64 protein-coding genes (1 of these 64 cut by a window edge) are annotated in these 55996 nt (G+C 42.4%); 37 read left to right on the top strand and 27 right to left on the bottom strand.

All coding sequences use genetic code 11. The features are described 5' to 3' along the window. On the top strand, positions 1-19 hold the 3' portion of the coding sequence (locus CQ839_RS02775) for a hypothetical protein (protein ID WP_103666761.1). Its footprint begins 857 nt before the window's first position; the window shows 19 of its 876 coding nt (coding positions 858-876); the start codon falls outside the window, past its left edge; its stop codon occupies positions 17-19. A gap of 190 nt (positions 20-209) precedes the next feature. Here the strand turns inward: CQ839_RS02775 and CQ839_RS02770 are convergent, their stop codons facing one another. Beyond that, positions 210-812, bottom strand: coding sequence for a hypothetical protein (locus CQ839_RS02770; protein WP_146048682.1), 603 nt, complete (start codon positions 810-812; stop codon positions 210-212). A 356-nt stretch (positions 813-1168) separates the two neighbouring features. Here CQ839_RS02770 and CQ839_RS02765 point away from each other — a divergent pair, with 356 nt between their 5' ends. From CQ839_RS02765 to CQ839_RS02750, 4 genes are all read left to right on the top strand, one after another. After that, positions 1169-1564, top strand: a complete 396-nt coding sequence (locus tag CQ839_RS02765; RefSeq protein ID WP_103666759.1) for a helix-turn-helix transcriptional regulator — start codon at positions 1169-1171, stop codon at positions 1562-1564. A 34-nt stretch (positions 1565-1598) separates the two neighbouring features. Next, positions 1599-2162, top strand: a complete 564-nt coding sequence (locus CQ839_RS02760) for an NUDIX domain-containing protein (protein WP_258040606.1) — start codon at positions 1599-1601, stop codon at positions 2160-2162. Positions 2163-2519: 357 nt separating this feature from the next. Continuing rightward, on the top strand, positions 2520-3614 hold the full coding sequence (locus CQ839_RS02755; RefSeq protein ID WP_103666758.1) for a nitronate monooxygenase family protein: 1095 nt from the start codon (positions 2520-2522) through the stop codon (positions 3612-3614). A gap of 40 nt (positions 3615-3654) precedes the next feature. Next, positions 3655-4167: an isoprenylcysteine carboxylmethyltransferase family protein gene (locus CQ839_RS02750; protein WP_103666757.1), complete on the top strand. Its 513-nt coding sequence runs from the start codon at positions 3655-3657 to the stop codon at positions 4165-4167. Positions 4168-4371: 204 nt separating this feature from the next. Here the strand turns inward: CQ839_RS02750 and CQ839_RS24980 are convergent, their stop codons facing one another. Further along, positions 4372-4521: a hypothetical protein gene (locus tag CQ839_RS24980; RefSeq protein WP_181016069.1), complete on the bottom strand. Its 150-nt coding sequence runs from the start codon at positions 4519-4521 to the stop codon at positions 4372-4374. A gap of 121 nt (positions 4522-4642) precedes the next feature. Between CQ839_RS24980 and CQ839_RS02745 the strand changes: the two genes are divergently transcribed. Further along, positions 4643-5041, top strand: coding sequence for a DUF4253 domain-containing protein (locus CQ839_RS02745; RefSeq protein ID WP_103666756.1), 399 nt, complete (start codon positions 4643-4645; stop codon positions 5039-5041). Positions 5042-5116: 75 nt separating this feature from the next. After that, a complete protein-coding gene (locus CQ839_RS02740; RefSeq protein WP_103666755.1) occupies positions 5117-5815 on the top strand; it encodes a 2,3-bisphosphoglycerate-dependent phosphoglycerate mutase in 699 nt (232 codons plus the stop codon). A 109-nt stretch (positions 5816-5924) separates the two neighbouring features. On the opposite strand, the gene CQ839_RS02735 is transcribed toward CQ839_RS02740, so the two are convergent. From CQ839_RS02735 to CQ839_RS02725, 3 genes are read right to left on the bottom strand one after another with little or no spacing between them, the layout of a single operon-like run. After that, positions 5925-6425 carry a rhodanese-like domain-containing protein gene (locus CQ839_RS02735; RefSeq protein ID WP_103666754.1) on the bottom strand — a complete coding sequence of 167 codons (501 nt, stop codon included), beginning with the start codon at positions 6423-6425 and terminating at the stop codon, positions 5925-5927. Positions 6426-6466: 41 nt separating this feature from the next. Continuing rightward, positions 6467-7360: an alpha/beta fold hydrolase gene (locus tag CQ839_RS02730; protein WP_103666753.1), complete on the bottom strand. Its 894-nt coding sequence runs from the start codon at positions 7358-7360 to the stop codon at positions 6467-6469. Between the two features lie 43 nt (positions 7361-7403). Then, positions 7404-7889, bottom strand: a complete 486-nt coding sequence (locus CQ839_RS02725) for a DUF4079 domain-containing protein (RefSeq protein WP_103666752.1) — start codon at positions 7887-7889, stop codon at positions 7404-7406. 454 nt (positions 7890-8343) lie between these two features. Here CQ839_RS02725 and petC point away from each other — a divergent pair, with 454 nt between their 5' ends. The 13 genes from petC (at position 8344) to CQ839_RS02660 (ending at position 21295) form a co-directional block, all read left to right on the top strand. Then, positions 8344-8880, top strand: coding sequence for a cytochrome b6-f complex iron-sulfur subunit (gene petC / locus CQ839_RS02720; RefSeq protein WP_103666751.1), 537 nt, complete (start codon positions 8344-8346; stop codon positions 8878-8880). 105 nt (positions 8881-8985) lie between these two features. Then, on the top strand, positions 8986-10059 hold the full coding sequence (locus tag CQ839_RS02715) for a Photosystem Q(B) protein 1 (protein ID WP_103666750.1): 1074 nt from the start codon (positions 8986-8988) through the stop codon (positions 10057-10059). A 246-nt stretch (positions 10060-10305) separates the two neighbouring features. Then, positions 10306-10713 carry a NifB/NifX family molybdenum-iron cluster-binding protein gene (locus tag CQ839_RS02710; RefSeq protein ID WP_103666749.1) on the top strand — a complete coding sequence of 136 codons (408 nt, stop codon included), beginning with the start codon at positions 10306-10308 and terminating at the stop codon, positions 10711-10713. 219 nt (positions 10714-10932) lie between these two features. Continuing rightward, positions 10933-11139 (top strand): DUF2892 domain-containing protein, encoded by a 207-nt coding sequence (locus CQ839_RS02705; protein ID WP_181016068.1) that lies wholly within the window; start codon positions 10933-10935, stop codon positions 11137-11139. A 90-nt stretch (positions 11140-11229) separates the two neighbouring features. Then, positions 11230-12555, top strand: a complete 1326-nt coding sequence (locus CQ839_RS02700) for an NAD(P)/FAD-dependent oxidoreductase (RefSeq protein WP_103666747.1) — start codon at positions 11230-11232, stop codon at positions 12553-12555. 43 nt (positions 12556-12598) lie between these two features. After that, positions 12599-12895 carry a helix-turn-helix transcriptional regulator gene (locus CQ839_RS02695; RefSeq protein WP_103666962.1) on the top strand — a complete coding sequence of 99 codons (297 nt, stop codon included), beginning with the start codon at positions 12599-12601 and terminating at the stop codon, positions 12893-12895. A 69-nt stretch (positions 12896-12964) separates the two neighbouring features. Then, entirely contained in the window at positions 12965-13492 is a 528-nt protein-coding gene (locus tag CQ839_RS02690) for a DUF3122 domain-containing protein (protein ID WP_103666746.1), read from the top strand. Positions 13493-13679: 187 nt separating this feature from the next. Next, positions 13680-14075, top strand: coding sequence for an SCP-2 sterol transfer family protein (locus tag CQ839_RS02685; RefSeq protein ID WP_103666961.1), 396 nt, complete (start codon positions 13680-13682; stop codon positions 14073-14075). Positions 14076-14113: 38 nt separating this feature from the next. Beyond that, positions 14114-14467, top strand: coding sequence for a rhodanese-like domain-containing protein (locus tag CQ839_RS02680; RefSeq protein WP_103666745.1), 354 nt, complete (start codon positions 14114-14116; stop codon positions 14465-14467). Positions 14468-14583: 116 nt separating this feature from the next. Then, the gene (locus CQ839_RS02675; protein ID WP_103666744.1) at positions 14584-15918 is read left to right on the top strand and encodes an efflux RND transporter periplasmic adaptor subunit; all 1335 of its coding nucleotides are present in this window, start codon (positions 14584-14586) and stop codon (positions 15916-15918) included. Positions 15919-15930: 12 nt separating this feature from the next. After that, entirely contained in the window at positions 15931-19308 is a 3378-nt protein-coding gene (locus CQ839_RS02670) for an efflux RND transporter permease subunit (protein ID WP_103666743.1), read from the top strand. Positions 19309-19395: 87 nt separating this feature from the next. Then, the gene (locus CQ839_RS02665; RefSeq protein WP_103666742.1) at positions 19396-20073 is read left to right on the top strand and encodes a DsbA family protein; all 678 of its coding nucleotides are present in this window, start codon (positions 19396-19398) and stop codon (positions 20071-20073) included. Between the two features lie 409 nt (positions 20074-20482). After that, the gene (locus CQ839_RS02660) at positions 20483-21295 is read left to right on the top strand and encodes a MerR family transcriptional regulator (protein WP_103666741.1); all 813 of its coding nucleotides are present in this window, start codon (positions 20483-20485) and stop codon (positions 21293-21295) included. Between the two features lie 59 nt (positions 21296-21354). On the opposite strand, the gene bchI is transcribed toward CQ839_RS02660, so the two are convergent. From bchI to CQ839_RS02640, 4 genes are all read right to left on the bottom strand, one after another. Further along, positions 21355-22428 carry a magnesium chelatase ATPase subunit I gene (gene bchI, locus CQ839_RS02655; RefSeq protein WP_258040605.1) on the bottom strand — a complete coding sequence of 358 codons (1074 nt, stop codon included), beginning with the start codon at positions 22426-22428 and terminating at the stop codon, positions 21355-21357. A gap of 181 nt (positions 22429-22609) precedes the next feature. Next, entirely contained in the window at positions 22610-23629 is a 1020-nt protein-coding gene (locus CQ839_RS02650) for a glycosyltransferase family 2 protein (protein WP_103666740.1), read from the bottom strand. 142 nt (positions 23630-23771) lie between these two features. After that, positions 23772-24716, bottom strand: a complete 945-nt coding sequence (locus CQ839_RS02645; protein WP_103666739.1) for a glycosyltransferase family A protein — start codon at positions 24714-24716, stop codon at positions 23772-23774. 150 nt (positions 24717-24866) lie between these two features. After that, a complete protein-coding gene (locus CQ839_RS02640; RefSeq protein ID WP_103666738.1) occupies positions 24867-26828 on the bottom strand; it encodes a cation transporting ATPase C-terminal domain-containing protein in 1962 nt (653 codons plus the stop codon). Positions 26829-26869: 41 nt separating this feature from the next. Between CQ839_RS02640 and CQ839_RS24975 the strand changes: the two genes are divergently transcribed. Together CQ839_RS24975 and CQ839_RS02635 are read left to right on the top strand one after the other, a co-directional pair. Next, complete coding sequence (locus tag CQ839_RS24975) at positions 26870-27046, top strand: hypothetical protein (protein WP_181016067.1); 177 nt, start codon at positions 26870-26872, stop codon at positions 27044-27046. A 46-nt stretch (positions 27047-27092) separates the two neighbouring features. Beyond that, positions 27093-27683 carry a Uma2 family endonuclease gene (locus tag CQ839_RS02635; RefSeq protein ID WP_103666737.1) on the top strand — a complete coding sequence of 197 codons (591 nt, stop codon included), beginning with the start codon at positions 27093-27095 and terminating at the stop codon, positions 27681-27683. 69 nt (positions 27684-27752) lie between these two features. On the opposite strand, the gene CQ839_RS02630 is transcribed toward CQ839_RS02635, so the two are convergent. Together CQ839_RS02630 and CQ839_RS02625 are read right to left on the bottom strand one after the other, a co-directional pair. Further along, on the bottom strand, positions 27753-28877 hold the full coding sequence (locus CQ839_RS02630) for a DegT/DnrJ/EryC1/StrS aminotransferase family protein (RefSeq protein WP_103666736.1): 1125 nt from the start codon (positions 28875-28877) through the stop codon (positions 27753-27755). 241 nt (positions 28878-29118) lie between these two features. Continuing rightward, positions 29119-29544 carry a phosphomannose isomerase type II C-terminal cupin domain gene (locus tag CQ839_RS02625; protein WP_103666735.1) on the bottom strand — a complete coding sequence of 142 codons (426 nt, stop codon included), beginning with the start codon at positions 29542-29544 and terminating at the stop codon, positions 29119-29121. 208 nt (positions 29545-29752) lie between these two features. Between CQ839_RS02625 and CQ839_RS02620 the strand changes: the two genes are divergently transcribed. From CQ839_RS02620 to CQ839_RS02610, 3 genes are all read left to right on the top strand, one after another. Further along, positions 29753-30316, top strand: coding sequence for a peroxiredoxin (locus tag CQ839_RS02620; protein WP_103666734.1), 564 nt, complete (start codon positions 29753-29755; stop codon positions 30314-30316). 590 nt (positions 30317-30906) lie between these two features. Further along, positions 30907-31530, top strand: coding sequence for a response regulator (locus CQ839_RS02615; protein WP_103666733.1), 624 nt, complete (start codon positions 30907-30909; stop codon positions 31528-31530). 112 nt (positions 31531-31642) lie between these two features. Continuing rightward, the gene (locus tag CQ839_RS02610) at positions 31643-32554 is read left to right on the top strand and encodes an alpha/beta fold hydrolase (protein ID WP_103666959.1); all 912 of its coding nucleotides are present in this window, start codon (positions 31643-31645) and stop codon (positions 32552-32554) included. 8 nt (positions 32555-32562) lie between these two features. Here CQ839_RS02610 and CQ839_RS02605 read toward each other — a convergent pair whose 3' ends face one another. Further along, on the bottom strand, positions 32563-33390 hold the full coding sequence (locus tag CQ839_RS02605) for a SirB1 family protein (RefSeq protein WP_258040604.1): 828 nt from the start codon (positions 33388-33390) through the stop codon (positions 32563-32565). An 83-nt stretch (positions 33391-33473) separates the two neighbouring features. After that, a complete protein-coding gene (locus CQ839_RS24970) occupies positions 33474-34316 on the bottom strand; it encodes a helix-turn-helix domain-containing protein (protein ID WP_181016066.1) in 843 nt (280 codons plus the stop codon). A gap of 134 nt (positions 34317-34450) precedes the next feature. Here CQ839_RS24970 and pseB point away from each other — a divergent pair, with 134 nt between their 5' ends. Continuing rightward, complete coding sequence (gene pseB / locus CQ839_RS02595) at positions 34451-35461, top strand: UDP-N-acetylglucosamine 4,6-dehydratase (inverting) (protein ID WP_103666732.1); 1011 nt, start codon at positions 34451-34453, stop codon at positions 35459-35461. After that, on the top strand, positions 35458-36624 hold the full coding sequence (gene pseC / locus CQ839_RS02590; protein WP_103666731.1) for a UDP-4-amino-4,6-dideoxy-N-acetyl-beta-L-altrosamine transaminase: 1167 nt from the start codon (positions 35458-35460) through the stop codon (positions 36622-36624). Before pseB ends, pseC begins: the two co-directional genes overlap by 4 nt. A gap of 348 nt (positions 36625-36972) precedes the next feature. On the opposite strand, the gene CQ839_RS02585 is transcribed toward pseC, so the two are convergent. From CQ839_RS02585 to CQ839_RS02555, 7 genes are all read right to left on the bottom strand, one after another. Next, positions 36973-37482, bottom strand: a complete 510-nt coding sequence (locus CQ839_RS02585; RefSeq protein WP_103666957.1) for a DUF1993 family protein — start codon at positions 37480-37482, stop codon at positions 36973-36975. 103 nt (positions 37483-37585) lie between these two features. Then, positions 37586-38137 (bottom strand): DUF3038 domain-containing protein, encoded by a 552-nt coding sequence (locus CQ839_RS02580; protein ID WP_103666730.1) that lies wholly within the window; start codon positions 38135-38137, stop codon positions 37586-37588. Further along, positions 38134-39783 carry an AAA family ATPase gene (locus tag CQ839_RS02575; protein WP_103666729.1) on the bottom strand — a complete coding sequence of 550 codons (1650 nt, stop codon included), beginning with the start codon at positions 39781-39783 and terminating at the stop codon, positions 38134-38136. The genes CQ839_RS02580 and CQ839_RS02575 overlap by 4 nt, the downstream gene beginning before the upstream one ends. A gap of 67 nt (positions 39784-39850) precedes the next feature. Beyond that, positions 39851-40597: a hypothetical protein gene (locus tag CQ839_RS02570; protein WP_103666728.1), complete on the bottom strand. Its 747-nt coding sequence runs from the start codon at positions 40595-40597 to the stop codon at positions 39851-39853. A gap of 151 nt (positions 40598-40748) precedes the next feature. After that, positions 40749-42404, bottom strand: a complete 1656-nt coding sequence (locus CQ839_RS25875; protein WP_308455507.1) for an HD domain-containing phosphohydrolase — start codon at positions 42402-42404, stop codon at positions 40749-40751. Positions 42405-42472: 68 nt separating this feature from the next. Next, positions 42473-43303 (bottom strand): hypothetical protein, encoded by an 831-nt coding sequence (locus CQ839_RS02560; RefSeq protein ID WP_103666726.1) that lies wholly within the window; start codon positions 43301-43303, stop codon positions 42473-42475. Positions 43304-43333: 30 nt separating this feature from the next. Then, positions 43334-43939, bottom strand: coding sequence for a hypothetical protein (locus CQ839_RS02555; RefSeq protein WP_103666725.1), 606 nt, complete (start codon positions 43937-43939; stop codon positions 43334-43336). Positions 43940-44109: 170 nt separating this feature from the next. Here CQ839_RS02555 and ubiE point away from each other — a divergent pair, with 170 nt between their 5' ends. Then, positions 44110-44820, top strand: a complete 711-nt coding sequence (gene ubiE, locus CQ839_RS02550; RefSeq protein WP_103666724.1) for a bifunctional demethylmenaquinone methyltransferase/2-methoxy-6-polyprenyl-1,4-benzoquinol methylase UbiE — start codon at positions 44110-44112, stop codon at positions 44818-44820. Positions 44821-44961: 141 nt separating this feature from the next. After that, the gene (locus tag CQ839_RS24965) at positions 44962-45135 is read left to right on the top strand and encodes a hypothetical protein (protein ID WP_181016065.1); all 174 of its coding nucleotides are present in this window, start codon (positions 44962-44964) and stop codon (positions 45133-45135) included. A 202-nt stretch (positions 45136-45337) separates the two neighbouring features. Here the strand turns inward: CQ839_RS24965 and nadA are convergent, their stop codons facing one another. Next, positions 45338-46318, bottom strand: a complete 981-nt coding sequence (gene nadA, locus CQ839_RS02545) for a quinolinate synthase NadA (RefSeq protein WP_103666723.1) — start codon at positions 46316-46318, stop codon at positions 45338-45340. 336 nt (positions 46319-46654) lie between these two features. Between nadA and CQ839_RS02540 the strand changes: the two genes are divergently transcribed. Beyond that, the gene (locus tag CQ839_RS02540) at positions 46655-47554 is read left to right on the top strand and encodes a M48 family metallopeptidase (RefSeq protein WP_103666722.1); all 900 of its coding nucleotides are present in this window, start codon (positions 46655-46657) and stop codon (positions 47552-47554) included. A gap of 50 nt (positions 47555-47604) precedes the next feature. Further along, complete coding sequence (locus tag CQ839_RS24960; protein ID WP_181016064.1) at positions 47605-47769, top strand: hypothetical protein; 165 nt, start codon at positions 47605-47607, stop codon at positions 47767-47769. A gap of 31 nt (positions 47770-47800) precedes the next feature. Here the strand turns inward: CQ839_RS24960 and CQ839_RS02535 are convergent, their stop codons facing one another. After that, positions 47801-48013: a hypothetical protein gene (locus CQ839_RS02535; protein ID WP_103666721.1), complete on the bottom strand. Its 213-nt coding sequence runs from the start codon at positions 48011-48013 to the stop codon at positions 47801-47803. Between the two features lie 18 nt (positions 48014-48031). Between CQ839_RS02535 and CQ839_RS02530 the strand changes: the two genes are divergently transcribed. Beyond that, a complete protein-coding gene (locus CQ839_RS02530) occupies positions 48032-48244 on the top strand; it encodes a hypothetical protein (RefSeq protein WP_103666720.1) in 213 nt (70 codons plus the stop codon). A 74-nt stretch (positions 48245-48318) separates the two neighbouring features. On the opposite strand, the gene CQ839_RS02525 is transcribed toward CQ839_RS02530, so the two are convergent. Continuing rightward, positions 48319-49263, bottom strand: coding sequence for a HEPN domain-containing protein (locus tag CQ839_RS02525; protein ID WP_103666719.1), 945 nt, complete (start codon positions 49261-49263; stop codon positions 48319-48321). Positions 49264-49309: 46 nt separating this feature from the next. Further along, complete coding sequence (locus CQ839_RS02520) at positions 49310-49552, bottom strand: hypothetical protein (protein ID WP_094528314.1); 243 nt, start codon at positions 49550-49552, stop codon at positions 49310-49312. A gap of 213 nt (positions 49553-49765) precedes the next feature. On the opposite strand from CQ839_RS02520, the gene CQ839_RS02515 reads away from it, so the two are divergent. Continuing rightward, positions 49766-50185 carry an element excision factor XisH family protein gene (locus CQ839_RS02515; RefSeq protein WP_103666718.1) on the top strand — a complete coding sequence of 140 codons (420 nt, stop codon included), beginning with the start codon at positions 49766-49768 and terminating at the stop codon, positions 50183-50185. Beyond that, positions 50170-50508, top strand: coding sequence for a XisI protein (locus CQ839_RS02510; protein WP_103666717.1), 339 nt, complete (start codon positions 50170-50172; stop codon positions 50506-50508). The genes CQ839_RS02515 and CQ839_RS02510 overlap by 16 nt, the downstream gene beginning before the upstream one ends. 94 nt (positions 50509-50602) lie before the next feature. Here the strand turns inward: CQ839_RS02510 and CQ839_RS02505 are convergent, their stop codons facing one another. The 3 genes from CQ839_RS02505 to CQ839_RS02495 form a co-directional block, all read right to left on the bottom strand. Continuing rightward, positions 50603-50944 carry a DUF5615 family PIN-like protein gene (locus CQ839_RS02505; protein WP_103666716.1) on the bottom strand — a complete coding sequence of 114 codons (342 nt, stop codon included), beginning with the start codon at positions 50942-50944 and terminating at the stop codon, positions 50603-50605. 3 nt (positions 50945-50947) lie between these two features. Then, on the bottom strand, positions 50948-51274 hold the full coding sequence (locus tag CQ839_RS02500; RefSeq protein ID WP_103666715.1) for a DUF433 domain-containing protein: 327 nt from the start codon (positions 51272-51274) through the stop codon (positions 50948-50950). A gap of 62 nt (positions 51275-51336) precedes the next feature. Then, the gene (locus CQ839_RS02495) at positions 51337-51678 is read right to left on the bottom strand and encodes a XisI protein (protein WP_103666714.1); all 342 of its coding nucleotides are present in this window, start codon (positions 51676-51678) and stop codon (positions 51337-51339) included. Between the two features lie 260 nt (positions 51679-51938). Here CQ839_RS02495 and CQ839_RS02490 point away from each other — a divergent pair, with 260 nt between their 5' ends. From CQ839_RS02490 to CQ839_RS02480, 3 genes are all read left to right on the top strand, one after another. Next, positions 51939-52268, top strand: a complete 330-nt coding sequence (locus CQ839_RS02490) for a DUF433 domain-containing protein (RefSeq protein ID WP_103666713.1) — start codon at positions 51939-51941, stop codon at positions 52266-52268. A gap of 322 nt (positions 52269-52590) precedes the next feature. Next, positions 52591-55212 (top strand): ATP-dependent chaperone ClpB, encoded by a 2622-nt coding sequence (gene clpB / locus CQ839_RS02485; protein ID WP_103666712.1) that lies wholly within the window; start codon positions 52591-52593, stop codon positions 55210-55212. A gap of 75 nt (positions 55213-55287) precedes the next feature. After that, complete coding sequence (locus tag CQ839_RS02480; protein WP_103666711.1) at positions 55288-55881, top strand: Uma2 family endonuclease; 594 nt, start codon at positions 55288-55290, stop codon at positions 55879-55881. Positions 55882-55996: the final 115 nt, after the last annotated feature.

Genomic DNA, 55996 nt, shown 5'->3' with positions numbered 1-55996 from the left:
CAGCGATCAAACTCTCTAATAAAAAAGCACCCTTTGGGTGCTTTTTTATTACCAATCGCTAAACTTGCATTGCTATAGTTGCAGTCACTTGTCTTAGGACAAATCAAAACCCAAGAATTGATTGGCGGTGCGAAGCACCGCCAATCAATTCTTGGGTTTTGATTTGTCCTAGTACGCTTGGCAACAGCTATATATTTGCGATTGGTTGGCTAATTCCCAAAACGAGAAGGTGGTGGCGCGACTTTAAAGATAGTTTTCCACGCTTCCACCGTACTTGCTCCGATGGGAAAGTCCGTAGTCTGATCGTCGCTCCAAACAGCCCTAATAGTCGTATTACCTGCGGGTAAACTTGCTAAAGCAGCAGATAGCTCAGCGTCAACCTCTCCACCAGTATAGGTATAAATCTTGCCTTGAGCGCTAAATAATAGGGATTTTGGCGATCGTGATCGCGATCTTTTTTCATAAATAGGTTCGGGATTTCTATAGCGTTCATCAATATAGCGATCATGTCGCCAGACGCGACGGCTTTTCCAAGAATGGCGATAACCGACCACATCTGACCAATATTCAGTATATGTTGCTTTAATTCCTTGCCTTGACCAACTGGAAACAAAGGCAAAATCATCAGTGAAGTGCTTATCGTAAACTAGTTTACCGTCGAAAGGATTTTCAACAACACTTGACCAAGACACATCAGCATCTTGGCTAACTGATGCAGGTGTTACAGCAAACGCGCTAGGGGTTAATGCCAATAGCAAACCAATGCTCATTCCCCAAGCACTAATTCTCCAGTCTAAGTATTTGTGGCGCATGGTAGTACATCACATAAGTGGATAAAGAGGACAAAAACAGAATATGAATTTTTATACCTGTCCCATATTCTTCTAAAAAATCTGTACCGCTTGCGCAGCAGACAGTGCAGATTCTAGCTCTGTTTATTTATGTTTAGGTACTTAATTTAGGTACTTAATTTAGGTACTTATCTTATATAGATGTTCTTGATAAACCCTTTGTTCCTCTAATCGATCTAACACTTTTGCTAACCTTAAAAGTCTTACCTTGTAGGCTTTTTACAAACCTAATTTTTCGTCCTAGCCATATCACTATATGGCAATATGCTGTATCTTAGAGTATACAATTAAGAATTACTTTCTTTCACTATTTTAATATGACCTTAAATTCTGCTGCCCTGACTCAAGTTGCCGATTACTTTAAAGTATTGTCTGAACTCAGCCGATTGCAAGTGTTGTGTTCCCTAAAGTCTGGCTCGAAGAATGTCACAGAAATCATGGAAGAAACGGGGTTGGGTCAAGCAAATGTTTCTAAACATCTGAAAATATTAGCACAGGCAGGGATTGTTTCAAGAACTCCTCAAGGGGTGAGTGTCTATTATGCGATCGTGGAATCGTTCATTTTTGATTTATGTGAATTGGTAGGCGATCGCCTTTCTATTCGATTGGAAGAACAGTCGCAACAACTCAAGCAACTGGAAGGATTGCGGCGATCTGAACCTATCAAGTCTAGTCAAAAGAACGCTAAAGTCAAAGCCAAAAGTTACGCTTGAAGACTTTAGCATGGGCAAACCATTGGAGTGAGTCATGGATAAAATGCAGCTTGATGACGCTCAACAAATTTGGCAAGTTCAAGATTGCTTCCTAAAAATGCATTCGCGTTGGGTAACCTTAATTGGCGAACATCTGCAAGATGATCGCGGCGAAATTTTGGAGTATTGGCGGATTGAGAAAGCAGATTCGGTGATAGTTTTGCCAATTCAAAGCGATCGCATCTTGCTGCCTAAGCCAAGTTATCGTGTTGGTATTGGACAGGTAACTTTAGACTTCGCTGGCGGGCGAGTAACAGCAGGAGAGAGTCCTCAACTTGCCGCGATCGCTACATTAAAGCGTGAGTTAGGGATAGAAGTATCTGCGATCGCGCAATTAATTCCTTTAAACATTGAAGGTTGGGCTGTAAATAGTTCTTTCTCCAATCAAAAACTTTATGGATTTGTTGCTCATATAGAACCCAAGGTAAAACTAAGCCCTGAATTAGTTACAGCTACTTATCCTACAACTTCAGATGGAGTTCAGAACTTACTTAAGGAGATTACTTGTCTACAATGCCGTGCTGTCTTGCTGGAGTGGGTATTACTAAATCAATATTGATGTTGAGTGGATTAATGGGCGGGAAGTTCGCAACATTATGAGATCTCCAGCAATCAATAGTTAATCCTTAAAACTCTAATCTTTGATTAGAGTTAGGACTTACGCAAATCAACCAAGAACTAAAGTTCTTGGCTCAAAGCTCAAGTCAGTCAAAACTGACTAAAGAAAGCCTCAAACCAACCTGTTTCAACAGTTTTAAGCTTTTAGCCCGCAATTTATTGCAGGGCAGATGTGTAAGTCCTAAGAGTTTTAAAAATCGGTTTCATAATGAGAACTGCTGGTATTTAATCGCTTTACAACTATATAGTTATTATTTAGGGTATACTAGACATACTAAACCCTAGTCTGTTTCTGAAGATGCTAACATTACCCCCTCTGCAAATTGGTCATCATCTTGCCCGATATCCCATCATCCAAGGAGGTATGGGTATTCGTATCTCTGGAGCACATTTGGCGGCGGCTGTTGCTAATGCGGGCGGTATTGGTGTGATATCGGCTGTCGCTTTAGGATTGAACTCACCTTACTTTGATATTGCCCAGACTAATGTTGGTAAGCGAAGAGAACGTTTTTTTGAGGCAAATCGACTGGCGCTAATTGATGAAATCAAAGAAGCCCGTAAACTAAGCCCTAATGGTATTCTGGGTGTCAATGTCATGGTTGCTGCTCAAGATTATGAAACGCTAGTTCGCACATCAGTCGAACAAGGCATAAATCTAATTATTTCTGGTGCAGGATTACCAATGCAATTGCCAGAATTTACTGCCGATTATCCAGAAGTAGCCCTAGTGCCGATTGTATCCAGCACTCGTGCAGCTAGAATTATGTGCCGTAAGTGGGAACGCAATTATGGACGAGTACCCGATGCTTTTATCGTGGAAAATCCTAATTCCGCAGGTGGACATTTGGGCGCTAAATTAGAGGAGTTAGGCGATCGCGCTTTGGATGCAGAGCAGGTAATTCCAGAACTAGTGACATATCTACAACAGGAACTTGGTCGATCAATTCCTGTGATTGCCGCAGGTGGGGTATGGGATCGGGGCGATATCGATCGCATGTTGGCGTTAGGTGCTAATGGCGTGCAGATTGGGACGCGCTTTATTACTACCGATGAATGTGATGCTGATATTCGGTATAAGGAATTTCATCTTCACGCTCAACCTGAAGATGTGGTAATTATCTCTAGCCCTGTAGGAATGCCAGGACGCGCATTAAGAAATACTTTTGTCGAAAAGGCGATGGCAGGTTCTCCTGATTTGAACAAACAATGTTTGGCGAGTTGTTTACATAACTGTAAATGCCGCGATGAACAGAAATATTACTGCATTATTCAGGTGTTAGACAAAGCGGCGCGAGGTGATATTGATAATGGGCTTATTTTTTCAGGTAGTAACGCTGGGCGGGCTGAACGGATTATCCCCGTTGCGGAACTGATGGCAGAGTTAGTTGCTTAGAATGCTTACAATATAATTACACAGAAAATCATAGGAAGTTATGAACCAATTTAAAGAATGGGGATTTTCAGATCAATGGTGGCGTGGTGAAAAGGGCGAGTATTGGGTAATCGTGCAAATAATTCTCTCCGTTGGGTTTGTGCTTTTGCCCACCTATCCAATGAGCATTTTAGATAATTTACCGCCAATATGGAAATATTCGGGTTGGGGATTGACAGGGATTTTCGGGCTAATTGCTGTCTTGTTATTGCTTTCAGGAAGTCTCGAATTAGGAAGTAACCTTACTCCTTTACCTCATCCCAAACATGATGGAGAACTGATAACTAGTGGCGTTTATGGAATGGTCAGACATCCCATTTATAGTGGGGTGATTTTCTTGGCGATCGCCTATAGCTTTTGGCTGTTGAGTTTCGTTCATGCGATCGGCGCAATAATTCTACTACTATTTTTTGACATCAAAGCTAGAAAAGAAGAATCATGGCTGAGTAGTAAATTCTCTGATTATGATCAATATCGATCGCAAGTTAAAAAATTAATTCCTTGGATTTATTAAGGTCTAGAAATTAACTGATGTGACAATGAGTAATTAATGGTGCGCGGCTCCGCCGCGCACCACTAATTATTCACTTTATAACGCTTATTCTTCTGTGGGCAAGGAGTAGGCATAATTAAAAAATACAGCTTTTGGGTCTTTATATTTAATTGAGCCTAGCTACTTACCAACTTTTAACTGTTAGCGTGTGGGACTCTTGCTGCTTTAGTGCCAATCTTCCCGAATTTGAGATTCTACATCTTTCGTTAACCCACGAGATTGGTCTTGGACTTGACTGCTTTGAGTATTGGGTTGGTAGTTAGGATTCTCAATACTATTATTGATTGCTTCTAAAGTTTTAGCTTTAAATTGCATGGCTTTGCCATCAGAACTTTCATTGCTGTATAACGAAAAATATCTTGGCTATCGTACCTGTTAAAAATCGTTATATGATTCCTAAATCCGTCACATTTCATGTTTGAATCGGCAGAAAATTATGGACAAGTATCAAAAGCTTCTAGAAAAGGGAACGAATGGCTGTAACTATGATCTTGATACTGCGGATATTATCCAAAAGCTTCAAGTTTGGGATGCCAAATATGGTATAGAACTGACTGAGGTAGAGTCCGATCAATTAATAGTGACCTTTAGCAATTTGCCTGACGATCTAACCGAGCTTGCCCTAGAGATTTACGAATTTTGTCCTGATACAATTGATCAAGGGTTTGGCTGTACCGATGACATGATCAATATGCTCCAAGAATCTCAGCAAGAGATTCCAGCAGAATTACAGGAAATGATTGAAGGAATTAATTTTGACGATGAAAACTTTGGCTTAGAAATTTTGAAGCGATCGCTTATCTCGACCAAAGAATTATTTTTATGGTGGGATTAAATTACAGGTTACGTAAGTTTCGCTTCGAGCTTCCATTCAGGCTGATTAGCAACTAATTTTAAAAAGAGAATAATCATGGCTCAACTCATATTGATTCGTCACGGACAAAGCCTTTGGAATGCTCTCAATAAATTTACAGGATGGGTCGATGTTCCTCTCAACGAACGTGGTCGTGCAGAAGCAACGATCGCATCTTGTCGGCTCAGCGATTATCGAGTAAATGTTTGTTTCACCAGTAGATTAATTCGGGCGATCGAAACAGCAATGATCTGTTTGACGGAACGTGATGATATTTGTGGTGGCAAAATCCCGATTATTAAGCATGAAAAATCTGACCAAGTTTGGCATGGATGGAATAGCTATGATGGCAACCCAGAGGAAGAACTCCCTATTTTTACGAATGAAGCTCTCAATGAGCGATTTTATGGCGATTTGCAGGGCTTAAACAAAGCGGATACTGCTGAGAAGTATGGCAGCGAACAGGTTTATGCGTGGCGGCGATCTTACAATATCCGACCACCAGGGGGAGAAAGTTTAGAAGATACCCAAAAGCGGGTAAATGCTTATTTCAAGAGCCGTATTCTGCCACATCTTCTACAAGGCGATAATGTCCTGATTACTGCTCACGGGAACTCTCTGCGATCGATCATCATGATGCTCGATCGCCTCAATCCATCGCAAGTGACAGAGTTAGAGCTAGCAACAGGCATACCGATCGCCTATGAACTTGATATCGATGGAGCGGTAATCAGCAAAAAGATATTGAACGACTAGCGATCGTCGGTTTCGCGCCTAGATAATATCCAGCATGGTGAATGGGATGGAGATAAACTTTCTCATAATACGCCACAAATTAAGCCTGTAGAACATTACAGACGAATATCTAACTTTTAGCGATCGCTTCACCAGCCTTTTCCCAACCAACTAAGCTTGGCGGAAAGCCTTTTGCATTGTCATAATTCAGCAGATGCAAGGTCATTACGCCCATCGCAGATCGATAGCCAGTGGAACAGTATAAAATTACAGGGCGATCGCTAGGAATTTTGTTTAAATTGCGCGATATCGTCCGCAGTGGAATATTGATAGCGCTGGGGATATGCCTCGATTGATATTCCGATGGCTCGCGCACATCGACTAATAGGGCTTGATGGTCAGCCATGAGACTTTTTAATTCTTCGATATTTGCGATCGTGTAGTATCCCGATGGAATTGCCATGAGATATTTATCCAAAGCCATTTCCAGTCGAGGATATCCTTGAATACCTGACAGCATATTAGGTTTATCTATTGGTGCTGATGCGATCGCAGGACTCCATGCGATCGCAAACAAACTGATCCCAACTACTAGAAAGAGATTGAGAACGAACTGATATGATTTTTGCATGGTCTACTCCTAAATCTCTTTATAAAAATCTACTTAAAAATCTACTCAAGCAATGGCAAAATCTGGCGAATTAGTCCGATCGTGACCGCAGGTTGTTCTAGTTGGGGTGTAAATCCGACATCATCCAGATAGTAAAAGCGACGAATGGCTTGAGGATTCATCGCAGCGAGCTGACGACCGACATTAGGGTTTGTGAACTCAGAACCCTTGCCCCAAATCATGGCGGTTGGAACCGTCAATTTTGTGATGTATGAAGATAAATCAAAGCATAAATCACCCCGAACGAAGGAGAGGGCTGCATACTCCGCATTGTCACGTTGAGCTGATTGCAGATACGCCTCGACAATTTCAGGGTAAACTCGCGCTGCATTAGCAAACTGGCGTTGCTCCAAAAAGCTGCGAATGCCAAAGCTGTTTGCCACGCCCGTACCGTAAAGCAGTTGATTGAGAAGTGGGATATTAGCAACCTGAGCAAACTGGGCGAAACCGCTACGGCGATAGTCTTTGCCAAACTCACCTAAACCAGAAGCTGTCGTGACAATCAATGACTTGAATAACTCTGGGCGTTCGATCGCTGCCCGAATCGTAAACGCTGCTGTCAATGACGAGGCAATTACCGTTGTAGGAACGGAACAGGTCTGCTCCATGAATTCTATAATAATTCCGATGTAATCTTCGGCTTGGTAGCTGCGAGGGGGATGCTCTGATCGCCCCCAACCAATCAAATCAGGAGCCAAGACTTGATAATCTGCGGCAAAAGCTGGATATACTTTTGACCATTCGTAGGCGGAGGAACCACCGCCAAAGCCGTGCAGGAAGACTAATGCTGCTGTTGGAGTATGTTCATTCCATGGTTCTCCTTGAGCCGTGTAATAGACCATCCTGCCGAGTTTGGTCACGATCCAACGTTCGCCAAAACCACGAGGTATAAACATCAGTTTCTCATTTATATTGTTTTAAAATTGTTTTGGATATAAATTACCCAGCAGCAGGTGCATTCATCGAAGCCAAAATCTTCTGGACGATTTGCACACCTGTTAAAGCTTGCCAACCAAACAGTCCCATCACGACCATATTGATCGCCACATGAACTTTGCGAACCCAGTTATGTTTTTGCATAAATGGAACTAGTGCTGCCGAAATTGCGATCGCACCCACCATTCCTAAACCAGCAAACAAATGGGCGTTAATGAAAATCTTGCCACTACTTATATATGTCGCCACAATTCCACCGATCGCTCCCAATACCATTATGGCTAGAACGATAGAACCAATTTGGTGATGACGAATCGCGAATTTACCTTTGATCATTTCTTTCTTAATATCACCTTCTGCTAGTCTGGTGCGACGAACTTGCACACCCAGATACATCGCATAGATAGTAATACCCAGCAATACCCACATCATAATTGGATGAAAAAAACTGAGATAGGGTTTGAGAGCCGATAAAGTTTCTGAATTCATAACGATTATCTCTAGCGCGATCGCATATAAAGTGGTTGAATATCTTTTCTACTTCCCATCCATTAAATAAAGCTAGAAAATCGGTAAAACTCTATACCTAAGTCTAACCTATGGAAAAGTAATAGGAACAAAAATCAGCATGACATTCTGACGTATAACATCCCGTATAAATTATATGAGTTGTCCTAAAACCATATAGTTCTTTACGATGAAGCTACTAACTACTCATGACTTGTGAAAAAGCTAAAATCTATATCTAGTATAAGGTTAGAGTCGTATAGACAATAAACTTAACTTAGGCTTAAGATTAATCTTGTTCAATCATATTACTAATAAGTTATATTAGGATAGGTTACAAAAAACATTGCAATACTTCAAGAATTACGTCTTCCTCTATTGCTGCAATTTTTTGCAATTTGTTTGACATTAATGTCATTTCTTACAGAGTCTCTTCATGGAAAATAGTCTTCCTCTCGAAAGCCCGTCTCTATCAAGGCGGAAATTACTAAACTTCATTACTGGATCGGCGATCGCAGTAACCGCAGGTTCTGCTCTCTATCCCTTTGGTAATTTCTTTGTTCCGCCATCAGAAGCCGTTGGCGAAGGTGGAGCTATTCTTGCTAAGGATGTATTTGGCAAAATAATTCCCGCCTCACAAATCTTGGCTGAACCAGCAGAAACTCGCGCTCTAGTTGCAGGATTAGCAGGAGAACCCACTTATCTGATTGTTACAGCCGATAGCACTCTTGACAACATCGGCATTGTCGATAACTGTACTCATCTCGGTTGCACTTTCCCTTGGAACCCGATGGATCAACAGTTTCAATGTCCCTGTCATGGTTCTCGCTATGCTCCTGATGGAACCGTTGTGCGTGGACCCGCGCCTCTACCACTCAAGATTGTCAAAGTTGCAGTCGTTGACAACAAAATTTTGTTAGCACCTTGGACAGAAAACGATCCTCGCACTGGTCAAAAGCCTTGGTGGGTATAGAAAGACTAATTATCTAGAACGGCAATCTCAACCTGTTTAAACTTCTCAGTTCAGTTACATTCTATTCACTTTTGTATTGAATTGTATTGAAAAAGAGTAATAATCATGACAACTTATATCTTCCCAAAACAGTCAAAGCTTGATCCAGCAAACTCTTGGCAAGTCTTTTCTGACTGGATCACAAGTACCAACAACCGTTTATATATCGGCTGGTTTGGTATTCTCGCAATCCCCACATTGCTCGTGGCTGCGATTGTTTTTGTACTAGCGATCGCCAATGCTCCATCCGTTGATATGGAGGGTATTCGCGCCCCCATTGCAGGATCGCTGATGGCGCATAACAACATGATTACTGCTGCTGTAGTACCAACTTCAGCAGCGATCGGACTCCACTTTTATCCCTTGTGGGAAGCAGACTCGATCGATGAATGGCTATATAATGGCGGGCCTTATCAGATGATCGTGTTTCATTTTCTGATTGGCATCTGGGCTTATCTCGGTCGGCAATGGGAATTGAGCTACCGACTAGGAATGCGTCCGTGGATTGCCGTAGCCTTTTCTGCTCCTGTAGCCGCAGCCACAGCTGTACTGTTTATCTACCCAATCGGACAGGGAAGCTTTTCTGAAGGAATGCCTTTGGGAATTTCGGGTACATTCTATTTCATGCTCTCGCTTCAAGCAAAGCATAACGTCTTGATGCATCCGTTCCATATGATTGGAGTAGCTGGAATTTTTGGTGGTGCGCTTTTGAGTTCACTCCACGGCTCTCTCGTTACCTCTAGCCTAATTCGCGAGACGACAGAGATTGAATCGGCTAACCTCGGCTATAAATTTGGTCAAGAGGAAACTACCTATAACCTGCTTGCTAGCCACAGTGGTTACCTAGGCAGATTGTTGATCCCAACCCTGTCTCTGAGGAATAGTCGGACTACACACTTTCTCTTAGCCGCATTACCAACGATCGGTATTTGGTTTGCCGCATTAGGTATCGGCGCAATGAGTTTTAATCTCAATGGATTTAATTTCCAGCAATCGATTTTAGATGATTCTGGTCATCCAATTCGGACTCAGGCCGATCTGCTAAATCGAGCAAATCTTGGGATTGAGGTTATGCGATCGCCTAATGGACATAACTTTCCAATCCCATTAGCACTCACATCTCCTGAGATTTCTGCCTAAGAGCGTGTTTGAGAAGTCTCCTAACTAGCATAAATTTCTGCTTTTACCCCCCATCCCCCCGCCTTGCAAAGAGGGGAAACTTGAATCATCCCCCTTTGCAAGGAGTGGGAATTAGAGGGGGGTAAAAGACTTCTCAAACCACGCTCTAAACAATTAGCACTTCTGTCTCCATCATAGTTTTCAGTTTGCCTACGGAAAACTGAAAACGGCAACACCTTCTTACTGAAAAAGCAAAGAAACTAACTCATGAAAATTGCCGTATCTAGCCAAAACCAAACCAATGTAACAGGGCATCTCGGACATTGCCAGAAATTCTGGATCTATGATGTGGACGACACATTTATTCAAGATAAACAACTGTTACAACTCACTAAAGCCGAAAGCTTCCATGAAAGCTCTCCTAAAGAAACCCATCCATTGGATCTTGTGCAGGTACTGATTAGCGGCAGTATGGGAAATGAATTATTTTGCCGACTGGAAGCCAAAGATATCAAACCATTTGTCACTTCCGAAACCGATCCCGATACTGCCGTAACTGCTTACCTTGCGGGTTCGTTAATTGTGAAGACTCAAGAGGAACGCGATCGCGATCATGAGGTGGAACATACACATGGTGGAGAAGATGACCACAAAGGTAAGTGCGGATGTAAATGAAATTAACAAGTTACAGCCATTTTTGCTAATGGATTAGTTACCTTGCACTAACGCATTCATTAGCAAAATGATGGGTTACGCGATCGCTAATCCATCCTACTTAATTACTACATTTAATTCAAAAAACTAATAAGTTTCAAAATATTTCAATTTATTAACTAAATTACTTTATAGTGATATAATCATTTTATTAATTTTAAAAGCACAATGCAGAAACCGATGATTAGTAGTAACCGATCTTGGAATCAATCGCAGTGGTTGCGCTTAGTCGCAGGCAGTATGGTTTTAATCAGCTTGTCCCTATCGCTGATTAATGTCAACTGGCTATTTCTGACTGCATTTGTTGGACTAAACTTGCTGCAATCTGCTTTTACTAAATGGTGTCCGTTGATTGTGGTACTGCAAAAACTAGGAGTGAGAGAGTGAAGGTGTGAGGATAGTGCTTTGTACCATCCCCACACTAGGAGCATTTAATAAAAATTTTTAATAAACATTTATTTTTTTGGAGTCGCTATTATGGCTCGTATTGTTGTGATTGGTGCTGGATTAGGCGGATTACCTGCCGCCTATGAATTGAGACATGTCTTGCCCCGCGAACACAAGATTACAATTATTTCCAATCAACCAAAATTTACCTTTGTTCCTTCCCTACCTTGGGTAGCATTGGGATTAAAAACTCTGGCTAGTATTCAATTGGATTTAGCCAAAACAGTCCCTAAGCATGACATTGAGTTTATCCATGCGGCGGTTACAGCGATCGATCCGAAGTCGCGGCAAATCAGGATGAGAGAGATTGATTCGCAATGCCAGAGCGATCGCATTTTGGACTATGACTATGCGGTGATTGCGACTGGGCCTGAACTGGCGATGGACGCTTTGAAGGGCTTAGGGGCCGAAGGCGGTTATACTCAATCGATTTGCAATCCACACCATGCACTCTTGGCTGATGAAGCATGGCAGAAATTCCTAGCTAATCCAGGACCAATCGTGGTGGGTGCATCACCAGGAGCGAGTTGTTTTGGTCCTGCCTATGAATTTGCTTTTTTGATCCATGATGATTTGAAGAGAAGAGGACTGCGATCGCAAGTGCCGATCACCTTCATTACTTCAGAACCCTATGCAGGACATCTAGGTATTGGCGGAATGGCAAGCTCACAATGGCTGATGCGTAAATTTATGGCTGAGCGGGAAATTGAACTGATGGAAAATACTGCCATTTCTCATTTTGAACGTGATGCTGTGCATTTAGTCGATGGGCGTGTAATTTCTTCTAAATTTACGATGGTATTACCTCCTTTCCGTGGACCTAAATTCCTCCGTGAAGCAGAAGGGCTAACTGATGCCAAGGGATTCATCCCAGTTTTGTCTACTTACCGTCATCCATCCTTTGAATCGATTTACTCTGTGGGTGTGGTCACACAACTGAAGCCAGTGGAACAAACTCCAATTCCTACGGGCGCTCCTAAAGTGGGATTGATGTCTGAAGAAATGGCGTTAGCAGTTGCCCAGAATATTGCCTTAGAGCTAGGAGTTACTTCTGGCAATCAATTGAGACCAACCCTACAAGCAGTTTGCTTCGCGGATTTTGGTAATACTGGAGCATTGTTTCTCGCCGATCCGCTTTTGCCTGATGCGGCAGGCGATCGCAAACGCGCCCTAATCTATCACGGGATCTGGGTGTCTTGGATGAAAGCTGGATTTGAGAAGTATTTTCTCACAAAAATGCGCTTTGGTTGGACGATTCCTTGGTTTGAGAAGCTTGGGTTTCGAGTGATCGGGTTGCCATTGGTAGAACCAATTATTCCTAGTTCAGAACCTGACGTAGTTCGAGTTAGAGCTTAGGCAGGAATGGGTAACACCTTAATTTTGAATGATCGGAGCAGACATGGAAACCACTCTCAATCCTACTGAATTGGAAATTCTGGCAAATCGATTTCGAGCCTTGTCAGACCCAACCCGTCTGCAAATCCTGATGGCAATTTGTAACCAAGAGCGAAGTGTACAGGATATCTGCGATCGCACTGGACTCCATCAAGGCAATGTATCCAAGCATTTGCGATTGATGAAGGATGCGGGAGTGGTTGCCTGTCGGCGAGAGAGTGTGTGGCGATTTTATCGAGTCATTGATACAGAGCTACTGTCACTGTGCAGTTCTAACCGTAAATCTCAAAATAATTCTTAATTTAGGATATGTTTCGCTTTGCGCTACATATCCTAACCCCCAACTCTTTTAATTAGGATACATAACGTTATGAGCTGTCAAATTCGCAAATTTTTCTCTTGGTTATTGCTGATTGGTGCAATTACGATTTTTGCTCTGATCGGATTAGGAATTCTTGACACTCCTAGTGCATCGGCGGCGATAAGACAACTGGAAGAAGCGCCAAATCAGATGGTGTATCAGGTTCGTCAATCTCTGAAGGATCAACATGGCAACACTTGGCAAACTGTTGCTTTTAAAAGGGTTCGTCCTGATGGCAATAGTAGTTTTGAGTTGCGCTTAGTGGGTTTTCCTAATTTGGTAGCGATCGATCATTCCCAACCTCTGACTTTAACTAACTCGTTGGGAAAAACCCTTACTGCTGCTGATACTTCTAGCAATATTTTCAAGGAGGGATCGCAGCCGAATGTCGGACAGTACGACCTGCAACCTTTGTTATCGGAGTTGCAAGCAGAGATTCCTTTAAAGATTTCTTTGCCAACTCTGAAAGGTGAAGCAATTAGCCTATCGGTTCCATCTTCGCTAGTTGCAGAATGGCAAACTGTGGCTAATTACTAAAGCCCTCATCCCCCTCCTTAACCCCTCCCTAGCTCTCCCCTTGCTAAGGAGAGGGGACAAGATTTCTAGTCTTCCCCCTTTGCAAGGGGGAATTAAAGGGGGTTATGAGACTTGTGTATACTCGGTAGCTCCCAAAGGTTATGAGGGGCTAATCAAAATCAAAATTAAATTATTTTTGGAGTTAACAATGACAGATTTATTTTCCCCTGCATGGATGCAATCTTTTGGCGAACAATGGAATGCAGAACCCGATCTAGCTGATGCTCTTGCGAAGATTCATTTTAACTCTGTAATCGGTTATGGGTTTGAGCGTGATCCAAATCCTATAGGTGTTCTCATGATTGAAGAAGGAAAAGTTGTCTCTGCGGGAGCCTATGAAGGTCAGAAGCTGAATTGGGATTTACGCGCCGATCGCACCCATTGGGAGAAATGGAAAACAAAAGGCTTGAACATGATGGGATTGAGCATGGCGTATATAAGTCGCAAGTTACAATTCCGTGTTGGTGATTACACTGCCATGATTAAAGACCCTCGGATGGCATCTCCATTTATTAAATCATTTGCGGTAATGAGTAAGGTTTAAGCAAGGCAAATCGAGTCAAGTTTAAAAGGGAAAATACAATGAAAGCTAAATCAACTAACAAGCAAGCTCAAAAACAATCCATGAATCCTGCTCCTCTCTCTCCCTCTCAATTGAAGTCACGTCAGAATCAATTAATCGTAGTTGATGTGCGGGGCTGGTTGGAATATTTGATCGGGCATATCACAGGCGCAAAGAAAATGAGCCGCGATCGCATTCTCAAAGAGATTCCTAAGGATCGAGCGATCGCGATTACTTGTCTTTCTGGACATCGCAGCGATATGGCGGCGCAATGGCTAGTTGCTCAGGGCTACAGCAAAGTCCATAGCTTAAAAGGAGGTTTATTGGCTTGGCAAAGTGCTGGCTATGCGGTAAGCCGTGGTACTCAACCTTAAGAATAATAAATTTAAGAAATTTGAGAAGTTCCATTTAGTGTAAATGGCTAATTGATCCCCCCTTCCCCCCTTAAAAAGGGGGGCTAAATTACTTCTAAGAAGAAAGGCTAAATTTTATGACTCACACTACATCAGAAGAATCTCTTTATGAATCGCTCGATCGCCCAATTGATCAAGCAGATGAACATGAGCAGAAACAAACACCCTCTCCAAAAAAAACTTGGAAGATGTGGGGACTATTATTGGGTGGTGTTTTATTGTTGACAGGAGGAACTTGGTTTCTGCTATCACTTAACAAACCGCCCCAACCTTCGAAAATCGCAAGTACCTCTGCTCTTAGCGTTGACACCTTAACTGTACGTTCTCAATCCGTGGCAAATACCTTAAAGCTTTCTGGTTCAATTCGCCCTGTAGAGCAAGCCACGCTGTCCACAAGGGTGATGGGACGGATTACACAATTATCACTAGAATCAGGCGATCGCTTCCGCAAAGGTGATATCCTCACGCGCATCGATGTCATGGATATTACTGCTCAAACTGGTCAAGCGCAATTAGGCGTTGCCCAAGCCCAAGCAGAAGTATTTCGCTCTCAAGCTAGTCTCAATCAATTAGAATCGCAAAAATTAGAGGCGCAGTCGGCTTTGCGATTAGCTCAAGTGACACAATCGCGGATGTCACGACTGCAAGCAGAAGGCGCAGTTTCGCAATCGGTATTGGATGATGCGAATACGGCGCTCGAACAGGCTAGAGCTAGGGTCGCGCAGTCAGAAGCGGGTATTCGTCAGTCACAGGCTGCGATCGCCCAAACCCAAGCGGCGGTGAGTCGCGCCGAACTGAGTGTCATCTCTTCAGATGTCAGCGAAAGCTATGGCACGATCTTCGCTCCTTTTGATGGCGTTGTTGTCCAAAAGCTGGCTTATGAAGGAGAAATGGCGGCTCCTGGAACACCATTACTAAAAGTGGAGAATCCCAATAAACTTGAGCTAGAGATCTCAGTGCCTGAAGAGAATTTGCGCTTTGTGCGGGTTGGTCAATCGGTCAAAGTTCAGTTTGATGCAGTTAATCAATCACTCAGTGCAACGATTCAACAAATTGTACCAGCCTCAAATGCCCAATCTCGCAGCTTTTTAGTCAAAATTCCTCTGACCAATTCGGGTAAATTAATCTCTGGAATGTTTGGGAGAATTGCCTTACCTATTGGGGCGACCAAAGAGACGCTACTCATTCCCACCACTGCTCTCATCCAACGCGGACAATTACAGGGAGTTTATGTGCTGGAAACTGCTGGCGAGAAAACGATCGCCCCATTAATCGCCATGATGCGTTGGGTGAAAACAGGTAAAACTCAAGATGGACAGGTTGAGATCGTGTCAGGTTTAAAGGCAGGCGATCGCATCGTTACCAGCAACATCGCCCAACTTAGTGACGGACAAGCCGTTACAGCGCGGTAATAGGAGGAAATCATGCAAGATTCACCGAATGGTCAAAACCCGAATAGTCAAAATGGTTTTCAATCGCCACCGCCGCATCGCCACAAGTTAGGTTTTGTTGGTCAATTGGCTAAACAATTCATTGACTCCAAACTGACACCATTAATTATAATTGTAGCGCTCCTGTTGGGGATTGGCGCAACCTTGATGTTGCCTCGCGAAGAAGAACCACAAATCACCGTGCCGATCGCCGATGTATTTGTGCAAATGCCAGGGGCTTCAGCTAAAGAGGTCGAACAGCGCGTCTCGACACCGATGGAAAAGTTGATTAAGGAAGTGCCAGGGGTAGAATATGTTTACTCCACTTCGCGCCCTGGTTCGTCTTTAGTGATTGTCAGGTTTTTAGTTGGTAGGAAGACGGAAGATGCGATCGTGCAGCTTTATAACAAGCTTTATGCCAATTTTGACAAGATCCCTTCTGGTGCTTCTCAGCCGTTAATTAAATCGCGGGCGATCGATGATGTTCCCATTCTGGCGGTGACACTATCGGGAGATGGTAGCACGGGCACGGAGTTACGACAAATTGCGGCGCAATTAGATGAACAAATTAAGCAAGTTCCTGATGTTTCGGAAACGACGATTATTGGCGGTCAAAAGCGCCAACTGCGCGTAGAACTCGATCCCACACGCTTAAAGGCTTATGGATTAACTCCGCTAGAAATTTCGCAAGCATTTCAATCCCAAAATTCTGAATTAGCTGGCGGTGCTTTGAGTCAAAATAATCAATCCTTTTTGGTGAGAACTCAAAGCTTTATGCGATCGCCTGAAGATGCGAAAGGACTAGTCGTTGCCGTGGCTAATAATCAGCCCGTATATTTGCGGGATGTCGCCACAGTTACCGATGGTGCAGAAGAACCTGCCAGTTATGTATTGTTCGGCTATGGCGATGTCGCGCAAGAACATGGTACTAAAGCTGCCAAAAAAGAAGAGAAACTTACTAAACATACTGGTGAAACTGAGGCTGTAACGATTGCGATCGCTAAACGTGGTGGCGCAAATGCGATTCAAGTATCGCATCGAGTTTTAAATAAATTAGAGGAGATTAAGCATAATTATCTTCCCAAAAATGTCAATTTGACCGTCACCCGCGACTATGGCGAAACCGCCGCCGAACGTTCCAACGAACTGCTATTTCATATGCTAATTGCAGTCGGTTCGGTAACGTTACTGATGTGGTTTGCGATGGGTCGTAAAGAGGCGATGGTGGTTGCGGTGTCAATTCCCGTTACTTTAGCTCTGACCCTCGCCAGTTTTGTCTTTTACGGATTTTCGCTCAATCGGGTCACTTTTTTCGCGCTGATCTTCTCGATTGGGATTCTCGTCGATGATGCGATCGTGGTAGTGGAAAATGTCGGTCGCCATTTGGAACTTCCCGAAAATAAAACCCGTTTAAAATATTCTCCCAATCGTCAGCGCACTTTAAGACAGATTGTCCTCGAAGCCGTTGATGAGGTGGGTAATCCGACGATTTTGGCAACCATAGCTGTAATTGCCGCAATTTTACCGATGGCTTTTGTAGGTGGCTTGATGGGACCTTATATGCGCCCGATTCCCTTGGGTGCTTCCGCAGCGATGATCTTCTCGGCATTAGTAGCCTTCATCGTCGTGCCTTGGACAACGATGCAAGTCTTCACGGGGGGCAGTCATGGCGGACATCAAGAAGGAGAGGAAGATGCTCTCACCAAGCTATATCGGCGCTTGATGTATCCTCTGATCCATTATCCCAAAAGAGGTACGACTTTTCTGATTGCCACCTCACTCGCCCTAGTCGTTATCGTAGTCGGACTAGCTGGATTTAAATTAGTGATCCTGAAAATGCTGCCCTTTGACAACAAAAGCGAATTGCAGGTAGTAGTGAATATGCCTGAAGGTACAACCCTCGAACAAACTGCTAAGGCGACCAGAGAAATGGGGCAGTATCTGGCTTCTGTGCCTGAAGTGCTGAACTATCAGAGTTATGTGGGAACTGCTTCTCCCTATAACTTCAACGGTTTAGTGCGTCACTACTTCTTGCGATCGGGTTCTAATGTTGCCGATATTCAAGTTAACTTCTTGCCAAGGGAAGAACGGAAACGTCAGAGCCATGATATCGCTAAAGCAATTCGTCCTAAACTCAAGGAAATCGGCGATCGCTACAGTGCGCGGATTCAAGTCGCCGAAATCCCTCCAGGTCCCCCAGTGCTGCAAAATTTAGTTACTGAAGTCTATGGACCAGATTATCAAGGACAAATCGATCTTGCCAAACAGATTTATCAGTTGTACAAGTCCACTGATGGCGTAGTCGATGTGGATTGGTATGTGGAAGCGCCGCAGACCGATTATCACTTGGTAATCGATCGCGAAAAAGCAACTTTAAATGGCATTAGTCCCAACCAAATTGCCCAAGTTTTACAAATGGCAGTCTCTGGGCAAAATGTCGGGCTGCTCCATGATGAAAATGCTCGCGAAGATGTGACGATTAATCTCCGCTTTAGTCAATCTAGCCGCACTAGTCTAGACGATCTCAAGGCTCTCAATGTCAAAGGAGCAAATGGGAATCTCGTGACCTTAAGTTCTCTTATGAAAACGGAAACAGCTACCGTCGATACCAGTATTTATCACAAAAATCTTCAGCCCGTAGTCTATGTCTTGGGTGATGTATCGGGTCGGGTGGAGAGTTCAGTTTATGCGATGCTGGCGCTACAACCGCAGATCGATAAATTGACCCCGCCAACAGGTGCAAAAATCAAGACCTATCTCACCGAACAACCACCAACTACGGAAACTTATTCGATGAAATGGGATGGTGAATGGCAAGTCACCTATGAGGTCTTCCGAGATCTGAGTATTGCCTTTGCAGTGGTGATGATCTTAATCTATGCCCTAGTCGTAGGCTGGTTCCAATCCTTCACAACGCCTTTGGCAATTATGACCGCAATTCCTTTTTCGCTAATTGGCATTATGCCCGCTCATTGGCTGATGGGTTCCTTCTTTACGGCAACTTCAATGATTGGCTTCATTGCGGGTGCTGGAATTGTCGTGCGAAATTCGATTATTCTTGTAGATTTTATCGAGTTAAGATTAAAAGAAGGAATGCCCCTCGAAGAAGCAGTGATCGATGCGGGAGCCGTGCGTTTTCGTCCGATGTTACTGACGGCGGCGGCGGTAATTGTTGGCTCGGCAATTATTCTTGCTGACCCGATTTTCCAAGGGTTAGCAATTTCGCTGATGGCTGGTGAAGTCGCTTCTTTGCTACTTTCGCGATCGGCGGTTCCCATTTTATATTACAAACTCTGGCGGAATAAGAAACCACCGATTCTAGAATCTGTTGAAGAAGTTCGAGAAACGGCGATCGCCAGTTTTGAGATCTAAAAAACATTTAAGATATCCCCCTCAATCCCCCTTGTAAAGGGGGAAGAAGAAAATTCCCGTCCCTTTTACACTCACCACAAAAAAACAATGGAACCCATTCGTATCTCCTACTATTCTGATGTTCTCTGTGTTTGGGCTTATATCGCGCAAATCCGCCTTGACGAGCTAGCCGCCAACTTCCCTGACCAAGTTGCGATCGATTATCATTTTGTCTCAATCTTTGGGAATGCCCATGAAAAGTTAGAAACTCGTTGGCGCGATAAGGGTGGTTTACGAGGTTATAGCAATCATGTGCACGAGGTTGCCAAAAAGTTCGATCACATTACTGTTCATCCTGATATTTGGGCGATCGCAACACCATCCTCATCGATGTCCTCGCATTTGTTTCTCCATGCAATTCAACTTCTAGAAATCAAAGGGATCATTCCTAAATCAGAGCGGATCTTTGAAAAGGCAGTCCGTGCTTTTCGAGAAGCATTTTTTACGCAGCTTGCTGATATTAGCGATCGCAAGGTGCAGTTTGCGATCGCTAAAGAACTGGGACTAAAAAGAAAAGTGATCCAAGCCCAAATTGATAGCGGCGAGGCATATGCGTTGCTATCGAAGGATTTTGATTTGGTGAAGGAGCATACGGTAAATGTCAGTCCAACATTAATTTTTAATGAGGGACGACAAAGGTTGAATGGCAACGTCGGTTATCGGGTGATTGATGCGAATATTCGGGAGTTGTTGCACAATCCTGCTGATGAGCAGTCTTGGTGTTAGAAGTTTTGAGCGATCGCCATTTATAGCAATGCAAGTTTTAAGATCAAAATCCAAATAAAGGCGGCACTTTGTGCCGCCTTTATTTGGATTTTGATTTGTCCTAGATATCTCTATATACCAATTCACAAAAGTGTGCTGACACTTCTGTGAATTAAAAAGCAAACCCTGTAAGGGTTTTCAAAGCACAAAGTGGCGTAGCCACTTTGTGCTTTGGTATTATACCAATTCACAGAAGTGTCGGCACACTTTTGTGAATTAAAAACCAAACCCTGTAAGGGTTTTAAGAACACAAAATGGCTATGCCACTTTGTGTTTTGGAATTACATTGATATAGCAATAAAAAATTTTCTTGACTCTCCCTTAAGGGGATACTGTGTAATCACAATCAGAGGTTCATGAGGTCAATGAAATGCTCAAAATCGGAGATTTTTCTAAACTCAGTCAGGTGTCCATCAAGGCTCTGCGCCTCTACGACGAAATGGGATTACTCAAACCAATCTCCGTAGATCGATCTTCAGGATATCGGTTTTACACTGCTAGCCAATTACCTCGGCTCAATCGCATTCTCGCTTTCAAAGATTTGGGATTCTCTTTAGAGCAAATTGCTCAATTACTAAATGAAGAGGTATCTCCAGAACAGATACGCGGAATGTTGCGACTGAAGCAAGCTGATTTGCAACAGCAGATTGAGGAGGAGCAAGGGAGATTGATGAGAGTGGCAGCCCGACTCAAACAAATCGAACAGGAGAACGTTATGTCTGATTATGAAGTTGTAATTAAAAAAATTGAACCAATCACAGTTGCTTCAATTCGCGAAATCTTGCCTAATTATTTTGCGATCGCAAAGCTCTTTCAAGAACTATATCAATATCTAGCTCAGCAAGGGCTTACCAAGTTCGATTATGATGCTGGCATCTGGCATGACAATGGCTACAAGGAAAGCGATGTTGATAGTGAGGCGGTTGTGTCTGTGCCTTCTTCGGTAAAAGGGAACGATCGCATTAAGGTCTATGAGCTTCAGGGATATGATGCGATCGCCTGTGTGGTTCATCATGGCAGCTATAGCACTCTTAATAAGGGTTATCAACACCTGCTAACTTGGATTGAGAATAATGGCTATCGCTGTATCGGTGCAAACCGTGAGTTTTACATTGAAGGTGGAGCAGAACTTGATAATGAGTCTTACATTACCGAGATTCAGTTCCCAGTCGAGAAAGTTTAAGGGCAAAATATTTTGCTAATTGGTAGGGTGGGCAATGCCCACCCTACCTTCTACAGATTCTATTCTTCTTCAATACCAAAAATTTGATTGAAGGTTTTAAGAACTTTGTAACCAGTATCAATCGACTCAAGAGGATCTTTGCGAAGACGGTGACGCAGACATAGACCGATTACTCGTTTAATGTCATCCACTTCCACTTCCTTGCGCCCCTCAAAAGCTGCGATCGCTCTAGCAGCACGATTGCTGACAATATCGCCTCGCAAACCATCAACATTAAGCTCAGAGCAAACTCTGGAGATATTCAAGCGCAGATCTTGAGGGATTTCCACCTCACTGAGAAGAGTTTGTGCTCTCACGATTTTAGCTTGGAGTTCTTCTTGGCGATCTGAGTAGTCTTTAAGAAAGCTATGAGGATTTCCATCAAAATTAGTGCGTTCTTCTACTACGCGCACTCGCAATTCTGGTTCGCGTACAGTACGAATTTCGGCGTACATGCCAAAGCGATCGAGCAATTGGGGACGCAATTCACCTTCTTCAGGATTGCCAGAGCCGACTAATACAAATCGGGCGGGGTGACGAATGGAAATTCCTTCTCGTTCAACAGTATTCCATCCCGAAGCAGCGGAATCTAACAGCACATCAACTAAGTGATCGTCTAGAAGGTTGACTTCATCAATGTAGAGAATGCCGCGATTTGCTTTCGCTAGTAATCCTAATTCAAAGGCTTTCACCCCTTCCGATAAAGCTTTCTCAATATCGATTGTGCCGCAAACACGATCTTCGGTTGCACCAAGGGGCAAGTCCACCATGATTACTTGTTTGGTGGTGACTGGCAGAGTTTCGCCATTGGCAACACGGCGGCGCACTTCTTCGCTTTGCAAGTCTCCGTCGGTGGGATGGCTGCTAAAGGGATCGTCAGCAACAACTTCGATTTCAGGTAAGAGGTCGGCAAGGGCGCGAACGGTGGTGGATTTGCCCGTACCGCGATCGCCCATGACCATCACTCCACCGATTTTAGGATCGATGACGTTGAGCAACAGGGCGAGCTTCATTTCTTCCTGTCCGATCACGGCGGTGAAAGGAAATACAGGTCGTCTTGTCGTTACAGTTGGTTTAATGGGAGTTGCAATCAAGGTTTTCTAAATTTTGTATCGATAAAATTGTCACTCTAGCCAATATACAGCTTTATCATCGCCGATTTTCTGAAAATTTACAGAAAGCCTATGGACTGTCATGGGATTTGTACTGTCCTAAAACCCAAAAGAGAGTTGCGGCGCTTCGCGCCGCAACTCTCTTTTGGGTTTTAACTTTAAGCTACTTATTACTTTTGGCGATCGCCTTTCTTTGCCTGTCGCCTGTTCGTTTTAACGCAAAATTTTCTATACTGTTATACAAACCACGAGGCAAGATCCAGATTAGATAAGCCGCAAAAATCGTTAGTAGCGATCGCATTGGTTCATAAATTAAGATTTTCCAATTGCTTGCTAAGGCGCGATTTACAAGTTGCACTGCCGCTTTGCCATCTTTATTACGAACTGCCCGACGAGAGAGATAGCGTAATTGATAGGCTCTAGCTAAGGATTCCCATTTTGCCATGAAATCAGGAGCATATTCACGAGTTTTCGCGATCACCCTTTCCCAAGAATCCAACTGCTTCATCATGTTTGCCGATAGCCCCCCCGAATTGACTCGATAGAGAGTTAGGGCATCGGGAATTCCTTCAATTTGCCATTTTGTCGTTAGCGCAATCCGAATCCAGCATTCAATATCTTCAGACTGGCGAAAGCGATCGTCAAAATAGAATTTTTCATCATTGCCATAAAAATTAGCGGTGAATTCGATATCTGCAAATACGGCTTTGCGAATTACAGGAACTGAGCCATTACTGATGGGATTGCGACAAAGTACAAGTTCGGGCGTAATATTTTTGGTTTGAGGAATTTGGAAATTACCAAGGGGGCGGCTATCATCATCGATAAATTCGGAACTACAAAAGCTCACGCCAACAATAGGATTTGAGTCTAAATGTAGTACATGCTTTTCTAGCTTTGACGATAGCCAGACATCATCGGAGTCTAAAAATGCTAAATACTCTCCTTGGGCATGACGAATGCCTGTATTTCTCGCTCCCGCCAGTCCTCGATTCTTTTGGTGGATTATGTTGATGCGCTGATCGGTAAAACTTTCGCAGATTTCGATACTTCTATCCTTCGATTCATCATCAATCACAAGCAATTCAAAGTCCGTAAAAGTCTGCGCTAAAACAGAACTAATGGTTTCCGCAATATATTTCTCAACGTTATAAACGGGCATGATTACAGAAACTTTTGGCATAATAAACTCCAAATAATTTACCAAACAATTTAATTTAAGTCTTCGCAGGACTTACGCAATGTCAACGAATTTACTAGGGCTTGAGTAGATTTGGTTAGGGTTTTGCCCTTCCTAAATCTGCTCACCGAGTAAGTCCTACCTTCTATTTGAAAAAACTGAGTAAAAATCGTCCGTAGGTTGCTAATAACGTTAGTAAAGTGCGGTGGGGTTCACGAAAGAAAATCCGCCAGTCGGATGCGATCGCCCGATTAATAAAGTTTAAGCCAACTTTAGGCGGTAAATCTAGGCGAAAAGCACGACGTGCTAAGTAGCGTAAATGGATTGCTCTAGCAAGGGAATAATGTTTTTTTACGAGATCGGGCGCGTATTCTCTTGCTCTATCAATGAGTAAATCCCAACCTGCCTCCATCCGATACAGCGATGCCGAGAGCCCAGAAGGACTTGCCCGATAATATATCAATATCCGATCAAGTCCTTCAATTTGCCAAGGCGCATTATCTTTGCTGTTATGACACATCACGCGAAATAACCATTCAAGATCTTCAGAATAACTCATGTCTTCGGCGAAACCTCCAACTTGAGAGAACACCTCAGTCCTTGCGATCGGATTAGACATCGTGGTGGTAGGATTCTCGTAGAGAAAATCTTCAGGCTTGAGATTGATGAGGCGAGATGTAGAAATTTGCCCCGTTGGTTCACCTTCTAGAGTCATGAATTCAACACGAGCGAAGCTTACAGCTAAGTTAGGATTAGTCTCAAAATGTTCGATATGTGCAGCTAACTTGTCGGAAAACCAAAGATCGTCAGCGTCAAGAAAAGCGATCAAATTTCCCTTTGCTAATTGCACGCCATGATTACGTGTAGCTGATACGCCTTGGTTAGGTTGCGATAAAACTTGGATACGGTGATCGTGTTGAGCATATTCATTCGCGATTGCTAATGTGCGATCCGTCGAGCCATCGTCAACAATCAATAGCTCAAAATCTATAAATGTTTGTTGAAGAACCGACTCAATTGTTTGATCAATAAAGCTTGCCGCATTGTAGGCTGGCATGATTATGGATACTGTAGGAATGTGATCGCTCATTAAGTAACCTCAATTAAATTTGTTCAAATCGAAATCACAATTAAGTACCTGTGCAGAATAGATTATCCAAACCTGTAAGGTTGCGCATCTGCGGGGCACAACCTTACAGGTTTGGGTTTGCAATAAATCATGTCCATCTACTTAAGGCAACTATCCAGTTTTGATTAGTTCTTGCACCCAAAATACTGCTGTGGCGCTGAGAATTGCGATCGCCCATTCAATCCCGTTTAAAGGAACTGTTGACATTAAATCGCCAAACCAAGGGACTTGCACAAAGGCAAGTTGACAAATAGCGATAAAAAATATGCTCAGCATCAGAGGCAGATTACTTAATATACTATGGCGAGCTATCGCACAGGCATGAAAAACCTGACTAAACCCAAGAGTAACAAATGCCATCGATCTCGCCTGAGAAAACATCGAGGCTTGACCTTGATACTTTAGCCAGAAAACTACGGAAATAGCCGTAATTGTGGCAGTGACAGATAGCAAAATGCGAAGGTAATTGCTAGAGCGCAACATGGTTTGAAAACGATACGCTGGTTGAGTTAAAAGGCTCCCATGAGTTGGCTCAAGGATTAAGGGAAAAGCAACTATTGGTGTGGCGATCGCCCCGACCCAGATTATCTGCAATGGTGGCATTGAGAATCCTGCGGCAGTATCCATAAGGGTTAGCACTGCTAAAGTGAAGGAACTAGTGGCAGTGAGCAGGGCTGTACGTTGCAACCGATCAAATGTGGCTCTTCCTTCGAGAATAGCGATCGGCAAATAATGGAAGTCATCTTTCGGCAAAATCAGCCCTGAACTATCTTGCAATTCTTTACGGCAGGTGCGATCGCAGATTCCCACGTCGGCTGCTCTCAGTAGGGGAATATCTTCGATATCATTCCCAATTACGGCAACTGCATTTAAAGATTTTTGGCGAGTTTTTTGCTGGTCGTCTTTCCATTGACGAATTTTCTCTTGAGGAGCATCAAAATAACTATGGGTCTCAATACCAATCACCTCACTAAATGCCACTGCGTCCTCTTCTGAAGCCCTTATTAATCCTTGCCATTCAATACCAGCACGACTCAAATTATCAAAGCTCAGTACCACATCCGACTCGACAATCGGTACAATCGTTGTTACTCTCGCGATCGCATCTAATACAGAAGGAAATCTCGTCCATATTCGCTGTTTAGCAAGATCGCGCATCCCAAATAATTGTACCTGAGTAGCAATACGCAATAAATTTTGGGGATAGGTGCTAACGATCAGGGCGGCAGCAGTCATGGCATTGATTGTAATTCCACGTTGCCAAGCAAAGCCGATCGCGGTAGTCGTCACTAATAGCAACAGTCCGATCCAAACTTGACGTAGTTGACGCAATTCGGAATGGATAACTGAAAATGGCTTGTCTTTGATGAGCGCAGACTGTTCTTGAGTATAACGACTTGTGGCAATCACGATACCCTTCGCGCTTCCTGCGGAAATTTCAGTTCCCGCATAGATCATGTTGCTGCATTCAAGAGGCGGCGTTTTCTCCTCAAAGGTAAGATCAGCTCTCTTAAAACAAATTGCTTCTCCGCCTAAGTTGGTTTGATTTACCTGTAAATCCTCTGATGTCTCTAGTACTCGTAGATCGACATTAGGACGATCGCCTTCTCGCAACACCAACAAATCACCTAACACCAAGTCACGCGATGGTACTTCCATTTCTTCGCGATCGCGAAATACTACTACTGAACTAGAAGGTTCATTTTGGCGACGTTGAGGGCGATCTCGACTAACTTTCTCCTTCGTTTTAATTGACCATACCGAAATACAAATACCGATCGCACTATGCAGTACACCCACAGAAATTAGCACCCATCCTTCAGCTCCATTCCATTGCAAATAGACTGCTGATCCCAATAAAAGATAAGTTAAAGGATTAATTAAAGGCTGTAAAAGGACTTTGCCAATTGGACGCGATCGCGGCAATTTATTGGCTCCCAAATGCCGCAACCTTTGTCGAGCATTCACATAGGACAAACCTTCCACCGAAGACTCTAAAGCCGTCAATACTTGCTCTACATCCATGTAGTGCCAAGGTTTTTGAGTATCCGATAGAAAATCAAATTTGGCCATAGTTTAATTTTGGGACTTAGGAACACAGGTATAGATAGCGCTTGGCAAACATTGAGTTAAGAATGCCCATGACTTTCCCGAATGCAGATGTGATTATTATAAGTAAAGGCGACGCTTTGCATAGCCTTTACTTTCTAGCGATCGCATACAACAGTTATAAGGATGGGCAATTTAATAAATATAGTGTCCTGCCGAAAGCAGGTCGCAATATTTACTAAATTGGATTTGATACAATTCTGTCATGCGTAATAGAGGATCTGAATTATGACTTTAGCTACTGCTAGCCCCTCTAAACTGATGACCATTGAAGAGTATCTCAGTTATGACGATGGTACAGATGATCGCTATGAGCTTGTAAACGGAGAATTAGTCAAAGTGCCTACCGAATCTCCGCTAAATTGTCAAATTGCAAAACTGCTAATGTTTGAATTTGCCAAACATTTTCCAATGGTACTAATTTGCCATAAGGACATTGAGATTATAGTTAGTGGTAGAAGGGCTAAGGTAAGACTGCCTGATTTAGTTGTACTCAGTGAAGATGGTCTTACGGCTATGACTGGTCAGCGCAGTAATACAATTACCCAAGAGATGCCAGCGCCTATTTTGGTTGCTGAAGTAGTTTCCCCTGGGCAAGAAAATCGAGATCGCGACTATCGCTATAAACGCACAGAGTATGCAGCCAGAGGAATTAATGAATATTGGATTATTGATCCAGAAATGCGACAGATAACCATATGTCTATGGGTAGATGGGCAGTATGAGGACAAGATCTATACAGGTGATATGCCAATTTTATCGACAGTAGTAGATGGCTTTGCTCTGACAGTTGAACAAGTTTTAGCATTTGGGCAATAAAAAGCGATGCGATGCGCCGCTTTGGAGTGGCTTGTTTACCCGCCTTTGGCGGGTAAACAAGCGCAAATACTATTTGAGAATATTTTTTAAAGTATTGACGACTCGATCTTGCTGATCTTCGCTGAGTTCTGGAAACATTGGCAAAGATAAAACGCGATCGCAAATATCCTCCGTGACAGGAAAATCACCCTTTTTATAGCCAAGGCTGCTATATACCGATTGCAAATGCAAGGGCAAAGGATAGTAAATCATCGTAATAATATTTTGTTCGCGCAGTTGAGCTTGCACATAATCGCGTTTGCCATCACCGATGCATACTGTGTACTGATTCCAGACACTACCAGAACAATGGTGAGGTGATACAAGATGAGGAATATGTGCCTCCTTCAGAAGATCCGTGTAGCGATCGCTAATTTCGCGTCGTTGAGCATTCCATTTGTCGAGGTAGGGCAATTTCACTTGTAATAAAGCCGCTTGCAACGCATCAAGACGCGAATTCATACCGATATATTCGTGATAATAGCGCTTGGGGCTTCCATGTTCACGCAAAATCCGCAATTTATCAGCAACTTCAGCATTTTTGGTGGTCATCATCCCACCATCGCCACAGCCGCCCAGATTTTTGGTCGGATAAAAGCTAAAACAGCCCACATCGCCAATATTTCCCACCTTCTGCCCATCAAAAATTGCACCTGTCGCCTGAGCGCAGTCTTCGATCACATAGAGATTATGCTTTTGTGCGATCGCCATCAAACCAGTCATATCAGCTGATCGACCAAACAAATGTACGGGCATGATCGCCTTAGTCCGACTAGTGATGGCAGCTTCGATTAGTTGGATATTCATATTGAAGCTATGCGCTTCAATATCGACAAATACTGGTTTTGCCCCCGTCATACTAATCGTTTCCGCACTAGCAAAAAATGTAAATGGCGAAGTAATGACTTCATCGCCCTCCCCAATATCTAAAGCTCTCATTGCTAAATACAGAGCATCAGTACCTGAGTTGCAAGCAATACCATAGTTAGAGTCAGTAGCTGAGCCAATATAATTAGCAAACTTAGCCTCAAACTGACTTACGGTTTGTCCACCAATGTATTGCCCCGATGCTAGTACGTCTAATGCAGCTTTATTGAGGCGATCGCCAATTTGTTGATATTGCAGCGATGCATCAAAGGGAGGAATTTTATTCACGTTGAAACGATTCTAGATTGCCTCAACCATTTTAAACGCGATCGTCATTGCTTGTTATCAAAAAAAACAAAGGGCGCATCGCATCCCTTGTTTTTCAGTAATTTCCGAGTAAATTAGCCGCACAAAGTTTTTAAAAAGCGTTGCAAAGCAACAGTTTTTAAAAACTTTGTGGTTTGGGTTTGAGAGCAAAGCACCGTAATTATAACAATTCAAAAGTGCTACGCCATTTTGTGCTTTGGTATTATTTCTTTTCGTGACGAGCATAGTCGTCTTGAAAGCGAATAATATCATCTTCGCCCAAATACTCGCCGTTCTGCACCTCGATTAAGATCAAAGGGATTATCCCAGGATTTTCTAGTCGATGCGCTGTACATTTAGGTACATAAGTGGATTGGTTGGTACTAATCATTGTTTCTTTATCGCCGCAGGTCACCTTGGCAGTTCCCGAAACCACAATCCAATGTTCGCTGCGGTGGTGGTGCATTTGCAGACTGAGGCGATGTCCTGATTTGACTTCAATGCGCTTGATCTTGTAGCCTCGCCCTTCTTCAAGAGTAGTGAATGATCCCCAAGGACGTTCTACAGTTGGTCCATGAGTATTTAATGATTCTCCACTGATATTTGCAATGCTAGCTAATGCTGAAGGAGCTTCTTTTACTGGTGACATAACTGCAATTTAGAAAGCTGATTGATTCTTAGAATAGCATCAAGCCCAATAATCGCCACTGATCAAATAAATGATCAAATAAATTAAGGTATAAACCCAAAAAGCTTGAGGGGGTAGGAAGTACCACTCACTCTTTTTTGAATTCTTTTGTTAAAGTTATTGAGGGCGCTTTGTGCCCTCAATAACTTTAAATTGGGTTGAGCTCGCTATGGCGGAATTCTTAAGAGTTGGGAATCCAGCTCCAGACTTTGAAGCTGATGCTGTAGTTGATCAGGAATTTACAAAAATTAAGCTTTCTAGCTACCAAAAAAATAAATATGTTGTCCTATTTTTTTATCCGCTCGACTTTACTTTTGTCTGTCCCACTGAAGTGATTGCGTTCAGCGATCGCTACGCCGAATTTGCCAAATTAAACACTGAAGTCATTGGTATTTCTGTGGATAGTCAATACGCACATCTAGCTTGGATTCAAACATCACTTGCTGATGGAGGACTAGGTGGCGATATTAAATGCCCACTTGTTTCTGATCTGACTAAAGCGATCGCCACAGCTTTTAATGTTCTTGATCCCTTATTAGGTATCGCTTTGCGTGGTTTATTTATTATTGACAGAGAAGGTATTGTCCAACATGCCACCATTAATAATCTAGCCTTTGGTAGAAGCATTGACGAGACTCTTCGCACTCTTAAAGCAATTCAACATACCCAGATTCATGAAAATGAAGTTTGTCCTGCAAATTGGCAACAAGGTATGTCAACTATCAAAATATAGCAACGTAAGGTTTGCTTAGGACATAAAACCCTAAAGATGAGTGGCGGCGCAAAGCGCCGCCACTCATCTTTAGGGTTTTGATTTGTCCTCGCTATCTCTTATACCAATTCACAAAAGTGTGACAACACTTCTGTGAATTAAAAACCAAACCCTGTAAGGGCTTTAAAAACACAAAATGGCTGTGCCACTTTGTGTTTTGGTATTACGTTGCTTTATAACCCAAAATGCAAATAGCTTTTAGGCAGGCGATTTGCATTTTGGGTTATATTTTTACCCAGCGACTTAATGCCCATAAAGAATATCTGTCAGCTCTTGCAGCAATGCTTACCACAAAATCAGTTTTCACAATGAGATCTGCCACAGTTTATAAGTAGATGAGCATAATTAATTACAAACCCAAACCCGTAAGGTTTCGCTCCAAAAGGAAGTAACCTTACGGGTTTAGGTAATTTATTCTGCACAAGTACTTATCAACTCTTTGAAGTTTAGTTAATTAGGGTACAAAATGAAACAGACAGATGGGTTAGCCTACTTTCATAATCAAAACTTAACATTAATGACTCATCTCGATGGGGGAGCCAGATAAAGCAATGGCTGAAATAAAAAAAGCTGTTTTAATGATGCACACAGATCAAGCACAAGGTGAATTGTGGCAGACAGCTTTGGCAACTCAGCAATTGGATGTGATTTGGGAAAATATTTCCTTAGATTTAGTTCAGTATCTAGAAAAATGCGATCGCCATGAACTCCCAGATCTGTTAATCATGGATATGGCAATCAAGAGTCCCAGTTCGGAAACTTTGCAATCATCATCGGTTTGTCAATGGCTAACCAAACAGAAGGCTCCTACAAAAGTTGTCTTATTTAATCCTAGACAGGAAAAGATCAAAGATATTGAGCATAGTTGGGCGATTCGTCGTGGGGCATCTGATGTACTCCCACGCTTATCACCCGAAAATTTAATGGCTGAAGTTGCCAGAGTTACAGCCTTAATTGGCTGTTCATTAATTTCGCATCCGTTGGAAAAAATAGCTAGAAGTTTTGGTGCAAGTAGTGGGTCTAGCAAAGTCAGAGAAAGCGAGTTAATAACTACACCAGATATCAATGGGTCTAAAGCAAATTTAAAATCTGAAATCAAAAACAACCCTAAACCCAACCAGAAATCTGATGATGGTGAGGTAGTTATGTATCGTGGGGTAAGGATTAGGCGCTAATTTCAGCAAAACCGATTTTAGTAATTAGAATTGATTCAAGAAAAAAGACGGTGCGTTGCACCGTCTTTTTTCTTGCTATAACTTGAGTGGCGATCGCTATAATTCTCAAAAAATGTCCAACCAGTCCCAACCGCAAGAAGAACAAGCCTTTATATTGTTTGCACAGCATGGCTGGGCGGATACTTTTCACGATATTGCTCAATTAGCCAAATCCCTAGCCTACTCAAACACGATCATTTATACACCAGATTTGGGCTGGCTTAATACATGGCTAGAGATCGCTCCCTTAATAAGTAAGGTCGAAAATATCGTAACCGAGGCGATCGCCAAACATCCAGAGTTACCATGGCGAATTGTCGCGCATTCAATGGGGGCTTTAATCTGGTTAGAAGTTTTAGATCGTCATCCTGAATGGCTACCTAAAATTCATAGCTTTGCTTTAGTTGCCTCTCCTGTCGGTGGTTCTGATTTGGGAAGACTATTCGATCCATTTCGTTGGTTTCCCCTAATGGCTCGTGACTTGGGCAAAAATCGCCGCGCAATTGCCGAAGCGATCGCCTCAAAAATCCCAACGATTACCGTCGTTGGTGATCTTGGCAACAATACCGATGGCACTGTGCCTGTGGGATGTTCACAAGTTGCCAGAGCCACTTTTGTGCGACTAGATGGCATCCGTCATGCTCCTCTCAAAAATCATCCGAGAGTTGCCATCGCTGTGCGTCAGTTTTGGGGAAATCCTGTAATTGCAACGATTCAAACCGATCCCGCCTCACAGTTAATCGAGAAATTGCGATCGCTTGACCTGACCGAAACCGATAATCAAAATTTTGCAAAGGCAAAATTAATCTACACGGGCTCAGATGACACAAAGCTCTGGGTTTGGACAAATGCCTTACAAGTTATGCATGTGTTTGTCAGTGTGGGCGATCGCTGTGTTTATAGTGCTTATACAGGTTGGCAAAACAAAGGTAAATTGGCGATGATGCTAAAAAAAATCAGTCAGCCCGCATATTGGGCTGACTGATTTTTTTATTATTTCATTTCTTCGATTAATTGCAGGATAATGCGACTGTCATCCGCATAAGGAACCTGTTGCAAATAGTTCTCTAAATCGATCCTTGCTTCGGTATGACGATCAAGTTGATAACAAATTAAACCGCGATCGCGCCATTGGGTTGGCACACCAGGATTTAGCATTAGCGATCGCTCAATTGCGGCCAATGCTTTAGTAGGCTCACGGCGGCGCAGATAGATGAGTTTGAGATTATTCAGCAACCGATCTAAGATGCGCCGAATGCTAACGGGTTCGAGATATTCAGGCTGAAGGGGGATGTCATAGCCATATAGTTGTGTCAGCTTCGCTGCGCAATCTTCGGGAAATAAAATTTCGCCTTTATTGTAGGGATCAATGAAAATCTCTAGATCAGGATGACGAGGACGAATAATAAAATGCGCTGGGAAACTAATCCCATCCATCGGAAAACCAAGGCGATCGCTAATCACCATATAAACCAGTGATAGCGATAGGGGAATACCTAATCGTCTTTCTAGCACATCAGTGATAAAGCTATTAAGCGGGTCGTAATAATCGCGATCATTACCGCAAAAACCTTGCTCGACAAACAGGTAGTGATTAATCTCTTTTACCACCTTGAGTGGGTAATGAATCTTGGCTAGCCTTGGTTGTAAATCCTCAACCATATGATCTAAAATCGCCCGATAATGCCCAAGATCCATGCGCGGATATTCTTCCCATGCGATCGCCAAAGCCCCTTCGAGCAGATGGTCAATGGACATGTCATGGTCTGGCATATGGGCAATTTGCCAAAACTTTTGCCGCGCTGGGGAAAGCGTTAACACGATATTCGCCTTTTTACTTTTGCCTTTTTACTCAACTGGTAAAATGATGCACCGCGCAAAGCACGGTACATCGTTACCTTTTTTTAATTTAATGTATACACCTGTCCACTAAACAAAATACGAGTGATCCCCTTTTGGACAAGTTTTGGGCGAGTAATATGAATTAAATCGCTAGGAAATTTAATCACACGCTGATTATGATGAGAAAAACGCCTTGCCACACGATGATTATCAAAAATTGGAATTGTTTTTGACAGTGACTCTTCAGCAGGAATTTCCCCAAGATCCTTAAAATCTTTAAGGGGTCGAGTAATAATCTCAGCAATGCGATCAACGACGATATAGCAAATTAGTGGCAAGTCAGCCCTATCTAGGGGCAGAATCTCAAGGCGATCGCTGGTGTTATGACTTCCTCGAAGATCCTCAAACATCGATAAGCCAGAATCATCAGCATCTTCATCGTCTAGCTCATCTTCATCAAGCTCAAGATTATCCTCATCAACCAAATCGTCTTCGTCTTCTTCGTCTAGCTCATCATCATCGATTTCACCATCCGCCATATCTAGCTTTATATCTATGTCATTCATCGCGATCGCCGTTTCATCACCTTGATCAGTTTCATCATCTTGATCATAAATATAGTTACTGGACTCAGTTGTCAGTGACAAATCGTCAGGAATTAATGCAAGCTGATTTACCTGAAAACCACCGATACCGTAATTTATCCGCGATCCTCTTTTCCCGTCAGCCTTTTTTTGACCTACCAATTGTCGATACTCCTCAGCAGGAATTAGCTCTTGTAGCAGTCGCAGGACTGTACTCGTACTAATGCCAAACTGCTTCGCCAACTGAGTCGTGGTCGCATCAGACTCACGATAGAGGCGAAGTATTTCTTGTTTATCATCCAGCGCAAGTTTAACAGCCATTGATTTGGGATACCCCGAAACCGCATCTACGAACCAATCAATATCTTAACGCTTGAGCGTATGGGTTAGAGTTTTAATAAATAACTATTTGCAAAACTATTGTTGAAGAATGGCTTTCACAAAGAATAATCTCTATGCGAATTAATGAAAAAAGCTCAATCCTAGTGACAGGTGGTACAGGTTCTTTCGGTAAAAAATTTGTTGAACTCATACTAAAAAGGTTTCCGAACATCCATAGACTAGTAATTTATTCACGCGATGAATTAAAACAGTTTGAAATGGCACAGCAGTTTTCTGATCACCAATATCCAGGATTGCGTTATTTTATTGGTGATATTCGCGATGTGCGACGACTAACTCGTGCCTGTGAAGGTATTGATATTGTGGTTCATGCCGCAGCTTTAAAGCAAGTTCCTGCCGCAGAGTACAATCCCATTGAGTTTATTCGTACCAATGTTTTGGGTTCGGAAAATGTTATTGAAGCGGCTTTAGATAGTGGCGTAAAGAGAGTTGTGGCTCTATCTACCGATAAGGCGGCAGCTCCCATTAACTTGTATGGTGCGACAAAACTATGTGCGGATAAGTTATTTGTTGCGGCTAATAACATCAAAGGATCGCGAGATTTGCATTTTAGTGTGGTGCGTTATGGCAATGTCATGGGTTCACGAGGGTCTGTGATTCCTTTTTTCTTACAAAAGCGTCATGAAGGAGTCTTACCAATTACCGATCCGCAAATGACTCGCTTTAATATCACTTTAGAAGAAGGCGTACAAATGGTGCTGTGGGCGATCGAAAATGCTTGGGGAGGTGAAATTTTTGTGCCCCGAATTCCGTCCTATCGAATTACTGATGTTGCTACAGCGATCGCACCACAATGTGAACAGCGCATTGTAGGGATTCGGTCAGGGGAAAAAGTTCATGAAGAAATGATTACGACTTCAGACGCTTTTACTACGGTTGATTGCGGTGAATATTATGCGATCTTGCCAGTTCATGGCGGTCATATAGAGCGGTATCTTGAGATGGGAGCAAAAATGGTAGAGAGTGGCTTTAGCTACAATTCTGGTCAAAATAAATATTTTTTGACTGTTGATGAGTTGCGTATGTTAATTAAGACTTATGTTGATCCGAGTTTTGCGGTATGACAGCTTTTATTCCCTACGGGCGACAGGATATTAATGCTGCCGACATTCAAAGTGTGATTGAGGTTTTACAGTCAGACTGGCTAACTCAAGGTTCGGCTACTGTTCGATTTGAGCAAGCCGTAGCTGAATATTGTGGGGCTAAGTATGCGATCGCAGTTTCTAGTGCTACGGCTGCTCTACATATTGCTTGTTTAGCGCTTGGCTTAGGCGAGCATGATTATCTCTGGACTTCACCAAATACTTTTGTGGCTTCAGCGAATTGTGGATTGTATTGCGGGGCAAAGGTTGATTTTGTTGATATTGACCCAAACACTTATAACTTGAGTATCGATCAATTAGAGCAAAAATTATCTAAGGCGGCTCAGTTAAGATGTTTACCCAAAGTTTTAGTACCCGTACATTTTGCAGGTCAATCCTGTGAGATGGAAAAGATTTTATCTCTATCTCAGCAATATGGATTTAAGGTGATAGAAGATGCTTCCCATGCGATCGGGGGCAGATATCAGAACAAAGCGATCGGCTGTTGTGAGTTTTCCGACCTGACTGTGTTTAGCTTTCATCCAGTGAAGATTATCACTACTGGAGAAGGAGGAATGGTGTTAACTAATCGCGATGATTTGTATGAAAAGTTGATTCGTTTGCGATCGCATGGCATTACGCGCAATCCAGATTTAATGCAAGGTGAAGTTCACGGTGCTTGGTATTATCAGCAATTAGAACTGGGGTTTAATTACCGCATGACAGATATTCAAGCCGCATTAGGGGCAAGTCAGATCCAACGATTGAGTGAGTTTGTAACTAGACGGCGATTTTTAGCCCAACGTTATAATCATTTATTGCAAAATTTACCGCTTACTTTGCCCTACCAAAATATAGATACCGAATCTAGTTGGCATCTATATGTAATTCGTTTAAATCTTGACAAAATCAGCACAACTCATTGTCAAGTATTTGAGCAACTCCGCGAAGCAGGAATTGGAGTAAATCTACATTATATTCCCGTACATACTCATCCCTATTATCAAAATCTAGGTTTTTGTTGGGGTGATTTCCCAAAATCAGAGATGTATTATGAAAGCGCAATTAGTATCCCTTTATATTATGGATTGAAAGAGAAAGAGCAAGATCGGATTGTTGCGAGTCTACAAGGAATTTTGCGCTAATGAAGATCAATATTCGTGAAGAAGACTTCTATCAATCGTCTTATTAGCAACCACTATTCTGAAGCAATAAACTTTTTTAAAATGGTGCTTCGCAACGTTTTTAAAAAGTTTATTGTGGTTGGTTTGACCAAAAATTAATTTAATACCAATTCACAAAAGTGTGACAACACTTCTGTGAATTAAAAACCAAACCCTGTAAGGGTTTTATACCAAAACACAAAGTGGCGCAGCCATTTTGTGTTTTGGTATAAAACCCTTACCCAGTAATGGCAGCGAGAAGCACCGCCATTACTGGGTTTGGGCAATGACAAAAAAACTATCTAATACTATCGGTGTCAGATAGGTCTATTACTTACGAGCGCCCAAGAAATCAAGTTTGCCTAGCTCAACACCGCAATGCCTGAGAATGTCATAGGCAGTTGCCACATGGAAATAGACATTTGGCAAAATGAAGAACAGTAAATAGGCTTGTCCCGCAAAAGTCATTGTTTCTTTACCAATAGGCAAAGTAATTACTTTCTCTTCCGAGCCATCAATCTGTTCGGGAGTGAAAGACTCAATGAATGCAAGTACATTCTTAAGCCGATCGCATAGTTCCGCAAACGTAGTTTCTTTATCTTCTAATGCAGGTGCTTCTGCACCAGCCAACCTTGCTACACCGCGTCTAGCAATATCCGAAGCAATTTGCACTTGACGGCTGAGCGGTAACATATCAGGATACAAACGACTCGCTATGAGTACAGAGGGATCAATTTTTTTTGCTTCAGCATGAGCCGCTCCCTTTTCTAAAATGGCGACTAGATTATTCAGCGATCGCACTAGGGAAGGAACTGCAACCTGATACATAGAAATGGTCATTAATACCTCTCCAGTTTCTTTTAAAATTAATATTTGTAACTTGAGTATCACTATAACCGATTGCGACTTTTTTGAATTCACCTTAAGGCACTACAAAAAACTCTTAGTGCGATCGCTCAAACAAAGCCACCCACAAGCGACGAGAGCCAATTTGGGAGCTGTAAAACAATAGATCGATTAATAGTTTTAAGGCTAAACGTTGGATCTCCTCAGGTTTAGCTTGCTCGTCCTCAGCCATCCGCTCTTGATACAGACTATTAAAGCGATCAAGATAATCACCCAAAATTGGTTCGCGGTGGGGTGCACGCTTTAGAGCCGTACATTTCTCTAACTGAGCAACTGCATTGCGAATCGCAAATTGTTGCTGTGCTGCTAATGTACAACTAATTAAAGTCATAGCCCTTGCTTCATCAACATCTAGCTTTTTGCGCCCTTTGCCCTTGCGTAATGGGCTAGCCTGTCGCAAGCGCCAAAGTGTAATGCGATCGCTTAAAATCTCTTCAAATCCCAACTTTTCGGCAACCGCCAACATCTCATCAGAACCAAGTCCCGTCAATGACTCTAGGGCAAGCAGCACTAAATCCAAATGCGCCTTGATTGCCTGCAACTGAGGCAAATCTGGATTTTCAAAGGATGGCACAGGATTGGAGGTCATGAGTCAGAACTGGATTTAATTTGAGGTAAAGGAGGTAAAGGTAAAGGACGATGTTTACTTCTTGACTTGTCGGCTATAGCTTTAGTTGCATTGTCCATCAAAGTAATATCGCCTAATTTCACGCTTAATTTATCATTTGGTATATCAATTACTTCACCCCGTGAAGCACTCCGCGCTCTTCCTTGAGTTGCCCATGCTTGCATGAAACTAATCTGCTCCCTAGCTGTACTAGCTAAAGGATAAGTTTCTGCGATCGCACCTAAAATATCCTCGGTATTAACATCGCGCTGCTGATGGAAAGCGCGGTACATACCTTCCACAATCGCCTGTTCGATTTCTGCACCACTAAACTCCTTAGAAATTGCGGACATTTGATCAATGTCGAAATTATGTAATTCCGTTGGACGAAACCGTTTCAAATGGAGCAAGAATATTTCTTTGCGTTCCTCATAGGTGGGTAAATTGATAAAGAACAATTCATCAAATCGCCCTTTCCGCAATAATTCAGGTGGCAAAGCATGGATATTATTTGCTGTAGCAACGACAAATACGGGACTAGATTTTTCCTGCATCCATGTTAGTAGCGTTCCCAATACACGCTGACTGGTTCCCGAATCGCCTGTGCTATTAGAGATACCTCCAAAAGCCTTATCGATTTCATCAATCCAGAGAATGCAAGGTGCAAGGGCTTCAGCTAGCTGAATCGTTTGGCGGGTACGGCTTTCAGACTGTCCGACCAAACTACCAAATAAGCGGCCCACATCTAATCGTAATAGTGGCAACCGCCAAAGATTAGCGATCGCCTTCGCACAGAGACTCTTACCTGTGCCTTGAATACCTAGTAGCAAAACGCCGCGAGGATTCGGTAAGCCAAAAGCTCTCGCTTCATCAGAAAAGGCTTGCTGACGCTGCATCAGCCACAGCTTGAAATTATCCAATCCCCCAATACTATCTAGCGTTTCATTTGGCGTAAAAAATTCTAAAAACTCCGTTTGGCGAATCCGTTTTTGCTTCTCAATTAAAACCCGATCAATATCTGATTCATTGAGAAAATGTTTCTGCACAATTGATTTAGATAAAGTATGGCAGATGCGATCGCGGGTCATACCCATACAAGCTTTAATCAATTGTTCAAGGCTGTTCCCTTCCATTCGCAACTGTTCAGGTGGAATCATCTGTTCGATGATATTCCGAATTTCTGTGTTTTCAGGTAATGGGAAATAAAGCACCGCAACCTGTTCTTCGAGTTCCGATGGCATCTCTAGCAAGGGACTCAACAAAATCAAAGTCTTCCGTGAATTGCGAAAATTCCGATAGAGATTGCGAAGTTGGCGGACTAAAATCTCATCTAGTCGTTGCGAGGCTAAGCGTCGATGCAAATCTCGAAACACATAAATAGTAGCTGTTTGTCGATTGCTATTTTCAACAATTTGCAAGGCTTGCAGCAGATTATTTTTGCCTTCTTGATTATGCTCAAAACCACGCACGAGATCGTAATAGAGCATCTGACGGGGTGGCCCACATTCCTGCGCAACTTGGGCGATCGCCTTTTCAGCACGTTCTTCTTCCCATGTCACGATATAAATAATCGGACATTTAGCGCGGATCAGCAGACTAAGTTCTTCTTTGAAATTGAGAGATTTCATGCACAGATGCCTTGGATTTACAAAAACTCGCTGAGCGAGTTTTTATAGCGGGTTTTAATAAATAATTTTAGAAGAAATCGTCATTTGCTACCTGTCGATGTGGTGTTGGTAGCGATTTTAAATGACTGAGAAATTGTAACAGCTCATCATTGGTTAATTGCTGACGTGACTTTTTATCAAAAGTCCTCACCAAATAATCGCGACCCTGTGTTTTTGTCCAACTTAGCCGCTCCATCTCCACATCGATTTTAGAAATTGCATCTGATAGATCAACAGGCTCAGGTGAAATTTGGGGTGCTGAGGACTTGCTTGGTGTAGATATTGTCTCCGTCGGATGCGATAAAGAAGCTAACGCTACATCAGCTTCGGGTAGATGATCATGTCCTCCATATTCAGTGGCATAGTCTATGGCTGATTCAGCTTGAATAGTCTGTGTCGAATGCATTAAGTGTAGAGAATCGTTATGCTCAGCGATTGGACCTGATCCCCCTGCCCCTAGAGCATTAAAGTTAGCGGATGGAAGGGAGTTGATCGATGACTCCCGCGATACCTGCGTTAGCATAGGCGATCGCCCCCCATAATTGCCGTAGTTATTATCAAAACTATTGTCAAATGCAAGTCCTGCGATCGCAAGGGCACGCTTTACTGCCCGATCTTCAGCTATTTCGAGATCACTATCGACAGCCGTAGCAGTGCCCATGATCGCATCTCCTTCAGAGACGATTGCCCTAAAAGCATGAAGCCCATCTATTTTAGGTAGCATCTCTGTCTGGATACGACCTTGCGGATATTGAGATCGAAACTGGGCGAACATAAATAGGTACAAAATCAATTTTTTTTGGCAAATAATCTGCAAAACAGACAATATCTTATAGCAGTTTTCTAGCCAGTATAGCTAGCAAACTTATTGAGGCAAAAGCTAGTGGCGGTGCTCAGCGCCGCCACTAGCTTTTGTGTTTTTTCGTCTAGGTATCAAAAAAGTAGGCAAAAGGTGGGGTGTAACCAGGGATCTTATTTTCATCTACATCATCAATCTGATCAGGATCAAGATATTCGTTGGCATAGCGCAGATAAACTTTTTCGCTGACAAATAGATCAAATAGATCAGGATCAATATGATTATTTATCCTCATATTACCTAGTATTTGAAGGCATTCAGTCAAAGTTTTGCCTTTTTTATAGGGACGATCTTTAGCGCTAAGTGCTTCAAAAATATCTGCTATTCCCATCATTCTTGCAGGTAAAGACATTTGTTCGCGGGTTAGTCCTTTCGGATAGCCTTTACCGTCCATACGTTCATGGTGTCCGCCAGCATATTCTGGCACACGACGGAGATTGCGCGGATAGGGTAGTTTCTCAAGCATTTCTATTGTGACCACAATGTGATCATTGATAGTTTTGCGCTCTTCAGCAGTAAGTGTTCCTCTTGAAATATTTAGGTTGTATACTTCATCCTCAGTCAAGAAATTTACCTCTACCCCTTTAGGATCAATCCAGCGATAGGACGCGATTATTTGCAAGCGTTCTTTATATTCATCGCTCATAAATTCTCCACCAATATTGCAAGTACGAAGAAAATCTTGATCGCTAGAATATTGGGCAAGTTTTTGCTGAAATGCTTCTTCTAACTCTGGAATGACACTGAGATTGGCGGACTCGATCGCCGCAGTTTTTTGATTGAGGAAACGAATTTCGGCATCCCGTTTCAATATTTCAAAGCGAGTATTGATTAAGTGAATACGATCAAAAATTGTTTCTAGCTTCGTAGCTTTATCGATCACATGTACTGGAGTAGTGACCTTACCACAATCATGAAGTAATCCCGCAATTCTCAGTTCGTACCGTTCATCCTCATCTAATTCAAAGTCTTTAAAGATGCCATAATTAGCTTGGCAAGCAGCGTCAGCGATCATCATCGTTAGGGTTGGGACGCGACGGCAGTGAGCACCGTTATATGGCGATTTTTTGTCGATCGCCTCTGACATCAGGTTAATAAATGACTCAAATAATTCACGGAATTGGCCGATCAATTTGTTGTTAGTTAAGGCGATCGCGGCTTGGGATGCTAAAGATTCGCCGATGCGCTGAGAGACCTTGGAAAATTCAATAATCTGATTGTCTTTAGACCCTTTGGCATTGATTAGTTGTATCACTCCAATCAATTCATTTTCATGATTGAGCATGGGTAGAGTCAGAAATGACTTTGATCGGTAGCCCATTTGGGTGTCAAAAGCTCTCGTTCCCGCAAAGTCAAATCCCTCAGCAACATAGGCATCAGGAATATTAATTGTTTTTTTGTGTATGGCGGCATGGGCTGCCACCATAGTATTGTTAGGATTACCCTCGTCATCATAGAGAGGCAAAGCAGGAAAAGGAATTGGTTCTCCTAGCTTGGCTCCCATCATGATTCCCAGTGAGTCATTCATAATGATTTCAAAATGGAGATGCTTTTTATCCTCAGTTGCTAGATATAGCGTCCCACCATCAGCATTTAAGATGGTTTTTGCTCCTCTCAAAATCATCTCTAGCAATTTGGGCGTATTTTTTTCTGCCGAGAGCGCAATGCCGATCTCATTTAGCTTTTCGATTAACTCAAAGGATTCTGTTTTAGTGTCGCCCATGTCCTTAGTTTGCATCCCTATTTGTCAACAGCGTCTTTTTGGGGAAATGATATGAGGGAATAAATTTGTTAATTTTTCTTGGGTTGATTGGGTTGATCCAAAACTTTTGGTAAAGGCGGCAAACTATTCTTTTTCCAGAACTGTTGAAATTGTTGTGGCTGAGTTAGCCGCCATCCAAGTAATACGATCGCAACGAAAAATATTGTTGTCAGCCCAAATTTCACAAGACTTATCGCAATTTGTCTATAGTTTATTTTGTCTTTTAGCTTATCTTTTGTTTTTTGCTCAGCTTTAGCTCTTGAGTTAAAAGTACTTAGATATATAGTATCTGTTTGACGTGGAAATTGATTAGCTGGTTCAGATATTTGTTTTTGTAAATATTTAATTGACTGATACACAATGGGTGGTGCTTGCTCGGTTCTAGACCATTGTCGGGCGACAGCGGAGGGAATCGCACATAGGTTCTTGAAGTCTAGTTTAGCAATGCGATCGCGCAATGATATTTCATCAGAAATTAAAACTACGCATTGTTTTGGATGAGCATTCGCTACCCCAACAGCACTTTGAGCAACATTGATCATCAACCTTGCCTGACGACTGAGATTTTGAGTAGTTCTAATCACTAAGTCAGCATGTTTGGCTGTTAGGGTTGTAATTTGCCAATTTAAGTCTGACGAATTTTGAAATTGTTTTGCCGTTGACTCGTTACCTTCAGCTTTACCATTAGCTATATTTTTAATTTCAATCGCCACAACTTCTGGCAAAAGGCATTCCCCTAATTTTGCGATCGCCTGCCAAGTATTTGGATTGGTCTGAATAATGGCGCTAGTTTCGACCAGCAATAGGTAAGGAGAATTAGACATAGCAAAAACATGAAAATTATGTGTTTGACGGCGCATCTTTGCGCCATCAAACTGATCAAGAAAAGATTATTTTGTCAAACGAGAGCCTTGCCAGTTACCAAAATTGTTGGTGCTTTCCCCAGTCCCATAGCTACCATAAAACTCTTTACAGCCTTCACCAAAAACGAGAACGCCTTTCCCTTGTTGTTGTGGTTGCTGTTTGGGAGTCTCTTTCCAGTCAAAGGAAATCACATTGTTAGTCAATTTACCTGTGAACTCACCCGCAATTTTGCCGCGTTCAAAATTTGCATATTCGTATTTCCCTGAAACTAGATTTTCGCTCTGTTCTTGCAAAGTCAACTTACCAAAGGGGGTTTGCCAATCTCCATTAATTTTTGATTTACAGGCAAGGTTACTATCTGGGTTTGATTCAGGAGCTGTAAGATACTGCAATCCAATTATTGTCACAATAGTGACTCCACCTACTCCCAAAGCAAAAAACAACCAAGATGCAGAGATTGACAATTTAAAAGGTTTCTTCAGCAATTTTGAGAAATATTTCAAACCGCCATCCGAAGAAGTGGAGGCTTCATGATCTAAGATCTCTGCCTCTACTGCTGGTGAAGTATCATCTTCGCCTTCTGGGGGCAATGGCTGCGATCGCTTGCTTTTACTAGACCAAAGTTTTTGCATAGTTAGGGCAAATATTTTACTGCCAATATCTAGTACTACTAGTATTACATTGTTGCATGATGATAAAACTCGTGCATACCAATCCACTCAGCGATTATGCTTACAATGGTAGATGTGGGCGCGTTGCGCCCACATCTACCATTGCTCAGTTTTAGATTTTAGGTAACACCATGTCTCAACCTTCGGAAACTGATATTCAACAGATTTTCGATCGCATTGCTCCAGTTTACGATCGCTTCAATGATCTCTTGAGTTTAGGTCAGCATCGGATCTGGAAGAAAATGGCATTGCGTTGGTGTGAACCACAACAAGGTGAAAAATGGCTTGATCTTTGCTGTGGCTCTGGAGATATGACGGCTTTAGTTGCTCAAAAAGTTGCGCCTACTGGCAAAGCGATTGGCGTTGATTTCTCTAAAGAACTATTAGCGATCGCTGCCGATAAAGCCAAAAACTATTTGCCGAAAATCCAGAAATGTCTGACATGGCAAGAGGGCAATGTTTTGAGCCTACCTTTTACGGACAATACTTTTGATGGCGCGACCTTAGCCTATGGTTTACGAAATGTCGCAAATATTCCTCAATGCTTAACCGAATTACATCGTGTTTTGAAAAATGGTGCAACTGCTGCAATTTTAGATTTCCATCGTCCTAGCGATCACTTGATGCAGTCTTTTCAAGATTTTTATTTGGATCGTGTGGTTGTGCCACTAGCTGATCGGTTTGCGATGACTGAGGAGTATGCCTATATTGCACCAAGTCTGGCAAGATTTCCGATTGGGGCAGAACAGGTAAAACTTGCCAGAGCTGCTGGATTTGCTCAGGCAACTCACTATGCGATCGCCAATGGCATGATGGGAATATTAGTTTTGCAAAAAAACTAAAAAAGTCAGCGCAAAGCTCTAACTTTTTTAGTTTTTATATCATGATTTCCAGACTTATCTTGTTTTTTGATATCGGCGATACCAAACATTAGGTATCTGTAGCTGTAAATTTGAAATTGCAGAGACAAATGAGATGAGAATATGACACAAGTTAATCTTGAACGAATTAGAATTCTCCGCCAACAGATTATCGCTGAAACGAAACATGGATTTGCTGATTGGAATTTAGTTCAACAACTATTAGATGACTTAATGATCAATCATCAACAATATAAACAGTTCGCGATTAAAGAAAACCTTGGGCTGTATCAATAAATCACCTTCCGCAGATAGAGTTCTGCGATAGTTGAGGTTTCGATCTGGCGCTGAAGCACAGTTGCTTCAGAACATTAATTATTCAGGCTGGGGAAATCCTCTCATGGTTGCTCTTCTTAGCTAACAGCAAAAGATTCACCATCTGTGTTCTACATATCATTAGTCAATAAAAAGAGGAGCGGCGCAGAGCACCGCTCCTCTTTTATGACATTTCTAGCATCCGTTGCATTGGCTTAAGTGCGGCTTGACGAATAGATTCATCGAGAATTATTTCAGGAGAACTGTTTTTCATGGCGAGATAGACCTTCTCTAGAGTATTCAGGCGCATATAAGGACATTCATTACATGCACAATTACTGTCTGGGGGAGCAGGAATGAATTTTTTAGAGGGTGCTGCCTTTTGCATCTGATGGATTACGCCAGACTCAGTAACCACGATAAATTCTTGGCGATCGCTGTTCTGCACATATTTTAATAAGCCCGTAGTCGAACCAATGAAATCAGCATGGCGCAATACATTGGCTTCACATTCAGGATGCGCAATGATATCTGCTTCGGGATGACTGAGCTTAAGTTGTACTAATTTGCGTTCAGAAAAAATTTCATGGACGATGCAAGCCCCATCCCATAGCAACATCTCTCGTCCTGCTTGTTCCATTACATAGCGTCCAAGGTTGCGATCGGGGGCAAAGATAATCGGCTGATCTTTGGGAATTTGATTGACGATCGCTACAGCATTGGCACTGGTGCAAATAATATCGCTCAGGGCTTTGATATCGGCGGAGCAATTTATGTAGGAAATCACCATATGATCGGGATGTTCAGCTTTAAACTTAGCAAAGCGATCGGGTGGGCAACTATCCGCTAGAGAGCAACCTGCATCTAAATCGGGAAGTAACACTAATTTATTAGGGTTTAGAATTTTGGCAGTCTCTGCCATGAAATGTACGCCCAGAAAGACGATCACATCTGCTTGGCAATTGACAGCGGCTTGTGATAAACCGAGGGAGTCACCGATATAGTCTGCGATATCTTGAAGATCGGGATCTTGGTAATAATGTGCCAAAATTACGGCGTTTAGGTCTTTCTTAAGATCAGCGATCGCCTTGAATAGGTCTCTGGGAATGGAGTTTTGCGAAACTTGGCGGTCAAGCTGTTCAGTTTTAGGAGCAGTGAGAAACACAGTTTGCCTCACGGAAATAAAGAGGGTGAGTAATAGTGAAAGTTATTCATTTATTATATTTAATTATAGTAGAAATTACCAAAAATATATCTGTCTAATGTAAGAGATCAAAAACCAATATTGTTGAGGCGGCTCAAGCCCGCCTCAACAATATTGGTTTTAATTTAATTTGCAACTTTTTCCGTGATTTTCGCGTCAAATAATATTCAATGGATAAAGTTAAACAAAAAGTCAGGGATCTCAATCTCTGTATCTTCAGTTTTTAAGTGGGGATCTAGTCAACATATTGTCTGCCGATAAATATAAGATTCAGTAAAGTTTGAGGTAATTGTAAATATGAAAATATCGATCGCTAAGTTATCAAATTCAATTAGTCAAAAATTTATCGCATCAGCTAGCAAAAGAATTCAGCATTACTGGAAATTTGCGATCGCTTTAGTGATGTCTTTATTGTTGGCTGTTTCTCTGAATCCGTTTGTTGCTAATGCGCTTGACCTATCTGATTTGTTTCGCATTTTGCCATCCGCAATCCAAATCATTCAGCTTTCTAGTATTGGCGACAATGAGGAAGTTTCACTAGGTCAACAGATTGATAGCCAAATTCAGCAAGAAGTCAGAATCAGTCGAGATCCTGCTGCTAATGCCTTGGTTAGTCGATTGGGACAAATTTTAGTTCCCACTAGCGATCGCCCAAATATTCCTTATACTTTCCGCGTTGTCGATGACACAAACCTCAATGCCTTCGCAACTATGGGCGGATTCGTCTACATCAATACTGGCACGATCGCAGCTGCTGACAATGTAGCTCAACTTGCTAGCGTAATTGGTCACGAAATGGGGCATATCTCAGGTCGGCATTCATTAGAGCAAATGAAACAAATGGCGATCGCCCAAGGCATTGCCACAATTGCTGGTGTTGCTGATGATCGCTTAGTTGGAATTGGGGTTGACTTGGCGTTGAGGTTACCCAATAGTCGGGAAGCCGAGTTTGATGCCGATCGTCGAGGCTTGTTAAATATCACTAAGTCGGGGTTTGCAGCTAGAGCGATGCCAGCTTTTATGCAAAAACTAACTAGCTCACGCGGTGGTGGCGCTCCATCCTTTTTAAGTACTCACCCTGCAACCGAAGATCGCATTTCTGCACTAAATCAATCCATTCAAGCAAATAACTTGAATACTTCAGGTGGTTTGAACGATGGTGATTACCAAAGAATTTGGCGATCGCGCTTCCGTTAAATCATAATCAAAAACAAAAGAGACCGCACAATGTGCGGTCTCTTTTGTTTTTGAAATCATCCACCCAAAAGTACAACGCGATCGCTTATTCATTCCATAATCCGCGATCGCCTCTCAAAAAAACTAATCAACCAGATCTCAAGTTTTTGAATCTTTCGGTAATGGAATGCTTAAATCAATGTCTTCCACCTTCTCTAATCAGTTCACAGCCATGATTACGAAGATGCCGCAGCAAATCAGAACGCTTCATAGTGCTATTAATTCTTCTTCATAAACATCTCCATCAGCTTCTATTGCTTCATAACGATTGAAGTCTAGCGCTTCTTTTAAAGTTATCCGTAAACTTTCTAGAAGTTCTTCTTTTGTGGATTCTTGACAATTTACGCCTGATATTTCTTCAATCCAGCCAATCCACCAGTTGTTAGATTGCTTGATAACGGCGGTAAATGATTCTTTCATGATGGCGAATATCCTCAAATGAGTCGTATTTATCATAACTTATCCGCAATCTCTACACAATATAGCGATCGCCTATCCATCCTCATAAAGAGCGATCGCCTCTCAAAAGAACAAACCAAACAGCGATCGCCTCTCCATCCCTATAACCAGCGATCGCCTCTCCAATCTCAACAAACAGCGATCGCCCCTCTAAGAATCAACCAAACAGCGATCGCCTATCCATTCCCATAAACAGCGATCACCCCACCAATAAAAACACCAAACGGCAATTACATATTCACACAAAATAAAACAAAGGATAAAACTTAACACTTGCGTAAATCATATAAAAACTCAGGCTCTTTAAGTCCCAAAATAATTAATTCTTTGATATTATCTTGTAGAAACTTAATCACAGTAATTCTATCTTTTAGTATTTTATGATCTCCGTCAAAGTTCACTGGTGTACCATGTGCGACAGCGCTGCGATAACTGTATAACTTTTTCCATATTTTGTCTTCTGGAGCATCCATAAAATATGCTTTTGGTAATACGTCTCTAGAAAATCGTTTGCGAAGTAGGATAATTTTATTTGTAATTTGATGGTTAATCGAGTCTAGTGATTCTGAGAGTCGAGGTGCATGAGTAATTAGGGACTCAATAATTGCGAATAGCCCTACGATCACTAGATCAGAACCATTAGAGATATCACGAAGAGAAGAAAAATTCTGAACAGCTATTCTCACAAAATTGAATTGGTCTGGTAGGTTTTGGTACATTTCATAAAGCTCTCCAATAAATGCAATTTGTATTGTGGTGATAATCTCAGGTTTACCGAAAGCTTGTTCCCAATCGCTGTAGCGCAAAGCTGCATATGGAGACATTAAAATATGTCCCATTGTTTCACCATCGTATATAAGTTGTGATCCAATTTCAAAATTAATTGGCAGAAGTCGTGATAACAATTGAAATTCATGAATTCTCTCATTTTGCCCTTCAAATGAAATTACCCAATATTTCCATCTTTCTTTTGGTAAAGGTTCATGAACATATGTTTTGTGTCCAAGCGAGTTGATTGTTTCTACTACTTCTGCATCATATGGAACCCATGTAGTTCTCTTATACGGTAAAGACTCCTTTACAATTTTTTTGATTTGTTCTACTTCAGTATCTGTTGCAGATCGGAATATATAATTGGGCAAAATTTCAACAGGTAAATCGCCCACAACCTGTAAATGAGAAATAATGACTGCAATATTACTTTGTACCATTTTTCTGGCTTCCTAATTTTTACCCAGCAACAAAAATTCAGCTAAATTAAAGATTAATATTTTGGGCAGCCAGCATTGCATTCATATGTGTAAAAATCTGATCTAGTTCCCCAATGGTTTCTAACTCAGGAATCTCTTCAACAGAAAGCGGTTCTACTTTTCTTTTCTCTAGAAGCAACTCCATCCGATCCTGTAGGCGATCGCTAAACTTAAACAGATTGAGATTGCCAAATTTCTCAACGCAAATCTCATGAATTAGTAATGACGGTTTGACAAGTGTTGCAGTCATAAATTTACTCTGATTGACTAAATTATTAATTCAAACGCGATGTTTTTATTATAGCTCTTGATAAAGACGAGATCGCAACACTCATAAACCTGTCAACAAACAAGAGGCAATTTTATCCGTGAAATGAATAGGCGATCTCCATACTCATACACAAATCAGCAAGCAATCAAGCGATCGCGTATACTGACACATACAACTTCACAGTTTTAACTTGTGCCAGCAAGAGACATTTATCACAATACTGTCAAAACAGCCCTAGAAAAAGATGGCTGGACAATTACCCACGATCCATTTCCATTGCAAATTGGGAAAAAGCGTTTATCTGCGGACTTAGGAGCAGAACGTCTCATCAGTGCTGAAAAAGGTATCCAAAAAATTGTTGTAGAAGTAAAAAGCTTTGTAGGTCAGTCTGATGTTAAGGATTTAGAACAAGCTTTAGGACAGTACATCCTATATCGCCAAATTCTCAACGAAACAAAAATTGAGCGCGATCTCTATCTTGCAGTCTCCCGCCTAACCTTCAACAGCATATTCACGATACAATTAGGGCAGATACTACTTACAAATCAGATTATCAAGCTAATTGTTTTCGATGATGAAAGTGAGGTAATTGTCCAATGGATACCCAATTAAAATATCGTCAGATTATTCAACAAGTACTCCAAAATCACGCCGACTATCGCTCTACAATACCTGATGCTTATACATCTCAAGTATTATTTGATGATGAGCGTGGACAATATCTAGTTCTCGACATTGGCTGGAACGATGACCGATACCTTCACAGTACTCCTATTCATCTAAGTTTAGTCAATGACAAAATCTGGATTCAGTATGATGATACGGAAGAAGGTATAGTAACTGACTTGATAGATGCAGGTGTATCTAAGAATGATATTGTCCTTGGATTTCGTCACCCAAAAGTTCGTCAATATACAGGATTTGCCGTTGCATGATAAGCGTGGCGACAATGCGATCGCTATACCCATAGACCTGTCAGCAAGCAATCAAGCGATTTTACCCGTGAAATGAATAAGCGAGATCGCTAATTTAAACAGACGGGCGTACCACCCGAATCAACTTTCCTTGTAACGACTCCTCTGCTCTCACCGTCCCATCGATCCTTTCAGCAAACTGTTCCCAATTACGATTATTTGTACATACAACAACCCCGAAATGATTATCATCATGACGATGCAAACGAATGAAGTCAATTCTATTGATAGTCAAAATTGAGCGCTCTTGACTTATCGCAAACATCAACACCTGATCATCAGGTATCCGTTGATTAGCATTTCCCGCTTCTTGCACCGTCAAAACATCATAACCAAGATTTCTCAATAATTCCACAACTTGAAATGGAAACTGCTCATCCGCATAAAACCGTACCATCTCCTAAGCCGCCTCATTCTCCTCGATTACCAAATCAATCTCATCCCTATGAGCCGCCGCATATACCCAAGCATTCGCTAAATCCGTAGCCGTAATCGTTGGATAGCTTGTCAATAAATCAAGATCGCTATATCCCAAACGGCGAGCCTCTACCAGCACCCAAACAGGAATTCTTGTATTCGCAATGCAAGCCTGACCACCACAAACTTTAGGTGTTTTCTCAATTCCCTGCCAATTACTACCCAAACTTTGAGCAAGTAACTGGATCACCTGCACCTTTTCACTAGGTCTAAGGGCGAGAAGTTGCTGTTCTAACTCTTTGACGATCACAGATGTCAATCCTCATAACGTTTTAGCAAACTGTATTAATCATTTTACATCTTATCCAACAGTTAAGCTACAGCAAACTCTGTTAACTTCCGAGTCTCAGGATCATGAAAAGCCAAAACAATATCAGACTTAGGAATACCTTCCGTTAACAACTCATTAGCAATCCCCTCCTCAGTCCAATCCTCTTCAATATAAATTTTTTGATTCTTAATACGGATATGTACCTGAATATTCCTATATTTCCTCTGCCCTTGCCAACCCATTAAAAACCAAAAATATTGATCGCGAACATCATCAAAAACTAGACAATTCTCTCTATCTCTAATATTAGAGTTAGAAGCCCAGCTATGATATTCAGTTAAAATTTTCTTGATAGCAATGCGATATTTGTCTAGTCTATCCATTGTAAAACTTCCTCCTGCATTGTATTAATAACCAACAACTTAAATGTCTTTGGCTGGCATAGCAAGAAAAGATGGTAAACAAGCTCAATCCAATCCCATTTATAGATATTTGTTACAGCAATTTGTGAGGTGAGATCGCAATACTCATAAACCTATCAACAAGCAAGAGTCGATTTTACCAACGAAATGAATAGGCGATCGCCCGCTCTTCATCAGTCAGATTGCTACAATAAGCATAATTCTAATTACCTGCGATCGCCATGACCACTCAAGAAATCGAACATCAATTTCTCAACATATCACTCACCGACCGAGCCGCAATTATCCAACGGCTCACCAAAAACATAACTAAAAGCGGTAAAGGAATCACCAAAACGGCAGGAGTTTGTGGAGGAGAAGCTTGCATTGCAGGAACCCGAATAGCAGTTTGGTTACTAGTCGAAGCCCAACAATTGGGTATAACCGAAGCCCAACTGCTACAAGACTATCCCCACATCACCGCCGCCGATCTCGTCAACGCATGGACTTACGCCGAAGCCTACCCCGAAGAAATTGCCGTCGTAATACGTGCAAATAACGAGGCTGCCTAACCAATAGCAGCGATCGCCCTCGAATGGCAACCCGAATTAACGAAGCGATCTCTATACAATAATCTCTACAAGGTAATCTCATTAGAGTTGTGCGCCCATCAAGCTAAACGGCGATCGCAATACTCTTAAACCTGTCAGCAAGCAATCAAGCGATCGCACATATGCTTAGAACAAAAGTCACCTTAGCTGACGTACTGTAACAGGTAAATGTAATCCCAATGTACGGAAACACGCACCCTTTATCTATGTAGAACCGATCCCGTTTAAAAGCCTTACGCTTTAAGATATTTACAGACTTTTAAACCACAGGAGGTAACTGGCGATGCAACCAACTAATCCCAATCAATTTACCGAAAAAGCATGGGCTGCGATCGCAAGGACACCCGATGTGGTGAAAGCGGCTCAGCAACAACAGATCGAGCCAGAGCATTTACTTAAAGCAATATTAGAAGAAGAAGGGCTAGCAGCTAGCATCTTTAGTAAGGCGGGGATCAATATTCAAAAATTGCGCGATCGCACCGATGAGTTTATCAATCGTCAGCCCAAAGTATCGAGTTCCAATAGTTCTGTGTACTTGGGCAAAAATTTAGAAGTACTATTTGATCGCGCCGAAAAGGAACGTAAAAGTTTTGGTGATGATTTTATCTCCATCGAGCATATCTTGCTCCCCTACTGCAAAGATGATCGCTTCGGGAAAGCTCTCTATCAGGAAATGGGACTCGATGAAGCCAAGCTCCGTAATGTAATTCAGCAAGTCCGAGGCAAACAAAAAGTGTCTGACCAGTCTCCTGAGAATAAGTATGAAGCGTTGACTAAATATGGTCGCGATCTCACCGAATTAGCCCGTGAAGGCAAGCTTGATCCTGTAATTGGGCGCGATGATGAAATTCGTCGCACAATTCAGATTTTGTCGCGCCGCACTAAAAACAATCCTGTCTTAATCGGTGAACCAGGGGTGGGTAAAACGGCGATCGCGGAAGGTTTAGCGCAACGTATCCTTAGCGGAGATGTACCTGAATCACTCCAAAATCGGAAGCTGATTGCTCTTGATATGGGAGCCTTGATTGCAGGGGCAAAATATCGCGGAGAATTTGAAGAAAGATTGAAGGCTGTTCTTAAGGAAGTTACAGAATCAAGCGGTCAATTTATCCTCTTTATCGATGAAATTCATACTGTAGTTGGTGCGGGTGCGACTCAAGGCTCCATGGATGCTAGTAATCTGCTCAAGCCTATGTTAGCGCGAGGTGAGTTGCGCTGTATCGGTGCAACAACTCTAGATGAATATCGCAAATATATAGAGAAAGATGCTGCTCTCGAACGGCGCTTCCAACAGGTTTTCATCGATCAGCCCAATGTCGAAGATACAATCTCGATTTTGCGCGGTTTGCGCGATCGCTATGAGCTACATCATGGCGTGAAAATTTCTGACACTGCGTTAGTTGCAGCAGCAACGCTCTCAAATCGCTATATTAGCGATCGCTTCTTACCCGATAAAGCGATCGATCTCGTTGACGAAGCTGCTGCCAAGCTAAAAATGGAAATCACATCTCAACCTGAAGCCCTTGATGAAATTAATCGTAAGGTAATTCAGCTAGAGATGGAATGTCTCTCCTTAAAAAAAGAAACCGATCGCGAATCTATAGAGCGATTGGGGAAACTGCACAAAGAGCTTGGTGACCTGAAAGAAGAACAAACCACTCTCAAAGCGCAATGGGAAGCTGAAAAAAGTGTCATCGATAATATTCGCAAGTTGAAGGAAAGCATCGAACATGTAAATGTAGAAGTTCAGCAAGCTGAGCGAGATTATGACCTAAACAAAGCTGCGGAACTCAAGTATGGCAAGCTTACTGACTTACAACGCCAACTAGAAGTCGGTGAGGTAAATCTTAAAGAGGCGCAAACTTCAGGGCGATCGCTATTGCGTCAAGAGGTCACAGAAGAAGACATTGCGGAGATTATCTCGAAATGGTCAGGCATTCCGATCAGCAAGCTAGTGGAATCCGAAAAAGAGAAGCTCTTGCAATTGGAAGATGTACTACACGATCGCGTAGTTGGTCAAGAAGAAGCCGTCACTGCGATCGCTGATGCCATTCAGCGATCTAGAGCAGGACTCGCCGATCCTAATCGTCCGATCGCAAGTTTCATTTTCTTGGGACCCACGGGTGTTGGTAAAACTGAATTAGCCAAAGCGCTTGCAGCATATCTCTTCGATACTGAAGACTCGATGGTACGGATCGACATGTCGGAATATATGGAGAAACATAGCGTTTCTCGTTTAGTGGGCGCACCTCCTGGATATGTTGGTTATGAAGAAGGCGGTCAACTGACTGAAGCAGTGCGTCGTCGTCCCTATGCCGTAATTCTCTTTGATGAAATCGAGAAAGCGCATCCCGATGTATTTAACATCATGCTGCAAATCCTTGATGATGGTCGCGTCACTGATTCTCAAGGTCGCACGGTTGATTTCAAGAATTCGATTATCATCATGACCAGTAACGTCGGTTCGCAGTTTATTCTCGATATTGCTGGCGATGATTCTAAATACGACGAAATGCGTGATCGGGTCATGGAATCGATGCGATCGAGCTTCCGTCCAGAGTTCTTGAATCGTATTGATGAAATTGTGATCTTCCATGCTCTCCGCCGTGATGAACTCCGTCGTATTGTGAAATTGCAAGTTCAACGTTTAGAGCAACGTTTAAGCGATCGCCGCATGACTTTGAAAATTGCCGATGCGGCTCTAGATTTCATCGCCGAAGTTGGCTACGATCCAGTTTATGGAGCACGTCCACTGAAGCGTATCATCCAGCGTCAACTGGAAACCCAAATCGCGAAGGGGATTTTGCGCGGCGACTATGCTGATGGCGACACCATCTTTGTCGATATCGAAAACGAACGCCTCGCCTTCAAACGACTTTCTGCGGATCTAATCACTGTTTCCTAAAAGAGAAGGGACGCGATGCGTCCCTTCTCTTTGTTTTTGCTTTAGAATGTTTTTAAGCAGAGTTGTAGTTAATATATGGTTCTCACAGTTTTACCACTAGAAATACAACCTTCCACTTCGGCAGTTACCGTAGCAGCGAAACAAGGTGAAAATCGAGTTGCGCTAAAAGGAATTAGCTGGCTGTCATACCAACAAATCCTCAAAGCTCTTCCCGACAGTCGCGCCGCACGGCTCACCTACGATCGCGGCATCCTTGAAATCACTATGCCTTTAGAAACTCACGAATACTCAAGGGAATTAATTGGTTTATTTATTCGCATTTTGGTCTTAGAAATGGGGTTGAAACTCAAAACAATGGGATCAACCACGATGGATTACCCCGATCTTGAACGAGGTGCTGAGCCAGATTGTGCTTACTACATTCAGAATCAACCGAAAGTTGCAGGAAAGACTGTTGATTTTAGTCAAGATCCTCCTCCCGATCTAGTAGTTGAGGTGGATATTACTCATACTGACATTGATAAAAATAGGCTTTATGCCAGTATGGGAGTGCCTGAATTTTGGCGATATAACGGACAGGAACTAAAGATTTATACATTACAGGAAGCGCAATATGTAGAGTGCGATCGCAGTCCTACTTTCCCTTGGATGCAAAAAGAATATTTATAGCAAAGAAAGGGATAGTTAGGACAATTGACAGAAGGCTTGCTGTACGGCATCCCATAAACTTTCACATTTTCCTATAATCTTACTGACATGATGTTTTAACCTTGCCCAAAATTTC

The sequence above is a fragment of the Pseudanabaena sp. BC1403 genome, from assembly GCF_002914585.1.
Classification (GTDB): Bacteria; Cyanobacteriota; Cyanobacteriia; order Pseudanabaenales; family Pseudanabaenaceae; genus Pseudanabaena.
The sequence above is the reverse complement of the archived record's forward strand: the minus strand, read 5'-3'. Positions and strand labels throughout refer to the sequence as shown.

What these genes read in the sequence shown, in the direction of transcription:
- CQ839_RS02770 (WP_146048682.1), bottom strand. Translation starts at nt 812, where the DNA reads ATGCGCCACAAATACTTAGACTGGAGAATTAGTGCTTGGGGAATGAGC.
- CQ839_RS02765 (WP_103666759.1), top strand. Translation starts at nt 1,169, where the DNA reads ATGACCTTAAATTCTGCTGCCCTGACTCAAGTTGCCGATTACTTTAAA.
- CQ839_RS02760 (WP_258040606.1), top strand. Translation starts at nt 1,599, where the DNA reads ATGGATAAAATGCAGCTTGATGACGCTCAACAAATTTGGCAAGTTCAA.
- CQ839_RS02755 (WP_103666758.1), top strand. Translation starts at nt 2,520, where the DNA reads ATGCTAACATTACCCCCTCTGCAAATTGGTCATCATCTTGCCCGATAT.
- CQ839_RS02750 (WP_103666757.1), top strand. Translation starts at nt 3,655, where the DNA reads ATGAACCAATTTAAAGAATGGGGATTTTCAGATCAATGGTGGCGTGGT.
- CQ839_RS24980 (WP_181016069.1), bottom strand. Translation starts at nt 4,521, where the DNA reads ATGCAATTTAAAGCTAAAACTTTAGAAGCAATCAATAATAGTATTGAG.
- CQ839_RS02745 (WP_103666756.1), top strand. Translation starts at nt 4,643, where the DNA reads ATGGACAAGTATCAAAAGCTTCTAGAAAAGGGAACGAATGGCTGTAAC.
- CQ839_RS02740 (WP_103666755.1), top strand. Translation starts at nt 5,117, where the DNA reads ATGGCTCAACTCATATTGATTCGTCACGGACAAAGCCTTTGGAATGCT.
- CQ839_RS02735 (WP_103666754.1), bottom strand. Translation starts at nt 6,425, where the DNA reads ATGCAAAAATCATATCAGTTCGTTCTCAATCTCTTTCTAGTAGTTGGG.
- CQ839_RS02730 (WP_103666753.1), bottom strand. Translation starts at nt 7,360, where the DNA reads ATGTTTATACCTCGTGGTTTTGGCGAACGTTGGATCGTGACCAAACTC.
- CQ839_RS02725 (WP_103666752.1), bottom strand. Translation starts at nt 7,889, where the DNA reads ATGAATTCAGAAACTTTATCGGCTCTCAAACCCTATCTCAGTTTTTTT.
- petC (WP_103666751.1), top strand. Translation starts at nt 8,344, where the DNA reads ATGGAAAATAGTCTTCCTCTCGAAAGCCCGTCTCTATCAAGGCGGAAA.
- CQ839_RS02715 (WP_103666750.1), top strand. Translation starts at nt 8,986, where the DNA reads ATGACAACTTATATCTTCCCAAAACAGTCAAAGCTTGATCCAGCAAAC.
- CQ839_RS02710 (WP_103666749.1), top strand. Translation starts at nt 10,306, where the DNA reads ATGAAAATTGCCGTATCTAGCCAAAACCAAACCAATGTAACAGGGCAT.
- CQ839_RS02705 (WP_181016068.1), top strand. Translation starts at nt 10,933, where the DNA reads ATGATTAGTAGTAACCGATCTTGGAATCAATCGCAGTGGTTGCGCTTA.
- CQ839_RS02700 (WP_103666747.1), top strand. Translation starts at nt 11,230, where the DNA reads ATGGCTCGTATTGTTGTGATTGGTGCTGGATTAGGCGGATTACCTGCC.
- CQ839_RS02695 (WP_103666962.1), top strand. Translation starts at nt 12,599, where the DNA reads ATGGAAACCACTCTCAATCCTACTGAATTGGAAATTCTGGCAAATCGA.
- CQ839_RS02690 (WP_103666746.1), top strand. Translation starts at nt 12,965, where the DNA reads ATGAGCTGTCAAATTCGCAAATTTTTCTCTTGGTTATTGCTGATTGGT.
- CQ839_RS02685 (WP_103666961.1), top strand. Translation starts at nt 13,680, where the DNA reads ATGACAGATTTATTTTCCCCTGCATGGATGCAATCTTTTGGCGAACAA.
- CQ839_RS02680 (WP_103666745.1), top strand. Translation starts at nt 14,114, where the DNA reads ATGAAAGCTAAATCAACTAACAAGCAAGCTCAAAAACAATCCATGAAT.
- CQ839_RS02675 (WP_103666744.1), top strand. Translation starts at nt 14,584, where the DNA reads ATGACTCACACTACATCAGAAGAATCTCTTTATGAATCGCTCGATCGC.
- CQ839_RS02670 (WP_103666743.1), top strand. Translation starts at nt 15,931, where the DNA reads ATGCAAGATTCACCGAATGGTCAAAACCCGAATAGTCAAAATGGTTTT.
- CQ839_RS02665 (WP_103666742.1), top strand. Translation starts at nt 19,396, where the DNA reads ATGGAACCCATTCGTATCTCCTACTATTCTGATGTTCTCTGTGTTTGG.
- CQ839_RS02660 (WP_103666741.1), top strand. Translation starts at nt 20,483, where the DNA reads ATGCTCAAAATCGGAGATTTTTCTAAACTCAGTCAGGTGTCCATCAAG.
- CQ839_RS02650 (WP_103666740.1), bottom strand. Translation starts at nt 23,629, where the DNA reads ATGCCAAAAGTTTCTGTAATCATGCCCGTTTATAACGTTGAGAAATAT.
- CQ839_RS02645 (WP_103666739.1), bottom strand. Translation starts at nt 24,716, where the DNA reads ATGAGCGATCACATTCCTACAGTATCCATAATCATGCCAGCCTACAAT.
- CQ839_RS02640 (WP_103666738.1), bottom strand. Translation starts at nt 26,828, where the DNA reads ATGGCCAAATTTGATTTTCTATCGGATACTCAAAAACCTTGGCACTAC.
- CQ839_RS02635 (WP_103666737.1), top strand. Translation starts at nt 27,093, where the DNA reads ATGACTTTAGCTACTGCTAGCCCCTCTAAACTGATGACCATTGAAGAG.
- CQ839_RS02625 (WP_103666735.1), bottom strand. Translation starts at nt 29,544, where the DNA reads ATGTCACCAGTAAAAGAAGCTCCTTCAGCATTAGCTAGCATTGCAAAT.
- CQ839_RS02620 (WP_103666734.1), top strand. Translation starts at nt 29,753, where the DNA reads ATGGCGGAATTCTTAAGAGTTGGGAATCCAGCTCCAGACTTTGAAGCT.
- CQ839_RS02615 (WP_103666733.1), top strand. Translation starts at nt 30,907, where the DNA reads ATGGCTGAAATAAAAAAAGCTGTTTTAATGATGCACACAGATCAAGCA.
- CQ839_RS02610 (WP_103666959.1), top strand. Translation starts at nt 31,643, where the DNA reads ATGTCCAACCAGTCCCAACCGCAAGAAGAACAAGCCTTTATATTGTTT.
- CQ839_RS24970 (WP_181016066.1), bottom strand. Translation starts at nt 34,316, where the DNA reads ATGGCTGTTAAACTTGCGCTGGATGATAAACAAGAAATACTTCGCCTC.
- pseB (WP_103666732.1), top strand. Translation starts at nt 34,451, where the DNA reads ATGCGAATTAATGAAAAAAGCTCAATCCTAGTGACAGGTGGTACAGGT.
- pseC (WP_103666731.1), top strand. Translation starts at nt 35,458, where the DNA reads ATGACAGCTTTTATTCCCTACGGGCGACAGGATATTAATGCTGCCGAC.
- CQ839_RS02585 (WP_103666957.1), bottom strand. Translation starts at nt 37,482, where the DNA reads ATGACCATTTCTATGTATCAGGTTGCAGTTCCTTCCCTAGTGCGATCG.
- CQ839_RS02580 (WP_103666730.1), bottom strand. Translation starts at nt 38,137, where the DNA reads ATGACCTCCAATCCTGTGCCATCCTTTGAAAATCCAGATTTGCCTCAG.
- CQ839_RS02575 (WP_103666729.1), bottom strand. Translation starts at nt 39,783, where the DNA reads ATGAAATCTCTCAATTTCAAAGAAGAACTTAGTCTGCTGATCCGCGCT.
- CQ839_RS02570 (WP_103666728.1), bottom strand. Translation starts at nt 40,597, where the DNA reads ATGTTCGCCCAGTTTCGATCTCAATATCCGCAAGGTCGTATCCAGACA.
- CQ839_RS25875 (WP_308455507.1), bottom strand. Translation starts at nt 42,404, where the DNA reads ATGGGCGACACTAAAACAGAATCCTTTGAGTTAATCGAAAAGCTAAAT.
- CQ839_RS02560 (WP_103666726.1), bottom strand. Translation starts at nt 43,303, where the DNA reads ATGCGCCGTCAAACACATAATTTTCATGTTTTTGCTATGTCTAATTCT.
- CQ839_RS02555 (WP_103666725.1), bottom strand. Translation starts at nt 43,939, where the DNA reads ATGCAAAAACTTTGGTCTAGTAAAAGCAAGCGATCGCAGCCATTGCCC.
- ubiE (WP_103666724.1), top strand. Translation starts at nt 44,110, where the DNA reads ATGTCTCAACCTTCGGAAACTGATATTCAACAGATTTTCGATCGCATT.
- CQ839_RS24965 (WP_181016065.1), top strand. Translation starts at nt 44,962, where the DNA reads ATGACACAAGTTAATCTTGAACGAATTAGAATTCTCCGCCAACAGATT.
- CQ839_RS02540 (WP_103666722.1), top strand. Translation starts at nt 46,655, where the DNA reads ATGAAAATATCGATCGCTAAGTTATCAAATTCAATTAGTCAAAAATTT.
- CQ839_RS02535 (WP_103666721.1), bottom strand. Translation starts at nt 48,013, where the DNA reads ATGAAAGAATCATTTACCGCCGTTATCAAGCAATCTAACAACTGGTGG.
- CQ839_RS02530 (WP_103666720.1), top strand. Translation starts at nt 48,032, where the DNA reads ATGAGTCGTATTTATCATAACTTATCCGCAATCTCTACACAATATAGC.
- CQ839_RS02525 (WP_103666719.1), bottom strand. Translation starts at nt 49,263, where the DNA reads ATGGTACAAAGTAATATTGCAGTCATTATTTCTCATTTACAGGTTGTG.
- CQ839_RS02520 (WP_094528314.1), bottom strand. Translation starts at nt 49,552, where the DNA reads ATGACTGCAACACTTGTCAAACCGTCATTACTAATTCATGAGATTTGC.
- CQ839_RS02510 (WP_103666717.1), top strand. Translation starts at nt 50,170, where the DNA reads ATGGATACCCAATTAAAATATCGTCAGATTATTCAACAAGTACTCCAA.
- CQ839_RS02505 (WP_103666716.1), bottom strand. Translation starts at nt 50,944, where the DNA reads ATGGTACGGTTTTATGCGGATGAGCAGTTTCCATTTCAAGTTGTGGAA.
- CQ839_RS02495 (WP_103666714.1), bottom strand. Translation starts at nt 51,678, where the DNA reads ATGGATAGACTAGACAAATATCGCATTGCTATCAAGAAAATTTTAACT.
- CQ839_RS02490 (WP_103666713.1), top strand. Translation starts at nt 51,939, where the DNA reads ATGACCACTCAAGAAATCGAACATCAATTTCTCAACATATCACTCACC.
- clpB (WP_103666712.1), top strand. Translation starts at nt 52,591, where the DNA reads ATGCAACCAACTAATCCCAATCAATTTACCGAAAAAGCATGGGCTGCG.
- CQ839_RS02480 (WP_103666711.1), top strand. Translation starts at nt 55,288, where the DNA reads ATGGTTCTCACAGTTTTACCACTAGAAATACAACCTTCCACTTCGGCA.